Origin of the sequence: Streptomyces sp. NBC_00670, from assembly GCF_036226765.1 — a bacterium.
In the GTDB taxonomy this organism is placed as follows: Bacteria; Actinomycetota; Actinomycetes; order Streptomycetales; family Streptomycetaceae; genus Streptomyces.
In genome coordinates this window covers 228,945-285,134 of record NZ_CP109017.1, presented here as the reverse complement: position 1 = coordinate 285,134, position 56,190 = coordinate 228,945, and the positions used below count along the sequence as shown (strand labels likewise).

The window sequence follows — 56,190 nt, the reverse complement described above, 5'->3', positions numbered from 1 at the left end:
AGCGGGACGCACAACAACTCCGCGGTCCATGTGTACATCGTCGGCACCAACCCGGCCGGCAAGCAGGTCCACGTCAACCATGCGGGCAAGGCGGTCCCGATCGCCCTCTCCGACAACGGGGCGAACGGCTTCACGGACTACGCCCTCCCGCTGAAGGCGAACGGGGCGACCCACCTGCACCTGCCCCGGATGTCCGGCCGGATCTACGTCTCCATGGGCAGGAAGCTGAAGTTCAAGGTGGTGCGGGACGGTGACGGCCGGCCCGCGATCCAGCACCCGGCCGGCTGGGTCTCGTCCGACCCCAACTACCACGTGCTGCACGACTTCGCGGAGTTCACCTACGACGGCTCCGGCATGCACTGCAACACCACCATGGTCGACATGTTCAGCATCCCGATGAACCTCCGGCTGACCGGCCGCGGCCACCACACCACCGGCGAGGTCCGCAAGGGAGGCAGGGCGGACGTCTTCAAGGCCATGCGGCGGCACGAGGCGTTCGACCGTCTGGTGGTCAAGGGCCTGCGCGTCATCGCCCCCAGCCACGGCCTCGACGCCGGCCGCTTCCCGAAGGACTACTACCACCCCTACATCGAGAAGGTGTGGGACCACTACAAGCAGCACGACCTCACGATCAAGACGAACGCGGGCACCTTCACCGGCCGGGTGAGCGGCGGCAGACTGACCTTCCACGGCCCCGCCACCATCTCCTTCGACAAGCCCACCACACGCGACATCCTCTTCTGCGACGGCGCCCTGCTCGCCCCCAACGACGGGGTGCTCGGGCCGGTGGCCGCCGTGCTCGGAGCGGGCTTCAACCGCTCCACGCTGCTGCGCGCCGGCGCCCAGCCCACCGCGCGCCCGGCGGCGTTCTACCAGCCCACTGTCACCAACCACTACGCCCGGGCGATCCACTCGGTGGTGAAGAACGGCAAGGCGTACGGCTTCGCCTTCGACGACGTCGCGAACTTCGCCTCGTACGTCGAGGACCCCGCGCCCAAGCGCCTGCAGTTGACGCTCACCCCGTTCTGATCCCGCTCCGCGCCGGGGCCCCTCCCTGCCAGGGGCCCCCGGCGCGTGGGGCCCCGCACCATGACCGCCGCTCGCGGTGTGCCGCTGCAGCGGCACACCGCGAGCGGCGGTCATGGTGTCGTGGTCAGAACTTGCTGCCGAAGTCCTGCGTCCAGTAGGTCACGTGCTGGGTACCGCTCTTCTTCACATAGCCGACGCCCAGGTGCTCGAGCGAACAGTTGAGGATGTTCGCCCGGTGTCCCGGGGACTTCATCCAGCTTCTGACCACCGCGGCGGCGGAACGCTGCCCCCCGGCGATGTTCTCCGCGAGTGCGTTCCAGCCGGTGTACCCGGCGTTCTCCGCCCTGTCCACCAGGGTGCTCCCGTTGGAGCCGGTGTGGTCGAAGAAGTCGTGCCGGGCCATGTCCGCGGAGTGCCGCTGGGCGGCCCTGGTGAGCGCCGGGCTGGCCTTGAGCCGGGGACAGCCGGCCGCGACCCGTCGGTCGTTGGTCAGCTTGAGCACCTGGGCCCGCAGCGTCTGCACGGAGCGGACGGAGGGAGCGGAGGGAGCGGGCGCCGCGGCGGCCGGTGCGGTGCCGGTGGCGGACAGCGCGGTCGTCGCCGCGGCGGCGGTCAGCAGCGTGGCGAGGGGTTTGGATATGTGCATGGTCGTTCCCGTCGGATTCGGTGCCGTCGGATCGGGTACGGGCCCCCGCCCGGCGGGTTCGCCGCCGGGCGGGGCCGAAGGCGGTCACGCTGCGAGGCCACGTCCGTCGGGCCGGGAACCCGCGCGCGTGACCACGGGGAGCGTCCGTCAGCAGCTCTTCTTCTTGCCGGGCGCGACGTGCAGGAGCTTGGCGAACTTCGTGTACGTGACGACGCGGTCGTGCACCTGCGCCGGGTTGCCACCGTTGCATTCGATGCTGCCGTTGATGGCGCGGATGGTCTGCCCGAATCCGGCACCGCTCACCATCGCGTGGTGGGGAGTCGTCGTGCCGGAGCCCGCCGACCGCATCCAGAACCAGAGCGCCGTCTTCCAGGCGACGACGGCGTTCTTCTGGACGAGGCCGGGGTGGTGCAGCAGGTCGATGCCGAGGGCGTCGCCGGCGGCCTTGTAGTTGAAGTTCCAGCTCAACTGCAGGGGGCCGCGGCCGTGGTAGGCGGACTGGCCGGCCGGGCAGCCGTAGGAGAAGTTCACGTCGTCGCAGTAGCTCGACCACGCGGCCTTGTTCTGCTCGACGATGTATTTCAGCCCGCCGGTCTCGTGGGAGACGTTGGCGAGGAAGGCGGCGGCCTCCCGCTTTCTGACGGCGGCGTTTCCGGTGTGCGCGAAGGCCGGGAACTTCTTCATCGCCTTCTTCAACGAGGCGTAGCTGTAGAACTTCTTGTGGTGGGGGAACATGCGGTTGTATTCGGCCTTGTTGACGACGAAGCCACCCTGCGCGGCCGGGGCGGCCGACGCCGTGGCGGCCAGGGGGACGAGAAGGGTCGAGAACAACAGGGCTGCCAACAGCCCGACGAGTACGCGAGTTCTGGACATCGGGACGACTCTCCTTACGACGTGACGCACTTGACTTACCTGACGAATTTCCACTTGACGCCCTTGAGGACGCCCTGGGCGGGGTTGCCGAGCTTCGCGAAGGCCGGTGCTCCGAGGTCGATGGCATTCGGGGCGCAGCCCCAGCACTTGTCCCTGACCGGGACGGTGATGGACCTGCCCCGGTAGGTCACGCGCACCTTGGTGTGGCACAGCGGGTCCCTGTTGGGGTTGGCGGTGGTCCACCATTTCTGCGCGACGGCCACGATGCGCTGCGTCGCCGCGTCGAGCGGCTTTCCGCAGGCGCCGGTGCCGGCGTCCGTGTAGAACGTGGCTTTCCCGTGGTGCACCTTCCCGAGTGGAACGGCGGAGGCGGGACTCGCCTCTACGACGCCGAGAAGGGCGGCCGCCATGCCTATGGTGATGACGCTTCGGACACGCCTGCTCGTGGGCATGCTGAAATCGGTCCTCTCTTGCGCTGTCGGAAAGTGCGGTGGAGGCGCGGGATCGGTAATCACGGCGGCGCGGCACCGCAAGGTGACGGGTCGGAAGCTTAGGGAGCCACGCATTTTTGTGTCGAGGTCCCGTCAATATTCCGGAGCCGGATTAATGACGTCGTTAATCGGGGATGACCGCGTAACCGCGCACGGAATCACTGACGCGATCACGTGCGGCATCGAACGCCGACGGCGGCACCGGACGGGAGGCCGGGGCCCGTCCGCCGTCCGGGCCGGCGCAGCAGGGACAGGGCGCCGAGAGCGGCGGCGAACTCGCCCAGCGCGGCCGGGCGGACGGGCGGGGAGGACCCCGGGCCGCGCAGGGTGGCGTGCGCGCGCATCTCCCGCTCCAGCGGCTCCAGCAGCACCGTTCCCGCGCTGGGGAGTTCGCCTCCCACGACGACGACACCGGGCTCGACCGCGTGCACCAGCCCGGCCAGCACCCGCCCCGCGAGGCTCCCGGCCCGCGCCACCGCCGCGCGGGCGGCAGGCTCCCCCGACCGCGCCGCGGCCACCAGTCGCGTCACGTCCGCCATGTCCGGACAGGCCCGCAGCACGGCTCCCGTGGACGCCACCGTCTGCAGACAGCCGCGCCCGCCGCACCCGCACGGCAGTCCCTCGGCCTCCACGGTGATGTGTCCGAACCGTCCCGACCGGCCATGTGCGCCGCGGTGCAGCGCACCGCCGCTCACCAGCCCCCCGCCGACCTCTTCGGACAGCTCCAGATAGAGCACGTCCCGCTGCCCCTCGGCCGCACCCCACACCGACTCGGCCAGGGCCGCCAGCCGGGAGGCGGTGTCGAGCCGGGCCCGGGTGCCGAACGCCCGGCCGGTCATCACCGCCACGGTCCGCTGCTCGGCCGGTGTCGCCGGGCCGGGCGCCGGGTCCGGCACCGAGACCCCCACGCCACTGAGAAGGCCGTGGCGCAGTCCGCCGCCGGTCAGGGAACCGGCCAGCCGGTGTGCCAGGGCGATCCGTTCCGGCCACGGGGCGTCGTCCGGGTGCGGCATGTGCGCCCTGCCGATGTCGTCGTCGGCCACCGTCATCGTGACCACGCGGACCGCCCGCCGGCCGAAGTCGATGCCGACCGCGCAGCCGGCCTCCGGGTTCAGCGCCAGCTTCTCCGCCGGCCGCCCCCGGCCGCGCGGTCCGGAGTCCGGCACCGAGGCGAGCACGAGCCCGCCGTCCACGAGCCCGCTGACGACCTCGTACAACGTGGTCCGCGACAGCCCGCACAGTTCACCCAGCTCGCCGCGGGTGAGCGGGCCGAACTCGCGCAACAGGCGCACCACCAGATCCGAGTAATGACCACGTGCGCGCGACGTGGACGAGTTCCGCGGCGCCCCGGGCGGGGCCGAGTGGGTTCGCACGACGGGCACTTGACGCATCCCTCCTCGCAGCGGGTTCCGCTCCGCTGCGAGGAGGAAAGTAGGCAGGGTTCTTGTGGAAATTTTGTGACCGGACGGCCCGTCCGTCCGCGGGAGGCTCCCTCAGCCGGGTCCCGTCGGCCGCTGCCGCGCCTCGGCGGTCAGCCAGTCGCGGCTCAGCAGCGGCAGGGTGTGCCGCACCTCCCGGATGCCGGTGGCCGGCAGGAGCACCTCGAAGCGTGCTCCGGGGGTGCCGTCGGGGCGGTCGCCCACCGCGATCCGGCCCTGGTGCAGGGCGATCTGCTGGGCGACCAGGGTGAGACCGAGACCCGAACCGGGGCTGTCCGGGCTGCGGTGGAAGCGCCGGAAGATCTTCTCGCGCAGCGCGGGGGGCACGCCGGGGCCGTGGTCGTCGACCGTGAGGAGCGCGGCCGGCGCGCCGCCCTCGTCCACCGGGCGCAGGTTCACTTCGATCCGTGCCCCGCCGTCCCCCGCGCGGCCGTGCGTCCAGGCGTTGACGAGCAGGTTGTCCACGGCGGAGCGCAGTCCCTCCGGCCAGGCGTGCACCAGCAGACCGCCGGTGGCCCGTACGGACAGCCGCACCTCGGGACGGGTCTGCCGCAGGTCCGCGGCCGAGGCGCGTACCACGTCGGCCAGGTCCAGTTGGGTGAAGGCGTCCACCTCCACCAGATCGCCCTGGGCCAGGGTGCGCAGCATGGCCAGCAGTCCCAGCAGCCGGGCCTGTTCGCGACCCACCTCCGCCAGGATCTCCCGTCGGTCGGCCGTGTCCAGATCCGGGTACTCGGCAAGGACGTCGAGGTTGGTGCGCATGCTCGTCAGCGGGTTGCGCATCTCGTGCGCGGCCGCCGCGGCGAAGGACCGTGCGGTGGCCAGCGCCTCACCGGCGCGCGCGGCCTGCTCGTCGTACCGTGCCAGCGCGGTGCGAAGGGTGGCGGCGAGGTCGTCCACCTCGGTGACACCGCTCGGGGTGTGGTCCAGGCGCAGCACGGTGATCCGGGGGTCGAGCCCGCCGGCCCGCCGCTGCAGCCGCAGCAGTGGCCTGGCGGCCCGGTTGGCGACGAGCCAGGCGATCACCCAGGTCACGGGGACGGACAGCAGGACCACCAGCACCATCCGGTGGCGTACGTGCGAGAGCTGTGTCTGGTAGGGGGTGTCCGGGGAGAACATCCAGAGGTTGGGGCCGTCGGGAGGGGTGCCGTTCGGCGGGGTGATGCGCCGGGACATGACCAGCCAGGTGGTGGATCCGGAACCGTCGGGTCCCAGCGTGGCCGGGCTCTTGGCCTCCGCCGGCAGCTTGCGCTCCGGGTCGAGTGCCGGGCCCGCCTGGACGACGCCGTCCGGACCGTCCAGCCGGAAGCCGACGTCCAGCGACGAGGTGATCAGCCGGCGCCGGGCGGCCTTGGCGACGACGGGATGGTGCGCCTCGACGGCCTGGACGTACGCGGTGGCGTTGTGGGTGAGCGTCGTGGCGCGGGAGCGGAGCTGGCGCTCCTGCGCGGCGTGCAGATCCTCGGAGAACCAGGCGTACAGCAGCCAGTTGGTGGACAGCGCGAGGACCGGCACGATGACGGCGGCCGCCAGCGCGAACCGGGTGGAGAGCCTCACGACGCGGCGCCGGTCGCTTCGGCGGCGTGCGCGTCCGCGCGCAGAACGAACCCGACGCCCCGCACGGTGTGCAGGATGCGGGGGTGGCCGTGTGCCTCGGTCTTGCGCCGCAGGTAGCTGATGAACGTGTCCACGGCGTCGGTGCGGACCCGGGCGTCGTATCCCCAGACATGTTCGAGCAACTGGCCACGGGTCAGGACGATCCCCGCGTTGCGGGCCAGCATCTCCAGCAGGTGGAACTCACGCGGTGTCAGGTGCAGGGGCCGCCCGTCCAGAGTCGCCTGCCGGGACGACGGCTCTACGACCAGGGCGCCGGTCCGGATGCGGTCCGTGGGCGCGGGCGGGCGCCGGCGCAACAGCGCGTGCAGCCGCAGCCGCAACTCCTGCAGTGCGAACGGCTTGACCAGATAGTCGTCCCCGCCGGCTTCCAGCCCGGCTATCCGGTCCGCCACTTCGTCCAGCCCGGAGAGCATGAGGACGGGCACGTCGTCGCCGTTCTCACGCAGCGCCCGGCACACGTCGATGCCGCTCGGCCCCGGCATCCGGACATCCAGGACGACGATGTCGGGGCGCAGCCGGCCGAGTGCCTCCAGCGCGGCATGCCCGTCCGCGGCCAGCGCCACGTCGAAGCCGCCGAGCCGGAGTCCGCGCTCCAGCGAACGCCGGGTACTCACGTCGTCGTCGGCCACGAGGACACGTCCGGCTCTGCCCGCCATGCACTGCTCCGATCAACTGCCAGGCCCACGCGGCCATTTGCTCCCCAGTGCCGTCTCAACATACACATCACGCGCGACCGTCCGCACCCGGCGTGTGGTGCGCGGGCCGCCCGTGGACGACCTGGCGGCCTGGAACGTTGGCGCCCTGCCCCATGTCCAGGACCTGGTCATGCGCGTCCAGGGTGTCTCGCTGGAGGCCGGTCGGTCGTGAGGGAACCTACTGGGAGACCTTCGACAGAGGATGAACTCCGGGTGTTCGCACGGTTGTTGGCTCTGCGGGGCACGTCCGGGGCCGGTGGCGCGGTGACTATGATCGCCGTCGACCGCCGACACCGAGAGGGCCCCGCATGCCGACACCCGGATTCCCGCCGCACACCCTCGACGAAGGCGGAGGGCCGGTCTGGCTCAGTGACCTGGCCGCGGCGGACCCGAACCACGCCCTGCACGTCGTGCGGGGGCTGGAGCCCGCTGAGGCGCTCGAGACCCTGGGGGCCAAGCCGCGTCTGTTCCGGCCGTGCGAACTGCCCGCGGCCAAGCCCGACGACTGGACCTCCCTGCCGGCCGCCGCGCTCGGCGAGGGGAACTCGTGCGCGGTGCTGCTGTCGGGCCGCGTCGGCGAGTGGACCTTCGTCTACGACGACAGCGGCTACACCGTCGGTGACGACGACACGAAGGCACTGTCCGCCCACGGCCGGACGGCGGCCACGAGCGTCTTCACCATCAACGCCGACGCGAGCCTCGTCTATGCCGTCGACGGTGCGCAGATTGCCTGGATCGACGTCGACGACCTGGACCTCGAGCGGGATCTTCCCGGCATGCCGGACGAACTGCGCGCGGCGTTCCAGGCGGCCGGGACCGCCGAGGCCGACTACCTCGACTCCAGCGAGCCCGACTACGACATCGCCATGCGCGCCATCTGCGCCCTGGCAGGACTGGTCCGCACCACGGACGAGCTGCGCCGCATCCCGCTGCTCGCGACCCCCTTCGGCTGATCCCGGACCACTGCCCCGGGGAGGGCGGGCGAGGACCTTCTTCCCTGTCAGTTGCTGGAGAGAGACGGCGCTGACCGTGAGCGCGGACCTGCGGGAGGGTGGACCGGCGGTCCTTAGGTCCGGCGGAGGGGCCGCCGTGGCCTCTGGCATGCTGCTCATCATGCGCATCCTCCGTACCTACGCACGCGTCTACGCCACCGATCCGGACGCGGCGCTGGAGCCCCTCGGTGTCGCCACCGGGCAGTCGGTCACCAGTCGGTTCGCGCTGCCCAACGGGCTGGAGCTGGCCACCGTCGGGGAGGTCCTGGTGGTGGCGGGGGACGAGGAGACGCTGGAGCCGTACCGGGCGACGGCGGCCACCCTGATCGTGGACGATCTCGACGCGTGCCGCTCACGTCTCGACGAGGCGGGGGCACGGATCGTACGCGGCCCGCAGGACGTGCCCACCGGACGGAACCTGACCGCCAGGCTGCCCGGCGGCGTCCAGCTCGAATACGTCGAGTGGAGCGACGAGCAGTGGGAACGGGACGGGGGCCGGCCCGCCTGAGCGCCGCCGCCCCCGGCGTGAGCCGGTGCCGGGTACCGGCTCCTCCCGCCCGCTCAGCCCAGCGGCTCGTGGTTGGCCCAGATCGCCTTGTACGGGTGGCGGGCCTGCCAGCGCGCGATGAACTCGCCGACGCCGGGCATCGCGAAGCTGGCGTCGAGCGCGTCGAGGTCGGCCACCCCCAGTTGCACGATCGCGTCGGCGACGGCCACCGGGGCGTGGTCGTCGCCCGGGACGCGCAGGTGCGGCCGGACCACGCAGGAATCGACCAGGCCGGAGTCCGTCACCAGCTCCTCGAACTCCTTCAGGTACTGCTCCAGCTCACTCGGGGGAATCGGACTGTCGAACGCGACGATCATCGTGTGGTGAATCATGACGCCAGTGAACAGGCGTTTCTCCCGCCCGTCCAAGATCCGTCCGTTCCCGTTCGATGCCTTGCGGGAATGGATCGGGCGATAGGCTCGCCCGTATGGCCGAACTGGAGACCCGCGAGCTGGAGTACTTCGTCGCCGTCGCCGAGGAGCTGCACTTCGGCCGCGCCGCGACCCGGCTGGCCCTCGCGCAGCCGGCCCTGTCCAAGGCGGTCCGGCGGCTGGAGTCCCGGCTCGGGACGACACTGCTGCACCGCTCCAGCCGGCACGTCGCCCTCACCCCCGCGGGCGAGGCGCTGCTGACCCACGGCCGGCACGCGCTCAACGCCGTCGCGGCCGCCGCCGAGAAGGCCCGCCGGGCCGGCGACCGGCAGGACAGGCTGCGCCTGGTGATCAAGGCCGGCGGCGACGCCAACCTCCTGTCCGGCATCCTGGCCGCCTACGCCCGCCGGCCCGACGCCCGCCAGGTGGACATCCTCTTCGGCGGCGCCACCGACCGCGCCGACCACGTGCGCGACGGCCGCGCGGACGTCGCCCTGCTGTACGTGCCGTTCGACGACACGAGCGGCCTCGACCACGAGACGCTGACGGTCGAGGGGCGCGTCGCCGTCCTGCCGCCCGGCCACCGCCTCGCCGCCCGCCCCGAGGTCACTCTCGCCGACCTCGCCCAGGAGGCACTGCCCCGCTGGAAGGGCGTGCGCTGGACCGGGGCGCCCGAGGGCCGGCCGGGGCCCGAGGTCGAGGACGGGGCGGTCCTCTTCGACATGATCAGACTGGGCCGCACGGTCGCGGTCCTGCCCCGCTCACTGGCCCTGCCCGCCCAACCCGGCCTCGTCTACCGGCCGGTGGCCGACGCACCCCGCAGCGCACTGGTCGTCGCCTGGTCCCAGGACGACCGCCGCCCCCTCGTCGCCTCCTTCGTCGCCGCCGCGACGGAGGCGGCGCAGGCGGTGACCGGGGAAGTGGTGACCGGGGGCGCGGTGGCCGGGGAAGCGGTGGCCTGACGCCGGCCCTACGGCGTGTCGCCCGGTCGCGCCGCCAGGTACTCCCGGTTGACCTCGATGAGACGGTCGAGCTCGCTCCTGGCGGCGGCGAGACCGTCCATCGCGGAGGACAGCCGCGCCCGCTCGTCGTCCATGATCGCCAGGGCCCGCTCCGCCCCGCCCCGGCTCGGCTCCGCCATGCACGGCACCATCTCGGCGATGGTGCCGGTGGACATGCCCGCGGCCAGGAACGCCTGGATGAGACGGACCCGTTCGACATGGCCGTCGTCGTAGTGCCGCTGCCCGCTGGACGAGCGCGCGCTGACCAGCAGGCCCTGGTCCTCGTAGTAGCGCAGCGACCGACGGCTGACACCCGTCCGGGCGGCCAGTTCCCCGATCCGCATCCCGCCTCCCGCCCGTGCGCCGGACCACGGCGACTTGCCCTTGACATCGATGTGAGGGTTTAGGTTAACCCGCGAGGTCGCGCGGCCCGCCCATCCCTGCAACCGGCGGAGAAGGAACAAGATGCTCAAGTTCGCCTACATGATCAACCGCGTCGAGGGCCTGTCGTTCGAGCAGTTCGTCGAGCACCACCGGAACCGGCACGCCCCGCTGTTCACCTCCATCCCGGAGGCGCGGCGCCTCGTGCGGAAGTACACCGTCTCCCACCCGGTGCCCGCCGGGAACTACCCGGCCCCCGCCTACGACGGACTGACGGAGATCTGGTTCGAGGACTGGGCGGACCACGACGCCTTCTTCGCGTCCGAGAACTACCGGACGCTTGTCCAGCCGGACGAGGCGGCCTTCATCGACAGGGGGTCGGTGGCGGTCATGGTCACGGAGGAGCGAGTGGTCGTGGAGTGACCGAGGCCCTTGGCAACCGGGAATGCGATCAGCGCGTCCTCGCTACCGATCGCCCAACCGGGCGCGGTGGAAAGGCGGGTGGCGCGGTGTCGTTCGTGGCGGTTCCGCTCTGCGGGGCGGTCGCGCTGCTGTTGTTCGCGTACGCCCTGCGGGAGTTCCTGGCGGTACGGCGGCTGCGGCGGCGCGGGGTCCGGGCCCAGGGCTTCGTGGTCGACAACGTGTGTGTCGACAGCGACAGCGGACCGGAGTGGGTCCCCGTCGTCGCCTTCACCGACCGCCGGGGCCACCGGGTGGAGTTCTCGCCGCGGGCCCGGGGTGTCGGGCTGGGGCTGGCGACGGGGCGGGAGGTGCCGGTGCTGTATCTGCCGGACGATCCGCGCGAGGCCCGGGTGCTCATGTGGCGGCACGTCGAGGGGACGGCGGCGTTCATCTTCCTCTGCGGTGCCCTGTTCCTGGCCGGTGCCGTGGTCTTCGCCGTGGCGGGCTCCTCGGGCTGAGGCCCGAAGCGCCCGCCGCGTCCGGGGCGGGTCAGGCCCGCGACCGCGCCCCCGGCACCGCCGGCAGGTACTTGGCGAGTTCGCCCGGAGCCTCCTCCCGCGCCCGTGCGTGGGACCAGAACAGCAGGGCGACGCCGAGGGCACCCGGGTCGGGGGAGCCGACGGCGCGCTCTCCGACGTAGGAGGCGCGGCCGCGGCGGGCGCGCAGGGCGGCGGTGGCGCGGGCGCCGTCGAGGGCGGCGAGGGCCGTCTCCCGGGGGCCGGCCCCCGCGTCGAGGGCGTTCCGGGCGGGGACGAGTGTGTCGACCATGGTGCGGTCCCCGGGCTCGGCCTCGCCGACCCGCTGGATCGCCGCCAGTCCCTCGCCGATCCCGGCGCGCCAGGCGGCGTGCTCGTCGGAGTGGTCCGCGTGTGCCCGGGCCAGTTCCTGGAAGAGCAGCCCGATGAGCGGGCCGCTCGTGCCGCCGACCTCGTCGAGGAAGACGGCGGCGGCGACGGCGTAGGGCGGCCGGTCCGGGTGGGCGTCCAGTGCGGCGGTGACCCGGTCGAGGCCCTCGCGGAGGTTGTCGCCGAAGTCGCCGTCGCCGGAGAGCTGGTCGAGGGCGGTGAGGGTGTCGTGGGCGGTGTGCGCGGCGGCGGCGTAGGTGCGCAGCACCAGGCTCTGGTCGGTGGTCATCGGGCGGACTCCGGGGCGGGGAAGGCGGGGGTGCGGGCGGGGGCGTGCCAGTGGGCGGCCCAGTCCTCGCGCAGTGCGGTGAGGGTGAGGGAGAAGCCGCTCATGTCGAGGGCGGGGACGAATGTGCCGACCAGCCGGCCGGCCACTTCCAGGCCCCGCTTCTCGAGCGCCTGGCTCACCCGGGCGTGGATCGCGTACAGCTCCAGCAGGGTGGTCGCGCCCAGGCCGTTGACGAGCAGCAGGACGGAGCCGGCCGTCGCGGGCAGCGCGTCGGCGACCTGCTCGGTCATGCGGTCGACGAGCTGTTCGAAGCCGGGGTGCTCCACGGTGGTGGCGGCGCGTTCGCCGTGGATGCCGACGCCGTACTCCAGGGTGCCCTCCGGCAGGGTGAACGCCTCCCCGCCGCGTGAGGGCGCCGTCTGGGCGCGGGCGGCGACCGCGACGCTGCGCGAGGCGGCGGCGAACTCGGCGCCGAGCGCGGCCAGTTCGTCGAGCCCGGCGCCGGAGTCGGCGGCCCCGCCAAGGAGCTTCTCCACCAGTACGGTGGCTCCGGTGCCGCGCCGTCCGGTCGCCGTCTCCTCGCTCTCGGTGGCGAGGTCGTCGTCGACGAGGACACGGCGGACGGGGATGCCGTCGGCCCGCAGCCGTTCGGCGGCGATGCCGAAGTTGATGCGGTCACCGGTGTAGTTCTTCACGATGTGCAGGACGCCCTCGGGCCCGGCGACGGCCTTGGACGCCTCGTACACCTGCCGGTTGTGCGGGGAGGCGAAGACCCGGCCGGGGACGGCGGCGTCCAGCATCCCGGCGCCGACGAAGCCGGTGTGCAGCGGCTCGTGGCCGGAGCCGCCGCCGGAGACGAGGCCGACGCGCCGGGCGGGGTGGCGTTCGCGGGCGGTGACGTAGAGCGGGTCCTCGTTGAGGGCCAGCAGCCCGGGGTGGGCCAGGGCCAGGCCGTGCAGGGCCTGTTCGACGGGGGTTTCGGCGGGCAGGAACAGGCGGTTCACGAGACCTGGGTCCTTTCACGGTGGGGTGCGGCGTCGCCCGCGGGCAGGGCGTGCTCGGGCGCCTCGCCGGCGCGCAGCCGGGTGGCGGCCAGTCCGGACAGGACGGCGACGCCGACGCAGTAGGCGATCAGCCACGACCAGTGGCCGCCGGCCGCGGAGAGCAGCGCGGTGCCGATGAGTGGGGAGAGCCCGCCGCCGAGGGTGGCGCCGATCTGCTGGGTGACGGACAGCCCGGTGTAGCGGACGTTGACCGGGTACAGGTTGGAGAACAGGGCGCCCTGCGCGCCGTACATCGCGGCGTGCCCGACGCCGAGGCCGAGGGTCATGCCGACGGTGTAGCCCCAGAACTGGCCGGTCTCCATCAGGAGGAAGAACGGCAGCGCGAGGACGGCCTGGAAGGCGGCGCCGAAGATGTAGACCTTGCGCCGGCCGACGCGGTCGGAGAGGGCGCCGAAGTACGGCAGGGTGACGCACTCGACGGCGCAGGCGATGAGGACGGCGAGGAGCACCGGTCCCTTGGCGAGGTCGAGCTCGGTGGTGACGTAGGTGATGGCCACCACGTAGTAGATGTTGAACAGACCGCTCTCGGCGATCTTGGCCAGGACGGAGAGGACGACCGTGGCGGGCTGGCGGGTGAGGACCTGCTTCACCGGCAGGCTCTGCACCTCGCGGTCCTCGCGCATCTTGACGAACTCGGGGCTCTCGGTGACGTGCAGCCGCATCCAGATGCCGACACCGACCAGCAGGATGCTGGCGAGGAACGGCATGCGCCAGGCCCAGGAGTCGTAGGACCCGGAGGGCAGGGTGGCGTCGAGGATGCTGACGAGGCCGACGGGTATCAGCACGCCGGCCGGGGTGCCGATGTGCACCAGTGAGGTGAAGAAGCCCTGGCGGGAGCGGGGACTGTATTCCAGGGCCATCAGCACACCGCCGCCGTACTCGCCGCCCATGCCCAGCCCCTGGACGAGCCGGATGAGGACGAGCAGGACGGGGGCCGCGACGCCGATGCTGTCGTAGGAGGGCAGCAGGCCGATCGCGAAGGTGCCGAGGCCCATCATCAGCATGGTGATGATCAGCACGTTCTTGCGGCCGAGGCGGTCGCCGAAGTGCCCGAAGAGGATGCCGCCCAGCGGCCGGGCGGCGTAGCCGACGAAGTAGGTGGCGAAGGCGGCGAGGGTGCCCACCAGGGGAGAGGCGTCGGGGAAGAAGACCTTGTCGAAGACAAGGGCGGCGGTGGTCGCGTACAGGGTGAAGTCGTAGTACTCGACGGTGGTTCCCAGGGCGCTGGCGGTGACGACCTTGCGCAGGGAGGACTCCCGGGAAACGGGGGTGGCGGCCGGTTGGGGCATGCTCGCTCCATTGCGATGGCGGCTCGGATGACGCGGTGGGAACCCCTCCAGGGTGGAGGAGAAAGACCGTGTCCGGAAATCGACGGTTCTGATGAACCAGGACCGCGTGCTAGCATCTGATGCATCAGACATTACATCCGCACTGAGGTCGCGGCAATACCCGGGAGACGCACGTGAAGGACATCCAGCTCGGCGGCATGATTTCCACCGTTGTCACGCCGTTCGACGAGAACGACCAGGTCGACCTGGATCTGCTGCGCGGCGAGGTGAAGTACCTCCTCGATCAGGGCGTGACCGCCATCTGCGCCTGCGGCAGCACCGGCGAGGGCCAGACCCTCTCCCTGGAGGAGAGCGCCGCCATCTGCGCCACCGTCGTCGACGAGGTAGGGGGTCGGGTTCCGGTCATCGGCGGCGTCATCCAGAACTCCACCGCCCAGGCCAAGCGCTACTCGCTGGCGCTCAAGGAAGCCGGCGTCGACGCACTCCAGGTCACCCCCGTCCACTACGTCTTCGCGCCCTCACCCGAGGAGACCGTCGCCCACTACCGCGAGATCGGCGAGGCCGCCGACCTGCCGATCGTGCTCTACAACGTGGTGCCCTGGGCGCTGGTCCCGGTCGACACCATCGAGCTGCTGCGCGACGTCCCGCAGGTCGTCGCCATCAAGCAGTCCGGCGGCGACATCCACCTCCTCGCCGACCTGCTGCACCGCATGCGCGACCGCTTCACCGTCCTCGCCGCACTCGACGACCTGCACTACCCGGCCTTCGTCATGGGCGCCCACGGCGCGCTCGCCGCCATCCCCACCGTCACCCCGCGCCTCAGCGTCGAACTGTGGGACGCCGTCCAGGCCGGCGACCACGCCAAGGCCCTCGAACTGCACGAGCGCATCCTCACCGTCTGGCGGGCCATCGACGCCCCCAACCTGCCCGCCACCCTCAAGGCCGCGCTCGAACTCCAGGGCCGCGCACCCGGCCTGCCGCGCCGCCCGTTCAAGCCCGCCACGGACGCCGAGCGGGAACGCATCCGCACCGCCCTCGAAGCCGCTAACCTGATCTGATCCATCAGATGCTGTGTCCACCGGCGCCGGTACCGCGTCGGCCGGTGCCGGCGGGCCCCTGGAAGCCGGACAAGAAGGGCGATCATGGCCACCCCCTCCGTTCGTAGCCGCGGCGGCGCCGCCCCGCTCGTCGTGGAGTCGATCTCCGGACAGCTCTACTCGATCCTGTGCGACCGCATCACCACCGGCGTCTACGCGCCCGGCTCCCGCATCGACCCCCAGGCCATCGCCACCGAATTCGGCGTGTCGCGGACCCCGGTCCGCGACACGCTGGTGCGCCTGGAGCACGACCGGCTCGTGGAGACCCGGCCCCGCTCGGGCACCTTCGTCACCCGGCCCACCCGTCAGGACGTCCACGAGGTGTGCCAGCTCCGCAAGGGCCTGGAGTGGCTCGCCACCGGCGTCGCCGCCGAGGCGATGCCCCTCGCGCAGATCGCCGATCTGCGCGAGGAGGCCGTCGCCGCGCTGCGCGCCGCCGAACAGGGCGACTACGAACCGTTCTTCGCGAGCGACACCCGCATCCACCACGAGATCATCGCCCACACCGACAACAGCAGGCTGATCGCGGCCCGCGAATCCGTCGAGCCCTTCGTCTACTGGCTGCGAGTCCTCGGCGCCACCGGCCCGCACCGCCTCGCCGGCTCCACCCGGCGCCACCTCGACATCCTGGACGCCATGGCCGCGCGCGACATCGCCGCGGCCCAGGAGGCCGCCGCGCTCCATCTGACCGAGGTCGAGGAGTGGACGCTGGCCGACATGGCTTCCCACGACATCGTCACCTGACCCCTTACGAGGTCCCCCACATGAACACCGCACCACCCGCCACCCCCGCGTCCACCACCCCCGCGCCGGCGCTCGACACCGTGCTGGCCAGGGCGAAGGCCGCCGCCGAACGCCTTCGCACCTCCACGCCCGCCGACCGCGCCCGGCTGCTGACCGTGCTCGCCGACGCCCTCGACGCCGCCGCCGGCGAACTCGTCCCCCTCGCCCACCGCGAGACCCACCTCCCCGAGGCCCGGCTCACCGGCGAACTCGCCCGCACCACCTTCCAGTGCCGGCTGTTCGCCGACCGCCTCGCCTCCGGCGCCCTGGACGACGTCCGCGTCGACCACACCGACCCCGACTGGCCGATGGGCGCCCGCCCCGACATCCGGCGCACCACCGTGCCGCTCGGCCCCGTCCTGGTCTTCGCCGCCGGGAACTTCCCCTTCGCGTTCAGCGTGCTGGGCGGCGACACGGTCAGCGCCCTCGCCGCCGGCTGCCCCGTCGTCGTCAAGGCCCACCCCGGGCACCCCGGACTGTCCCGGCGCACCGCCGCCGTCGCCACGGCCGCCCTGACCGACGCCGGTGCCGCGCCCGACCTGCTCCAGCTCATCGAGGGCGAACAGGACGGCGCCGACGCCGTACGCGACCACCGGATCAAGGCCGTCGGCTTCACCGGGTCCACGCGCGGCGGGCACCACCTCTTCCGGCTCGCCGCCGGCCGCCCCGACCCCATCCCCTTCTACGGCGAACTCGGCTCCACCAACCCCGTCGTCGTCACCCCCGCCGGCTGGGCCGAACGCGGGCCGGACATCGCCACCGGGTTCGCCGCGTCCTTCACCGCCGGCTCCGGTCAGTTCTGCACCCAGCCCGGCGTGGTGTTCGTCCCCGACGCCGACGCCTTCCTCGCGGGCCTGCCGCCGCTCGCCGCGGGCCCGATGCTCGACGACCGCATCGCCACCGGCTACGCGACCGCGCTCGACGACCTCGCCGCCCAGGACGGCGTCGGCGTCGCCGCACGCACCCCGGGCGGCGACGGACTCCCCGACATCGCCCTGCTGCGCACCACCACCGAAGCCGTGCGCACCACCCCCGCCCTCATCTCCACGGAGGTCTTCGGCCCCGCCTCACTCCTCGTCGAGTACGGCACCCTGGACGAGGTCGAGGACGTCCTCGGCGACTTCGGGGGCACCCTGACCGGCACCGTCCAGGGCGGCCACGGCCTCGACGAGGACGGACTGCGCATGCTCGACGCCCTCACCCGGCACGCCGGACGCGTCATCTGGAACGAGTGGCCCACCGGAGTCACCGTCAGCGACGCCCAGCAGCACGGCGGCCCCTGGCCCGCCTCCACCGCGCCCACCACCACCTCCGTCGGCACGGCGGCCGTGGACCGCTTCCGCCGCCCGGTCGCCTTCCAGAACGTCCCGGAACAGGCCCTGCCGACCGCCGTCCGGGACCGGTAGCCGCCCCCTCGGTCCCACCGTTCCGGCTGCTCACACGGGAGTGTACATTCGTACGCTCCGGGGGTTGGGGTCCCCGCATGACAGTCGACACAGCGGTGGGGCCGGGCCTCGCCGAGCGGCGCGCGCGCCTGGCGGTGGCGGTGCTCTTCCTCACCAACGGGGCCCTGTTCGCCAACCTCCTGCCGCGCTATCCGGAGATCAAGGACGAGCTCGGCATGAGCAACGCCGTCTACGGTCTGGCCGTCGCGGCGTTCCCCACCGGCGCCCTGCTGGCGGGGCTGGCGGCGGGCGCGCTCATCCGCCGCTTCGGCTCCGCCCGGGTCGCCGTCGCCGGGACGCTGCTGACCGGCCTCGGCGTCCTCGTGGCCGCCGTCTCCCACTCGGTGGCGCTGTTCGCGGCGGCTCTGCTGTGCGCCGGGGCGGCGGACGCGCTCACCGACGTCGCCCAGAACGCGCAGGGGCTGCGGGTGCAGCGCCGCTACGGCCGCTCGATCATCAACTCCTTCCACGCGATCTGGTCCGTCGGCGCCGTCACCGGAGGACTCATGGCCGCCGGCGCCCTCGCGCTCGACCTGTCGCCCGCACGGCATCTGACGATCTCGGCCGTCGTCTTCGGCGCCCTGGCCCTGGTCGCCGGACGGTTCTGCCTGCCCGGCCCGGACAGCGAACCGGAGGCCGCCGACCGTGCGGCGCCGCGGCCCGCGGACGGACTGCCCCGCGTCGGGTACGTGCTGGCCGCCCTCGTCGTCATCGCCACCGCCGGCACCCTCGTGGAGGACGCGGGCAACTCCTGGGCCGCCCTCTACCTCTCCGACTCCCTCGGCGCCTCCGCGGCCCTCGCCGCCACCGGCTACATCGCCCTGGTGGGCGCCCAGTTCATCGGCCGCATCATCGGCGACCGGCTCGTCGACCGCTTCGGCCAGCGCACCGTGGCCCGCGCCGGCGGACTGATCGTCGCGGCCGGCATGGGCCTCGCCCTCGCGGTACCGACCCTGCCGGGAACCGTCCTGGGCTTCGCCGCCGCCGGATTCGGCGTGGCCACCCTCGTGCCCGCCGCGATGCACGAGGCCGACGAACTCCCCGGCCTCAAGCCCGGTTCCGGACTGACGATCGTCTCCTGGCTCATGCGGCTGGGCTTCCTGCTCTCCCCGCCCGTCGTCGGCCTCGTCGCGGACGCGGCGGGGCTGCGCACCGGGCTCCTCGTGGTGCCCGCGGCGGGGGTGCTCGTCGTCCTGCTCGCCGGGGTGCTGCGGGAACGCCGGAGCTGAGGCCCCCACGGGGTCGGCCGCCGTCAGACCGTGGTGATACGGGCGACCGCCCGCAGCGTCAGCTCCCGGTCGTGCGGTGCCCGGTCCAGGGCGCGGTGCAGCGCGAGCCCCTCGATGAGACCGTCGAGCTGGCGGGCGGTGTCCGCATCGAAGTGCCGCTCCAGCAGTTGGCGGCTGCGCAGCATCCACGCCTCGGTCAGCTCCCGGTACTCCGGGCGCCGGGCGGCCAGGGTGTACAGCTCCTGGGAGAGGACCAGATTCCGCTGCGGCCCCTCCGACAGCGCGTGGATGAGGTCGGTGACCGCCTGCCGGGCCGCCTCCACCCCGTCGACCGGGGCGAGATGCTGCTCGAAGACGGCCACGATGTGATCGGCGAACCGTGTGAACGCCTCCCGCAGCAGATCGTCGATGCCGGCGAAGTGATAGGTCATCGACCCCAGCGGAACCCCCGCCCGCGCGGCGATCCGGCGGTGCGACACCCCCGCGACGCCCGCCTCGGCGATGTGGTCGAGGGCGGCGGCGAGGATCCGCTCACGCCGCTGCGGATCAGTGTGCCCCGTGGCCATCCGCCGCCTCCTCCGGTTCCAGGTCGCGCACCGGCCGGGCCGGGTTGCCGACGGCGACGACGTTCGCGGGAATGTCCCGGGTGACGACGGCCCCGGCCCCGATGACGCTGTTGTCCCCGATCGTCACCCCGGGGCAGACGATCACGCCGCCGCCCAGCCAGACGTTGTCCCCGATCGAGAGGGGCCGCGCGGCCTCCAGCTTGTCCCGCCGCGGCCCCGGCTCCACCGGGTGGGTCGGGGTGAGGAGCTGGACGTTCGGCCCGATCTGGCAGTCCTCGCCGATGGTGATCGCCGCGACGTCCAGCGCGGTCAGGCAGTAGTTGACGAAGGTACGGGCGCCGATGGAGATGTTGCTGCCGTAGTCCACGTAGAGCGGCGGCCGCACCTCGACGCCCTCTCCCACCGCGCCGAGCAGCTCCACCAGCACCGGCCGGGCCGCCTCCGGGCCCTCCAGGTGCGCGGCCTGGTAGCGGACGGCGAGCCGCATCGCCCGCCGCTGCCGGCGTGCGATCTCGGGGTCGTCGGCGAGATAGAGGTCACCCGCGCGCATGCGCTCCAGCTGGGTGCGGGGGTCGCCCGCGAAGTAGTCCTGCGACATGCGGCCGATCGTACAGGCGGGAGCGTACGAACGTACGCATACCGCCCGTGAAACGGCCGCCGCCGCCAGGACGACCGTGTCGTCCTGGCGGCGGCGGGCTCACCTGGTGGTCACCACCTTCCCGGCCCGTTCCGTCCCGCCCACTCCGTGGCCGGTGACCAGAGCGGACCGCCGCCGGAGCCCCGGCCGTCGCCGCCCCCGTCGTGACCGCCGGACGCGTACGGCCGGTGGTCGTGGCCCGAGCGCCGGAACCCGATGGTGTACGTCCGGGTGACCTCACCGTTGGCCGAGGTCACCGTGAGCGTACGGGTGGTGAACCGGGACGAGTCCGAGGTGAGCACGGAGCCGCCGCTGGTGACCTTCACCCGCGCTCCGGACGCGGCCGGCACCGCGGTGACCGCCGGAATCGGCCGGTTCTTCGGCCAGTCGACGACGTAGGTGGACACCTCCGGGTCGAACCCGTCGATCGCGGCGCCGCCCACGGTGAGCGCGCGGGCGTCCGCGACACTCGCCCTGGTGGCGTCCGCGAAGTTCGTCACCGTGACCGAACCGTCGGCGTTCACGACCACGTCCGCCGCCATCGCGGCCGCCAGGTTGATCCGCTGCCAGCTCGCGCCGCCTTCCCCGGTCAGGTCGAGCGGGTACCCGGAGTCCGTCGCCGTCTGCTCGAGGATCTGGGTGCGCTGCGCGGTGGTGAGGTCCGGGAAGGCCGTGACCAGCAGCGCCGCCGCGTCGGCCGGCGCCTTCAGGGCCTGCCCCGCCTTGCCCGTACGGGAGAACCCGTAGGTCAGCCGCTGTGTGTACAGGTCGATGTCCTGCGCCGTGCTCAGCCCCCCGTACGGGTCGCCCGCGCACGCCGTCAGGGTGTCGCCGTAGCCCTCCTTCTCGCACCGCGCGAGCAGCACGTTCTCGATCTCGGTGTGGGCCTGGGTGAGCAGCTTCTCGAACTCGGGGTCCGCCCACCGGTGCGCCACGGTGGCCTGGGCGCCGATGCGGCCGCCCATGACGTCGAGCGGGTAGTGGAACCCGAGGACGATCCGGTTGTTCCCGTACTCCGAGGCGCGCGCGAGGATCGACGGTGCCAGCTCCGGAAGGAGCGTGGCCAGGATGGTCCCGGCCTCGTAGCCGCCGTAGGTGTGACCGCTCGGGTACGACCCGCTGGTGGCGAGGCCGCTGTAGGACCCGTCCTGCGACTCGTAGATGTCACCGCCGTCCCCGACGAACCCGAGCCGTACGTACGGCCGCAGGTAGTCGAAGTGGTTCTTCGCCGCGTCGTGGGTGTCGAGGTTCTCGGTGACGCGGGAGAACAGCGCGCTGGTCTTGGGCAGTTGGCCGCCGTTCAGCGCGTCCTCGTAGAGCGTGCCGAGCCGCGAGCCGAGACCGTCGGCCATCGTGACGGTCGCGCTGTGCGACGCGTCGACCTCGGCCCGGTCCACCTCCTTCTGTGTCGCCGCGTTGTTGATGCGGACGGCGATCTCGTCGTTCTCGGCGGTGAGCGGGGTCCCGGCGGGCGACTTCTCGTTGGCGCCCAGGACGGTGGACGGCAGGTCGTCGAAGCCGCTGAGCAGGTTGTTGAAGTAGTCCGTGCCGTCGTCGGTCTTCGGCCACTCGTCCGACGCGTAGTCCGCGTCGAGCGTGTCGTCGGGGAACGGGGACGGCTCGTACGTTCCGGGGTCGGAGGCGTCGGTCGCCGTCGTGCCGGCCGTGTCGGCCGTGCTGGTGGCGTCCGAGGTGCCCGCCAGGGTGAGGGCGGTGACGGTCGCCGTGTGCGCCTTGGCCTTGCTCTCGCTGGTGAGCAGTGCCGTGTCCGCGGTGCCGGACACGTGCGCGGTGGTGCCGTCGTCCAGCATCACGGTGTAGCCGAGGACCGGGAAGCCGCCGTCACCGGCCGCGCTCCAGGTCACCCGGACCTGCCTGCCGTCGGTGAGCACCCCGGTGACGGTGGGCCGCTGCGGCGTGCTGCCCCCGGTGACCACGGGCGCGGTGGCGGCGCTCGCGTGCGAGGTGCCGACCGCGTTCACGGCGCGGACCCGTGCCGTGTACGACCGGCCGGTGGGCAGCCAACTGAAGGTCGTGGCCCGGCTGTCCGGGTCGTGGATCTCGACCTGGTGGTCGTCGTCCAGGACCACCACGTAGCCGGTGACCGGGGAGCCGCCGGTGTCCTCGGGGGCGGACCAGCCGACCTTGACGCTGGTGCCGGACACGGTGGCCGACACGGCGCCGGGTGCGGCGGGCACCGTCCTGCGCCTGGTGGTGAGCGCGGACATGGCGTGGTCGAGGGCCTTGTACCGGGTGGTCAGGGTCTCGTCCTCGGCCGCCTCGTCCGCGAGCGCGGTCTTCGCGGCGGTCAACGCCTCGGTGAACGCCTTCCAGGAGGCGTCCGTGTAGCGGGCGTCGACCAGGGCCGACGCGGTGGCGACCAGGCTGTCCAGCCTCAGCCGCGGCAGCGGGACGAGCTGCTTGGCGGCCAGGGTGAGACCACGGGTCTGCGTGTCCACCTCGAGCTGGGTCGCGTCGTCGGCGTCCACGAGGGCGCGGGCGGCGGCCAGTTCGCGCTGGAACACCCCGAAGTCGATGCTGCCGTACCGTTCCGCGTCGTCGGACAGCCCCGCGTACCGCTCGATCGCCTTGTTCAGCGCGGCCTTGTCCGTCTCGGCGGGTGCCTCGACGTGGCTGAAGGTGATCCGGCCCAGGTTGGCGACGTACGGGTGCGAGGAGTCCGCGTTCGTCGTCAGCCGGAGGTGGACGCCGTGCGTGCCGGTGATCGACTTGGGCAGGGTCAGGCTCGTCGTACCGCCGGACGACCACGAACTTCCGGTGACGGGCAGCGGGACGGTCGCGTACGGCGTGCCGGGGTTCGCCGCGTCGAAGTCGTCCAGGTAGAGCTGGACGGCCGAACCGGTGCCGCAGCGCGCGGAGTTGTTGACGTAGGTGAGCGTGACGGTGTTCTTCGCCGAGCGGCCGAAGTCGATGTCGCCGTAGTCGAGCCACGCCCCGTCGTAGGTGCCGCCGAGGTCGGTGGCCGAGCCCGCGTCGCTCCAGCCGGCCGGCTCGCTCTTGAGCCCGCCGCCGCTGTGCGCGTCGAACGCCGTGGCGTCGAAGAACACCGGGGCGTCGGCACTCTGCGTCAGGGTGAGCGCGTGGATGTTGGCCACGTACGGCCGGTCGGAGGTCTGGGTGCTGGAGACGAAGTCGGCGTAGACGTCCTGGACGCCGGTGAAGACGCTCGGGTCCAGCCGGACGGTCGTGGTGGCGAGGGTGCCCCAGCCCGAACCGGTGTAGTCCAGGGGGATGTCGACGCTTCTCGTGCCGTCCTTCGAGCCGAGGTGCAGCTCGATGTGCGAGTCCGACGCGGCACGCGACTGCGGCTTGTCGTACTGGACGGTCACGCTGTCGGCGCCGTCACCCAGATCGGTGCCGTGCCACTCGGCCCACGCGCCGTTCGTCACGTTCTCGAAGATGCCGCCCGAGAGCTTCAGCGGCAGCGAACCGTCGCCGGTCGTGGTGCTGTTGGCCGCGGTGAGCGTGGCGAGCGTGGTGGTGGGGGAGGAGGACACGTCGTACGGGGAGAACTGGTACCAGTCGAAGTTCGACACCCAGCTCTGTCCGGACGGGGCGTGGAAGACGAAGGTCGCGGCCGAGGCGTTCAGCAGGGCCTCGGGGTCGGTGACGGTCGCCCGCACCGTGGTGTAGCTCTGCCAGCTTCCCGTGCCGGGCAGCGAGACGGTGGCGACCACGGGGCCGTCGGCGTCACCGGCGTGGATGTCGACGCTGCTCGGCTTCGCCGTCGTCGCCTGGGAGTTGGCGTAGCGGACGGAGACGCTGTGCGGGGCGACCCCGCCGAAGTCCAGCTTGGTGTACTTCTCCCACGCGCCCTCGGTGACGCCGCCGAGGTCGCCGTCGGAGTAGTAGGCCTCCTTCACCAGGCTCGGACCCTCCATGGCGTCCGGGTCCTCGGCCTGGAGGACGGCGTAGCCGCCCTCGTCGATGGTGAGCGCCTCGATGGCGGACTGGAGCGCGTCGTGCGCGGCCATGAGGGTGGCGGTCGTGGCGGCGGTGTCCGCGAGGACGGTCCGCGCGCGTTCGAGCGCCGACCGGAACAGGCTGAAGGAGCCGTCGGAGTAGTGGGTGCCGCGCACCAGGGAGGCCTGGTCCACGAGAGTCTTCAGGCTTCCGCGCTGCACCGCGGCGGCGGAGAGGAGGAGCGGGTCGGTCACCGACACCCCGGTGCCGCGCACCGACGAGGCCGGCACATGGTGGGCGAATGCCTTGTCGGCGAAGGTGAGGCCGAACCGGGCGTCGACCTTCGCGGTGCCGCTGAGCGACAGCGTCGCCGTGCGTGAGCCCGTCACGCGGAGGTCGGCGGTGACGCCGTCCGGCAGGCCGGTCACCGAGGCCGCACCGGTCCGGGTGAGGCTGGTGCCCTTGCGCGCGGCGAACCGCGCCCGCCCGTCCAGGGTGAGCTTCACGCTGCCGTCGACGGTGCCGTCCGCGGCGGTCTTCACGGTGGCCGGACGGGCGGAGACGACGGTGTCGCCCTTGCCCGTGTCCGTGCCGCCGCCGGTGTCGCCGCCGTCGGTGTTCAGGGAGTACGCGGGCTTGGTGTCCGCGCCCCACTTCGACGGCTTGGCGCCCATGGTGAAGTCCAGGGTGCCGCCGGAGATGATCTGCGAGTAGTCGAGCCAGGTGTTGGAGAACCGGGAACCGTTGTAGGTCGCCCGCTGCACGTAGTAGTTGTCCGGCGAGACGCCGTCCGCCTTCACCGTGAACTTCGTGCCGTTGGCGTAGGTGATGGTCGTCGAGTCGAAGAACGGGCTGCCGATCTGGAACTGGCTGGACCCGGCGGTCACCGGGAACAGCCCGAGCGCGGCGGCGACGAACATGGTCGACATGGTGCCGGCGTCGTTGTCCATCGTCGGCAGGAAGCCCTTGGGGGAGAGCTTGTACACCTGGGTCTTCACCGGCGGGGTGAACTCGCCGCCGGAGCTGGGGGCCTCACCCGTGGAGCCGGTCGCGATGTACCGGTTCCAGGTGGAGCCGGTGTAGATGGCGCGCACCCACTTCTGCGTCAGGCTCGGCTCGCCGACGTAGTTGAAGAGGTAGGGCGCCTGGAGGTCGATCTCGTTGGCGTTGGAGTGCAGCATGGTCGAGCCGTCGTCGGCGTCGGAGTCCTCGCCGAACATGTGCTCGATGGCGGCCCGGCCGGCCTTCTCGCCGCCCATGGCCTTGATCAGACCGCCCATGTCGTAGGCGTCGTACCAGTGGTACTGCCAGAGCGTGCCCTGGTAGAGCTTGGCCTCCTCGAACTTCTCGTAGTCCGCGCTCTGCCAGTCGCCGCCCGAGGCGCGCGGGGTGAGCACACCCACCTTGGTGCCGTCGGCGGCCGTCCAGGCACCGGACTTGACGAGGTTGTCGATGGCCATCGTCGACTGGGTGCGCAGCTTCTCGGCGTCCGCGTCCTTGCCGAGCGCGTCGGCGATGACGGACAGCGCCCACTGGTCGTAGCCGCGCTGGACGGTCGTCCCGGGATCACCTTCGACGTAGCCCTGCCGCAACTGCGTGCCCGTGTAGTAGCCGACGTACGACTTCAGGGCCGGGTAGGCCTCGTCGAGCCGGTCGAAGTTCTTGTAGCCCTTGGACAGCGCGTCGGCGATCACCACGGCCGAACGCTCCCAGCGCACGGTCGGCACCGAGTGCGTGAGGCTGCCCGGGCTCTTGCCCGTGGTGCGCGCGTCGGCGAAGAGCAGGACGGCCGACTGCACCATGTCCCGGTAGGTGGCCGGGTCGATGTACGCCTCCACCGAGTACTTGCGGAAGTCGTCCCAGGTGGACCAGCCGTCGTAGTACGTGAAGCCGTTCGCCTTGTGCACCGCCCCGTCCACGCCGCGGTACGTGCCGCTGGTGCTGGTGGCGTTCACCGGGAGCCCGTACATGCGGTACAGGTGCGTGTAGAACTCCTTGGTGAGCGTCGAGCCGGGGTCCGACGTGGCGGAGGCCTTCACGGCGACGGCGCCGAGGGTGTCGTTCCACTCGGCCTTCGTCCGCGCCTTCGCCTGGTCGAAGCCGAGGTCGCCCACCTCGGCGCGCTGGTCGGCCACGGCCTGTTCGGCGCTGATCGGGGACAGCGTGATGCGCAGTTGGACGTCGTCACCGGCGGAGGTGTCGAACCCGAGGACGGCGCCGGTGTCGGTGCCGTCCTGGGCGGTGGCGTCGCTCAGCTTGCCGTCGTCGCCCCAGCTCTTGAGGGAGGTGACGGGGAGGTTGGTGGTGGCGGCGTAGTACAGCCGGTAGGAGGCGCCGTTGAAGGACCCCGCGATCTGCCCGGTGAGCTGGGTGGTCCCGTCCGCCAGCGTCGTCGCCTTCAGGGTCGAACGGGTGCGGCTGGTGTAGTTGTTGGCGAGGTCGAGGACGAGCTGCGGCGTCGCCCCGGCGGGGAAGCGGTAACGTTCCAGCGCCGTACGCGTCGTCGCCGTCATCTCGGCGTCGATGGTCCCGGAGCCCTGCGTCACCGACGAGCCGGTGCCGGCGAGGGCGCCGAGGCCCACCTGGTAGGAGCCCGGCGTCGCGCGCTCGTCGTCGTGGCTGTACGGGTGCGCGTAACTGCTCGCGGCGGGGCGGCTGTCGTAGCGCACGGAGGTCGGGACGACCAGCAGGTCGCCGCCGCCACCGGAGCCGCCGACCCCGTCGAGATTCGTGGCGGTGAACCCGGCGATGTGGTCCTCGTCGTAGTCGTACCCGGAGTGGTTGCGGCCCGGCGTGGTCATCGGGTTGACCTTGGCCAGGCTGTGCGGGGCCTCGGCGCCGGGCAGGTCGTTGCCGTCGTCGCCCGCGGTCGACACGAACGGGTCGACGAGCTTCGTGTAGTCCGTGCCGCCGGACGACCCGGCGGACGTGGCGGACCCCGCGGCGGTGGCCGCGCCGGGCAGCGCCAGCGCCGTACCGCCGCCGCTCACCAGCGCGGCGAGGCCGAGCGAACCCGCGAGCAGCGCGGCGACCGTCGCCCGCAGCGGCCGGCGGTTCCGGTGGGCGCTCCGCGCCAGGGCCGGGCCGGGCGGGGGCACTTGGGGTCTTATGGATCTTCTCGGCACGAAACCTCTCCAGCGTTCGCGGTACCCGCGCACGCCCCGGCCGACAGGGGGCGAGACAACGTTGTCAGCGCCAAAACGACCGGAACACGCGCACTCGGGGAAAGACGGTAATGGACACGTGCGGAATTGCACCCGCCGCGTGCACAACTGCCTGCTCATCAGACACGGGGAAGGCGTACGAAAGGCGAACCGGACCCGTCCAGAAGGCCGCATGGGTGAACATCCGGTTCGGGGACGGGGCTTGGCGCCCTCATGCGGAGGTTCATATTCCGCATTCGTTCCGAGAAGCCGGTTCCTTCCCGGTCCCCGCCTTCCGGCACGGTGAACGCGCGAACTTGGCCCGACCTCGCACGGACACCCCCCGGAACAGGCCAACCCCCCTGCCCCAGGGGCTGTTCCGCGGCCTCCCAGGGCACTCGCGTGGAGGAGCCGACGGCGGTTCCAGGGCCCGTCGGCCATCGTGTCCACCGAGGCAAGGAGAGAGCGTCATGCGGTCCACGAGGATGAGGGTGGGAGCAGTGGGGACGGCCGTCGTCATGGGCGGCGTCGCCCTCACGGGATGCGGGAACGACAGCGGCACCGACAGCGGCAGGTCCGCACCTTCGTCGAGCCCGAGTGACGGTCACGCACAGGAGCAGGGGACGACGGCCGTGCGCAGCGCCTACGACAAGACCGCCGAGGCCGGGACGGCGAAGATGAAGGTCGAGGTGAAGGTCGGCGCGAACGGCAAGTCGATCACGACCGACGGCAAGGGCGCGATCGACCTGGACGAGGGCGACAGCGCCATGACCCTCGCCGTCGGGAACAAGACCGTCGAGCAGCGCGTGGTCGATCAGGTCCTCTACCAGAAGCTCCCCGACTCGAAGTCGTCCGGCGACAAGCCGTGGACGAAGGTCGACCTGAAGAAGGCCGCCGAGCGGCAGGGCATGAACCCCCAGCAGGTCGGTGACCCGGCGCAGTCCGTCGCCTATGCGAAGGCCATCACCGACAAGGACGTCTCCAAGGCGGGCACCGAGAAGATCGACGGCGTCAACACCACCGAGTACAAGGTGTCGGTCGACGTCTCGGAGCTGCCCGGCGGCGCCGGGCTCCAGGACCAGCTCGGTCCGACACTGCCGATGCGGATATGGCTCGACGACCAGGGCCGCATCCGTCGCCAGCAGGTCGACCTCACGACCAAGGCCTCCGCGTCCGCACAGTCCGGCAGCGACGCCTCGTCCGAGCGGGTCAAGATCAGTACGACGATGCAGTTCTCCGACTTCGGCACCGAGGTGGACGTGAAGGCTCCGCCGGCCGCCGAGGTCACCGACGCGACAGACCGGCTGCCGCAGAGCGGCCAGGGGCAGGAATGACAGTCCTCCGGCGTGCGGTGTCCTCCTCACCGTCGCTGCTCGGACCGGTGGCCTGCGCGGAGGGGCGGGACTGAACCGACCCTCCGGTGCGAGGTGTGCCTCGCCTCCGATCGAGCACCTCTGCGGTGCATGGAGGGTGGGGGAGCCGTGTCACTCGCCGTCACCCGCGGCGCTGACGGCGCGCCGTCCGATCCGCAGTGGGCGGCGCCGGTGGGCGGCCTTTCACAGGCCGGAAGCGGCGCTCCGCACGGCGTCGAGCGCCTGCCGGGCGAGCGTGCCGAACTCCTCGGTGCCACCGGCCTCGATCCAGCGCTCGTATGCCGTCGCCAGGGCGAGCGCGCCGAGTTGTGCGGCCACCTCGGCGGCGAGGGCGGGCACCCCGCGGTCCGTGACGGCACGGGTCAGTGCGGCGGTCAGATGCAGGCCCTTGAGGGCCTCGCGCTCCTGGAGGTCGGCGTGGGCGTCGATCACCGCGCGCCGGCGCGCGACAAAGGCGTGGCGCTCGGCGGTGAAGATGTCCCGCCCGAGCGCGTCGAGACCGCGCGCGACCGCTTCGAGCGCAGTGGCGGCGGCGGGCGCCGCGGTGATCGCGGCGACGAGCGGCCCGGTGAGCGGGTCCTCGCCGAAGAGCACCGCCCGTTTGTCCGGGAAGTGCCGGAAGAAGGTGCTCTTGGCGAGCCCGGCGCGCTGCGCGATGTCGAGCACGGTCGTGCGGTCGTATCCGCGCTCGTCGAACAGTTCGAGCGCGGCGGCGGCGAGTCGTTGCGCGGCATTGGGTTCCCAGCGAGCCATGGCCACAGCTTACGGGACTTGGTCCCGTCGCGGTGTACAGTGATGGGACCAAGTCTCATCGCTGATCGCGTTGCGTGGAGGTATGTCATGAGTCGAGCCGTTGTGCACGAGACGTTCGGCGGCCCCGAGGTGCTGCGGTGGCGCGAGGTCCCGGAGCCGCACGCCGAGGCCGGCCGGGTCCGCGTCCGCGTGACCGCCGCCGGTCTCAACCCCATGGACTGGGCCCTCACCTCGACGCCCTCGGTGGCGGAGCGGTTCGGGCTCTCCCTCCCGGCCGGCTTCGGCACCGACTTCGCCGGGGTCGTGGACGAGGTCGGCGAGGGCGTCTCCGGGTTCGCCGTGGGCGACCGTGTCCACGGGGGCGCGATCGCCCGCGCCGTCGCCGACTTCGTGGTGGTCGATCCCGCGACGGAGTGGCTGTTCCGCACCCCGGACGAGGTCGGCGACGAGGTCGCCTCCACCCTCTCGGTGGCGGGGCTGACCGCCGCGGCGGCGCTCGCCGCGATCGACCTCAAGGACGGCGACACGGTCCTGGTCGGAGGCGCCGCCGGCGGTGTCGGCGTGCTCACCGTGCAGCTCGCGCGGCGGGCCGGCGCCCGGGTGATCGGCACCGCCTCCGAGGGCACCTTCGGCTTCCTGCGGGAGTTCGGGGTCGAGCCCGTCACCTACGGCCCCGGCCTGGAGGACCGGGTGCGCGCGCTGGCCCCCGACGGCGTGAGCGCGGCCACCGACCTCTTCGGCACGGAGACGGCCGAGGCGGCCCTCGCCCTCGGCGTCCCCGCCGAGCGCATCTCCACGATCGCCGCCGGCACGGACGTACCGGCCGGTGTGCGCCCGACCGGCGGCTTCCAGGCCCGGCCGGAAGACCTGGAGCGGATCACCGCGGCGATCGCCGCGGGTGAGATCACGGTGCCGATCGCGGCGACGTTCCCCGTCGAGCGGCTCCGCGAGGCGGTGCAACTCCAGGCGGGCCGCCACGTCCACGGCAAGGTGGTGGTCACGCTCTGAGGGTCGCTCGCGCCCACGCGGCGGAGCCGCGTGTCGATACAGCCCCGCGCCCTTCCAGGGGCGCGGGGAACCGCGCGATGTCGACCCCGGCCCTCAGTCCAGAATCTCCACGTACCCCCCGCCCCCGTGGACACGAACCCGCTGCCCGTCCCGGATCAACCGCGTCGCCCCCTCCACCCCCACGACCGCCGGCAACCCGTACTCACGAGCGATGACCGCACCGTGCGTCATCAATCCCCCCACCTCCGTCACCAACGCCGCGATCCCCACGAACAACGGCGACCAGCTCGGATCCGTGAACGCCGTGACCAGCACGTCACCCGCCTCCAGCTCGGCCTCCGCCATGTCGTGCACGACCCGGGCGCGCCCCTCGACGGTCCCCGCGGAGACCGGCAGCCCGACGAGGGCCCCCTCCGGCAGCCCTTCCCGCCGGTACACCCCAGCCACGGACTCACCCTCCGAGGTGAGCACCCGCGGCGGCGTGAGCGACTGGTACGACCTAAAGTCCTCCGCCCGCCGCCGGACCAACCGCTCGTCCACCCGCCCCACGCGCACGGCCTCGCGGAACTCCTCGAACGTGAGGAAGAAGACGTCCTCCCGCCCGGTGATCACCCCGGCGGCCACCAGCCGGTCCGCCTCCGCAAGCAGCGCCTGCTTGTAGACGAAGAGACGGCAGACGATGTCGTACTTCGGGTACTCCCGGTATCCGACGAACGTGCGCACCCGGTCGATCATCGCCTTCGTCTCCTCGGCCCTGCGCTCCCCGTCCGGCAGGGCCCGCAGCCGCGCCAGCACGTCCCGCTCCTTGCGCAGCGCCTCCTGCCGCCCCTGCTCGAAGCGCCGCGCGGCGGCGCCGGGCGCGAAGTTCCCGACGTGGTCGAGGAGCGCGGGCAGCAGAGTGGTGGGCCGCTCGCGCCACCGCTCCCGCGTCAGGTCGATCTCGCCGACGCAGCGCATGCCGTACCGGTCGAGGTAGTCCTCCAGCGCGTCACGCACCCGCGCCCCGCCCGGGAGGTCCGCCAGCCGGTCCAGGAAGCCGTCGTCCTCGACGTCCCGCAGGAACGCCACCACCTCCGGACACGGACGGACGACGTCCGCCACGTCGAGCAGCGCGAGGCCCATCTGCGAGGTGATGTTGCCGGGGGCGGACAGGATGAGCGTGTCGGCCGCGTTGCTCTCGCCCAGCCATTCCAGCAGCCGGTCGTTGAGCCACCACGTGGCCTCCATCCCCGCCATGATCACCTGGATGCTCAGCGGATCGGCGAGGACCCGCTTGTGCTCCTTGACGGCCTCCAGCAGGAAGTCGAACAGCGCCGTACCCGTCTTCCCGGCGATGTCGCGGCGCAGGGCGGCGAGGGACGCCCGGCTGCGCTCGACCAGCCCGGTGACGACGGCCGGATCGGTCTCGACCGGAGCGGGCGGGGAACCGCCCCCCCGCCGCCCCCGAGAGAACCGTGTCCGGAAGCGTCGGGACGAAGCCGTCGCGCTCCAGGACGGTCTCCAGCGCGTCCCTGGTCAGCGGATCGGACCTGCCCACCATGTCCAGGAAGGCGGCCCGGCTCGCGGGCGAGGCCAGGCGCGCGGTGCAGTCGACGAACAGCCGTCCGCCGGCCTCGAGCATCGGCGCCATCGCCGTCAGCTGCCACACGGACAGCCCCAGGGGCTTCATGGCGTCGGTCATCATCTGCTGGTGACCGACGGAGAGGTAGACGCGGTTCTCCTCGTCACCGCTCTCGGGGAGGGGGTACAGCGTCGTGATCGGCCGGCTCTGCACGATGCGGAAACCGTCGTCGGTCAGACACCATTCGATGTCCTGCGGACGGCCGAAGTGCGCCTCGATCCGCCGCCCGAGCCGCACGAGTTCGGTGACCTGTGCGTCCGTCAGCGCCGGCAGCTTCTGCCGCTCCGGCTCGATCTCCACCGTCCGCGTACCCCCGCCCGCCACGGCATGCACGGCCCGCTGTTTGACGCCGATCGACCGGGCGACGACCTCGCCGTGCCGCACCGTGAACACGTCCGGGTTCACCAGGCCGGACACCAGGGCCTCGCCGAGTCCGAAACCGGCGTCCACGGTGGCGACCGTACGGTTGCCGGTGACCGGGTCGGCCGTGAACAGGACGCCGGCCGCCTCGGGCACGACCATCTTCTGCACGACCACGGCCATGCGGACCGCCCGGTCGTCGATGCCCTGCTGCCGGCGGTAGGCCACGGCCCGCTCGGTGAACAGCGAGGCCCAGCACCCGCCGACGTACCGCAGGACCTCCGCGGGCCCCAGCACGTTGAGGTACGTGTCCTGCTGGCCGGCGAACGAGGCCGTCGGCAGGTCCTCCGCGGTCGCGCTGGACCGCACGGCGTACGCGGCCTCCTCGCCGGTCCGCGCGAGCGCACTCGTGACCGCCGCGGCGACCTCGTCCGGCAGGGGCGTCTCCTCGATCGCCCGGCGGACCTTCGCGCTGAGCGTGCGGAGTGCCTCCCGGTCGTCCGGATCGACGCGCGACAGCCGCTCGATCCCGTCCACCACCTCCGGAGCCCCCTCCACCGCCCGCCGGAAGGCCCCGGTCGTCACACAGAAGCCCTCCGGCACCCGAATGCCCTCGACCCGATGCAGCTCGCCCAGGTGTGCCCCCTTGCCACCCACGACCGCGACGTGTTCCCCGTCGACCTCTTCCAGATCCCACACGTACCGCTCGATCACCGCGACAGCTCCGTTTCCGCAGGTAGTGGCCTCGGCCGCAGATTCTGCGGCACGACCGGGGCCTTGCCGCAAGCCCCCCGGTGCGCTATACCTTGAGACAGGCGAGGAGAGCGAACTCCTCGCCTTCGTCGTGTGCCGGGTCGGCCGGGCTACTGCTCGCCCAGTCCCGTCGCGCGGTGGTCCACCTCGAACTCCGCGCGCCGGACGCCGCTGAACCGGGTGGGTCGGAAGTCCCGGAGGAGGTCCTGCTCCTCGTCGGTCGTGAGCTCGGCCGCGACCAGGCGCCCCAGGAGCGGGGCCAGGGTGATCCCGCTGTGCGTGACGAGACAGTAGACGCGGGACTCCGGCGAGGCGTAACCGGCGATGGTGCGGCCGTCCGCGGGCAGTGACCGGAAGCCGACGCGCAGCTCGATCTCCGGTGCCCGGCCGTGGTCGGGCAGCAGGGCCGAGAACCGCCGGGCGAGCGCCCGCGCCACCTCCCCGCCCGCGGTGGGCGGGTCCGCCGGGTCGACGTCGGCGTTGAGGTCGAGGGCCTGTAGGACGGTGTGCCCGTCGGCCGAGGGACGCAGATTGAGGCCGGGGCCGTGGACCACGCAGCGCAGGCCGAGCCGTGGGGACCTGGCGTACCCGAGCAGGCCGACGGGCGCCGCCCCGCGACCGGTCTCCGTCACCATGGGGACGTCGATCCCGGCCCGCGCGGCGAGCCCCTGCGTCCAGCGGCCCGCCGCGAGGACGACCCGGTCGGCCGTACGGGTCTCGCCCCCGGCCAGGGTGACGGCCACGCCGTCGGGCCCCTCGTCGACGGCCACCACCTCGGCGGTGGCGTAGGTGGCCCCGTGCCGGGTGGCGTCCGCCAGCAGGGCGCGCACGAAGCGGTCGGGCAGTACGTAGCCCTCGCCGGGGAAGTGCGCGACGGCCGTGAGGTCGGCCGGGACACGCAGCGGACCGGCGATCCGCGTCGCCTCCTCCCGCGTGACCCAGCGGGCCGGGTAGCCGAGCGACCGCAGCCGCTCCACGTTGTCGGCGAGCCACCGCTCGTTGGCGGCGTCCGCCCATTGCAGCGCGCCGCTGGGGAAATAGGAGGGCGGGCCGGGCAGTCGGCCGACCAGTCCGGCGTGCTCACCCATGCCCGCGACGTTGAGCCGGTGGTAGGCGGGGTCGGGCTTCCGGCTGGAGTTGACCCAGGCGAAGGTGGTCGCGGTCGTCCCCGTGCCGGCGCCCCGCCGGTCGAGCAGGGACACGTCCACGCCGGCCAGGGCGAGCCGCCTCGCGACACTCACGCCCAGGACGCCGGCACCTATGACGATGATCCTCATGGTCTGCGTGTCTCCCTTCCCACCGCTGCTCCACGTACGGCAGTCGGCGAGCGCGTCCCGGTCGCCGGTGATGCGGCAGCCCTGGTCGGCAACCCGTCGCCCGAGGGCACCCCGGCGCGAGACGGTATCCACCCGAGAGGAGCGGTCAGCCACGTCCGGTACCGGCGGAGGCCGGTACCGGACGTGGGGCGCTCAGCGGCCATCCTCCGGGGCCGGCCGGCGGTCGGCGAGGCGGTCGGGGTCGGTGAGGTCGCCCGTGCGGGCCTCCGTGCGATGGCCGCGTTGCAGGTAGTCCCGGACGATGAGTTCGACGGCGTCCTGCGGACTGCGCGTACCGGCCAGCAGCATGACCTCGATGGCCAGATCGCTGTCCAGACTGATGGTGACCTTCGCCATGGCACCTCCCGAAGCGCTCCCTCGCGCAGCCTAACCGAGTGGCCGCGGGCCGGGAGGGGGGTCAGGCCGTGGACGCGAGTGCGGGGATGCTGCCGCCGAGGGCGGCGGAGAAGCGGTCCGTCACCTCCTCCAGGGCCCGGGCGGTGGCGGGCGGGACGACGAGGGGGTCGGTGCCGCGGGCGATGTCGCGGTCCAGGGTGAACCAGCCGGGCACGATGTGGGTGGCGCCCATGGAGCTGAGGACCGGGCGCAACGCGTAGTCGATGGCCAGGACATGGGCCTGGCTGCCGCCCGTGGCCAGCGGCAGTACCGTCTTGCCGCTCAGTGCGTACTGCGGGAGCAGGTCGAGCAGCGACTTGAGCAGGCCCGAGTAGGCGGCCTTGTAGACGGGGGTGCCGATCACCACGCCGTCCGCCCGCGCGAACAGCTCGGCGACGGTGGTGAGGGCCGGGTGCCGGAGGTCCGCGCCGAGCAGGACGTCGGCGGGCAGGGTGCGCACCTCCAGCGGTGTCACCTCGTGGCCCTGCTGCCGCAGACGTTCGTCGAGGTGACGCAGGAGCCGGGTGGTGCGGGAGGTGGGGGAGGGGCTTCCGGAGACGGAGAGGATGGCGGCCATGGCGTTGCCTTTCAGGACGGCGGGAGAAGAGGGAAGTGCGGCGCGGTACGCGGCCGTTCACCACGCACTGGAATCCACGGTGACCAGCGGCCGCAGGCCGTTGCGGAGGATCTCCAGGAAGCCGACGAGCTCGGCGGCCACCGAGCGGTGCTGGAGGTCGTTGAGGACGTCGTGGTGGGCGCCGTGGACGACCGCGAGGCGGGCCCGCGGCAGGGACTTGGCCGTGCGGCGCAGGCCCTCGTGGTCGGCCAGGGGGTCGGCGTCACCGGCGAGGAGCAGGACCGGCAGGTCGGTGGACACGTCCTGGACCGCCGCCAGCAGGGCGTCCGGCAGGGCGTCGCCGAGCGAGCCGCGCCGCACGTCCGGGTCGTCGGTGAGCGTGCCCCGGTGGGTGGGGCAGGAGGTGCGCACGTCGAGCTCGTCCTCCCAGCTCCCGGTGGCGCCCGCGCCCTGCCCCGGCAGGCCGGCCAGGACCAGCGCGTCCGGCCGTACGGCGGGCGCGGTCCCCGCCGTGCCGAACAGCGCGGCCACGGCGACGGCCCCCGAGTCCGCGCCGACGACCACGAGCGGCCGTACGACACCGTCGTCCCCGGCGGCGTCGTCCGGGGCGGTGTCCTCGACGGCGGCGGCGATCCGTACGCCGGACTCCGTCAGCGCGGCGGTGTCGTCCGCGTCGAGGACCGGCGCGTCCAGGACGCGGACGCGGTAGGCGTCCACGGCCAGCCGCCTGCCGAGGCGGCCGTACGTCGCCCGGGTCTCGCCGCGGCCGGGGACCACCACGACCGTGCCGCGCACCCGCAGGCCCCGCGGTGCGAAGTAGTCGCTGTACTCGGTCATGTCAGACTCCTGCGGGTGCGGGATCGGCGGTGTGCGCGGGCGCCCAGCCCAGGGCGGGCGCCACCTCGGTGGCGATGAGTTCCAGGGCGCGCACGGCCGCGTCGTGGTCGACGACGGCGGGGTTGAACTGGGCGATCAGATCCGTCGCGACGGGCAGCACCTTCTCCTGCCGCAGCGCCGCGACGATCTCCTCGGGATGGCCATGGAAGGCGTGGAAGCGCCGCAGCGCCTCCTCGGCGGACAGCCCCTTGGGGAACGCGCCGGACTCGGCCATGCGCAGCGCCGCCCGGTGGACGTCCTCGCCGATGTGGCGCAGCGCGGTGCGCCGGTCCTTGGCCGGGAAGACGAAGCGGGACAGGCCGATGCGGGGGCGGGCCGGCCGGTCCCAGGCCGCGAGGTAGGCGTCGGCCCAGGGCCGCTGCACCTCGTCGGTGGGGGCGTCGAAGCCGTAGGCCGCCCGGTTCAGCAGCAGTTGGGAGCCGCCCGCGGCCGCGTGCCCGGCGCCCTCGGCGCTGAACACGCCCTGCCAGATCCGCCCCTCGAAGTCGCCGGGCGGCGGCTGGATGCGGAACCCGGGCGTGCCGACCTCCTGGCCCGCCAGGGCCCGGCGCAGGATGTCCAGGTGGTCGCTGGTCAGTTCGCGTTTGCGGGCGACGTCCCGGCCGAAGGCCGCGTACTCGACGGCGCTGGACCCGCTGCCCACCCCGATCTCCACCCGGCCGCCGCTGAGGGTGTCGACGGTGGCGACGTCCTCGGCGAGCCGGAGCGGGTCCTCCAGCGGGAGGACGGTGATCGCGGTGCCGAGCCGGATGCGGGAGGTGCGGGCGGCCGCGTGGGCGAGGAAGGTCCACGGCGAGGACAGCCCGCCGCCGTGGAGGGCGACATGGTGCTGCGCCACCCAGCCGATGTCGAAGCCGAGTTCGTCGGCGGCGGTGAACAGTTCCTGCGCGTTGCGGTAGGTGCGGGCGAAGTCGTCGTCCCGGCCCTGGACATGGGTGAGGAAGCCGAGCCGGAAACGGGGTCTGTCACTGGTCATGGGCGTGCCTCTCTCCTGCGGAAGGCCGGACCTCAGCGGGCCGCGACCGCGTGCGCGCGGCTGTGCCGGTTGGCGGGGACGGGCAGGCCGAGGTTGCCGCGCAGGGTGTCGGCGGTGTACTCGGTGCGGAACAGGCCGCGCTTCTGCAGCAGCGGGACCACGCCGTCGACGAAGAGGTTCAGTTCCTCCTCGGTGCGGAAGGCGAGGTTGATGCCGTCGAAGGTGCCGGCGTCGAACCACCGCTCGATGGCGTCGGCGACGGTGCGCGGGTCCCCGACGAACGGCGACTTCCGGAACTGGTTGACCGACTCCGTGACCTGACGCAGCGTCAGGTTCTCCGTCCGGGCCCGCTCGATGAGCTTCGCGGCTCCCGTGCGGCCGCCCTTCTCGGCCAGGTGGGCGACGTCCGGGAAGGGCGCGTCCAGGTCGTGCACGCTGAAGTCGTAGGCCCCGAAGGAGCGGCCGAGCAGCGCGAGGTTGCGTGCGAAGTCGTTGTCCTCCTCGAAGATCTCCCGCTCGCGGCGCCGGGCGGCCTCGTCGGTGGCGGCGACGACCGGACTGCCGTGAATGAAGATCTTGATGTGGTCGGGGTCCCGGCCGTAGGCGGCGGTGCGCCTCTTGATGTCGGCGTAGTACTCCCGCGCCTGCTCCAGGGTTCCGCCGGGCGCGTAGATGCCCTCGGCGACCTGGGCGGCCAGGTCGCGGCCCTCCTCGGAGACCCCGGCCTGGAAGATCACCGGCTGGCCCTGCGGGGAACGGGACAGGTTCAGCGGCCCGGCCACCGAGAAGTGCTCGCCCACGTGGTTCAGTTCGTGCAGCTTGTCCGGGTCCAGGAACACGCCCCGCTCGACGTCGGCGGGGAAGGCGTCGTCCTCGTAGGAGTCCCACAGCCCCCGGGCGACCTTGACGAACTCCAGGGCGCGGCCGTAGCGGGTGGCGTAGTCGAGGTGTTCGTCGAGGCCGAAGTTGCGGGAGGTGCCGGTGTCGAAGCTGGTCACCACGTTCCAGCCGGCCCGGCCGCCGCTGATGTGGTCCAGGGAGGCGAACCGGCGGGCGAGGTTGAACGGCGAGTTGTACGTCGAACTCGCCGTGCCCACCAGGCCGATGTGCCGGGTGTGGGTGGCCACCGCCGACAGCAGCGTCAGCGGTTCGAGGCGGTTGAGGTAGTGCGCGGGGTAGGTCGCGTTGATGAACTGGCTGTCGACGATGAACAGGGCGTCGAACAGGGCGTGTTCGGCCGCCTGGGCCTGCCGGATGTAGTAGTCGATGTCGATGCTGGCGTTCTTCGCGACGCGCGGGTCCTTCCACAGGCCGTGCTGGCCGGGGCCGCCGACGCCGTAGGGGTGGAGGGCGAGGTGGAGGGTGCGGGGCATGACTGCCGTCCTTTCGTCGTGGGTTCAGGCGTGCAACAGCGCGCGCAGGGCGTCGCGTTCGGCGCGGTCCGCCGGTGCGTCGTGCAGGGTGGGCGCGGAGCCGAGGAGCAGCCGCGTGTAGGGGTGTCGCGGGGCGCCTACGACGTCCCGGGTGGGGCCCGTCTCGACCAGCTCGCCCCGGTACAGCACCGCGACGCGGTCGGCGACGCCGGCGACGGAGCCCAGGTCGTGGGAGATGAACACCAGGGCCACGCCGTCGGCGCGCAGTTCCTCGAGGATCCGCAGGACCTGGACGCGATTGGCCGAGTCCAGCGCGCTGACCGGCTCGTCGAGGATGACCAGCCGCGGCCCGGTGACCAGGGCGCGGGCCACCGCGACCCGCTGGCGCTGTCCGCCGGACAGTTCGCCCGGCAGCCGGACGAGGAGCTCCTCGTCGAGGTGGACGCGGGGCAGGAAGGCACGCACCCGGGCCGCCGCCTCCTCGCGGCCCGCGCCGCCGATGAGCAGCGGCTCGGTGAGGGAGTCCTCGATGCTCAGGTCCGGGTCGAGACTGCGCAGCGGGTCCTGGAAGACGTACTGGATCACGCCCCGGCGGCGCAGGGCGCGCCACTGGCGGGTGCCGTACGAGGTGACGTCCTCGCCGTCGACGGTGAGGGTCCCGGCCGAGGCGCGGACGAGGCCGAGGGCGGCCCGTGCGAGGGTGGACTTGCCCGAGCCGGTCTCGCCGATGAGGCCGACGGTCTCGCCCGGGGCGACGCTCAACGAGACGCCGTGCAGGGCACGTCGGCGCCGGCGGCGCGGCCCGTAGTGCACCTGAAGTCCCTCGATCTCGAGGACCGGCCCGGCCGGAGGTGTGGTGTCGCCGCTCATGCGTCCTCCTCGGTGGTGAGGAACTTCTCCAGGCCGTACTGCTGGTGCTCGGCGATCAGCAGCCGGGTGTACGCGTGGCGCGGACGGTGCAGCACCTCCTCGGTGGGCCCCTGCTCGACCACCTCGCCCTGCCGCATGACGAGCACCTCGTCGCACAGCTGGGCGACGACGGCGAGGTCGTGGGAGACCACCACGAGAGCGAGGCCGGTGTCCGCGCGCAGATCAGCCAGCAGGTCGAGGATCTCCGCCTGGACGGTGACGTCGAGCGCGGTGGTGGCCTCGTCGGCGATCAGGATGCGCGGGCCGGCGGCGACGGCCGCCGCGATGAGGACCCGCTGCAGCATGCCGCCGGAGAGCTCGAACGCGTACTGGGAGTAGACCAGTTCGGGCTCCCGCAGGTGCACGGCCCGCAGCAGTTCCAGTGCCCGGTGCCGGGCCTCGCGCCGCCCCGCGCCCTTTTTGACCCGGATCACCTCGGCGACCTGTCTGCCGACGGGGATCGAGGGGTTGAGGTAGGAGGAGGGGTCCTGGAAGACGGCGCTGATCGTGCTGCCCCGCAGGGCCGTCCACTCGCCGGGCGTCAGTCCGCCGATGTCGCGGCCCTCGATCTCGACCGAGCCGCCGGTGATCTCGAAGTGCGGGGGCAGGATGCCCAGCGTGGCCCGGCAGGTGAGGGTCTTGCCGCTGCCGGACTCGCCGACGATGCCGACCGTCCGGCCGGGGGCGAGGGTGAAACTCACCCCGTGGACGATCTCGCGGCCGCCGGCCCGGTCGCTGATGCGCACATCCCGCACGGACAGCGCGGGAGCCGTTGCCGGCATCGTGGGACCGGACCGTGCCGGGGCGCGGCGGCCGGCGCGCGGGTTCTGGGACAGGGTGCTCATCGTGCGCCTCCGGCGGGAGCGGGGTCGGCCCCGTCGAACCGGTGCGCGCGAGCCCGGCGGCTGAGGAGCAGCGCGCGCCCGGCCTCGCCGGAGACGTCCCGCAGGGCGTCGGCGAGGACGTTGCAGGCCCAGACGGTGACCATGATCAGGAGTGCGGGGGCGAGCGGCGCCCACGGCCGCTGGCTGAGATAGCCCAGGTCGGAGGCGAGCAGTCCGCCCCAGGTGGGTGCGGGCGGCTGCACACCGATGCCGAGGAACGTCAGGCTCGAGACGATCACGAAGCCGACGCCGATGGTCTGCGCGAGCGCCACCGCGATCGGCGGCAGCACCTTGGCCCAGACGTGCCGGCGGACGACCCGGCCGACGCCGGCACCGGCGATGAGCGCGGCCTCGACGTACGGCGAGCGGGCCACCGCCAGCGTGGCGGCGCGGGAGACCCGGTAGAACAACGGCGAGACCAGCGCCCCGGTCACCAGCATCGCCTGGGTGATGCCGTTGCCGAGCAGGGCGACGACGGCGACCGCGAACAGCAGGAAGGGCAGGGCGACCAGGGTGTCGGCCAGCCGCAGGGTGATCCACTCGAAGGTCCGGCCGAGATACACCGACAGGATCCCGGGAACCACCCCGACCACGAGCGCGGTCAGCGCCACCTCCAGCGAGCCCAGCACGCTGACCCGGGAGCCGTGGAGCAACCGGCTCAGCACGTCCCGGCCCAGATAGTCGGTGCCCAGCCAGTGGGCGGCGGACGCGGGGGCCAGGGTGTGGTCGCCCGCGGCCAGCGGGTCCTGCGGGGCGAGCAGCGGGCCGAACACCGCGAGCAGGGCGATCACCGCGAGCACGGCGACGGCGATACGGCCGGACGGCAGGGAGAGCACACGGCGCACCACGGCTCACACCCCCCTCTGCGAGGCCGGCGTCACACGCGCCAGCACCAGGTTGACGACGAGGTTGAACGCCACGACGAGCACGATCGACACGACCAGCACCCCCTGGACGGCGGGCACGTCACCGGCCTGCGCGGAGTCGTTGGCGAACCGGCCGAACCCCTGGAGACCGAAGATCCACTCCGTGACGACGGAGGCACCCACGAGCGAGGGGAACTTCAGGCCCAGCGTCGCCAGCGCCGGGCCGAGACCGTTGCGCAGGACATGGGTGAAGAAGATCCGGCGCGGACTCAGCCCCCGCACCAGCGCGCCGGTCACGTAGTTCTCGCGGTAGGCCGCGATGAGACTGGTGCGCAGCTGGCGGGCCACGTCGGCGACGACGTCGAAGCTCAGGGCGACGGCGGGCAGCGTGATGTGGGCGAGCCACGGGCCGATGCCCTGCTCCGGCTCGACGTACCCGGCGGAGGGGAACAGCCCGAGACCGACCGCGAAGACCGCCACCAGGACGATCCCGACCACGAAGGCCGGCATCACGGAGATCACCGTGACGAAGCCGGTGACCGCGCGGTCGATCCAGGTGGTGCGGCGCAGCGCCGCGAGCGTGCCCAGGGCGAAGCCCGCGACGACGCCGATGAGCAGGGCGAACGTGGCCACCGACAGGCTGACGCCGAGGCCGAGTCCGATGAGGGTGGAGATGTCGGCGCCGTTGGTCCAGCTCGCGCCGAGCCGGCCGTGCAGCACGCCGCCGATCCAGTCGCCGTACTGCACCAGGAACGGGCGGTCGAGGCCCCACTGGGACTCGACCCGGGCGATCGCCTCGGGCGTGGCCTCCTCGCCCAGCTGGATGCGCGCCGGGCTGAGCCCGCTGAGCGAGCGCAGCGCGAACGTCACGAAGGTCGCGACCAGGAAGACGGGCACGAAGATCGCGACCGACCGGGCGACGGTGGCCAGGACGCGGCCCAGGGCGTGCCGCGCCCGGGCCGCGGCGGCCGTACGACGGCCGGTGGGCGGGGACGGTGACGCTGTCGCCGTCATGATGCCTCCTCTCGTGGGTGGGCTGTGCGGGGAGTCAGTTGCCGCCGATGGTCACGCCGGTCCAGTCGATGTGGGCCGGGTTCTTCGGCAGGTCGGAGACGGCAGTGCTCTTGGCGATGAGGTTGGGCTGGGAGTAGGTGAAGACCAGCGCCTTGCTCTCCAGCCCGGCCCGGGTCGCCGCGCGCAGCACCTCGGCGTAGTCCGGCGAGTTCAGCGGCGTCTCGCGCACCTTGGCCGCGGCCGCCTCGAAGCCGGCCGGCTCGTAGGGGGAACTGAGGTTGAGCGGACCGTCGGGGCCGAAGTGGGCGGTGAGCGTCTGCAACGCCGAGTCGCGGCCGGTCGTCCCGTACAGCGAGAACGTCAGGTCCTTGGCGAAGAACGGCGTCGCCCAGTTTTTGTCGATCTTGATGGTGACCTTGATGCCGACCTTGGCGAGCTGCGACTGGACGATCTCCGCCTGCGGGTCCTCGGCCGGGATGACCAGGTTGAGCTTGATGTCACCGGCCTGGTAACCGGCCTCGGCGAGCAGCTTCCTGGACTTCGCCGGGTCGTAGGGGTAGGCGTCGGCCGACGCCGGGTCGTAGGCGACGTAGCCCTTCGGGAAGGGCTGGTCGGTGGCCTCGCCGTAGCCGAAGGTCAGCTTGTCGACGAACTCCTCGCGGTTGATCGCGTACCGGACGGCGTCGACGACCTTGTCGTTGGTGAACGGCGCCTTGTTGACGTTCAGGCTGATGTTGGAGGCGTTGAAGCCCGGCTGCACGAAGACGTCGAGTCCGGCCTTCTTGGCGGCCCCCGCCTGACTGGGGTCGATGTCGGCGAAGTTGTAGACGCCGGTCCGCAGCCCGGAGACGACGGTGGAGACGTCGGGCGCGGAGGTGAGTTCGACGTTGTCGATGTGGATGTTCTTCGCGTCCCAGTAGTCGGGGTTCTTCTTCAGCACCGCCTTGGTGCCCGGGACGATCTGCGTGACGACGAACGGGCCCGCGCCGACCGGCTTCTGATCCAGCGCGCTCGCGTTCTTCGCCGCCTTGGGGCTGGCGATCTGCAGCACGCGCTCGCCGAGCAACTGCGGGATCTGGTAGTCGACCTGACTGAGATGGATGACCGCGTCGAGTCCCTTCGCGTCCACCGACGTGATGGACGTCAGGTCGCCGAAGAGCGCGGAGTTCTTCTGCTTCTTGGCGCGTTCGACGGCGGCCTTCACGGCGGCGCCGTTCACCGGTTCGCCGTCGCTGAATGTCAGCCCGGGCCGCAGATGGAAGGTGATCTCGTCGCCCCTGGCGTTGTACTTCCAGCTCTTGGCCAGGTCGGGGACGGCGTTGCCCTTCTCGTCGGTGCGGGTCAACGAGGCGTAGACCAGGGCCAGTTCGCGGAACTGGGCGCCACTGCCGCCGACCACCGGGTCCCAGTGGGCGGGGAAGTAGGAGGAAGCCCACTTCAGCGTGGCCGTACCGCTCGCGGCGGCGGTGTCGCCGCCGCAGGCGCTCAGGGCAGGAGTGGCCACGGTGACGAGGACGGTGCCCAGGGCGGCGGCGCGCACCCGGTTCCGTCGGGTGGGGCGCGGGCCGGGACCGCGGCGGGTGAGGTGTGCGAGGCGTGCGAACATCGCGGAATCCTTTTTCGGGGGCGCGGGCCGCAGCGCGCCACGGCGGCGTCGTCGTACGCCGGGGCGGGCAGGGCGGGGCATGCCCGGTGGGTGTGGTGCGCACGGGGGCACACCGCACCGAGGGGGCACTCGGAAGCGCTCAGGGCATGAGGAGGTTGACGTCACGCGGGCGGGAGCCGGCGGACGGGGAGAACGAGGAGAACGGCCGGGCCGGGGACACGGTGTTCGAGAACGGGCGCCGTGCGGCGGAGCGGCGCGAAGGCCGGTGCCGGCGGGGGGAGTGGCGGGCGCCGGGGAGCCGTGGGCGGCGGGCGGTCAGCGACAGAGGGCGCTACAGGTGCGCCGCAGGTCCACGTAGCGGCACACCACACCGGGGTGCGTCGTAAGCATGGTGCTCATCCTGCGGTGAGCCGTGACCGGCTGTCAATGGACACTAAAAGGTGTCTCATTGGGCGGGACGGGCCGCCGCCGGGGGCCGACAGGCTGGTCAGGGGCCCGGCGGGGGAGCGGGGCGGGTGGCCGGGTGGGTGGCCTGGTGGGTCGCCGCCTCGTCCGGATGGAGCCACAGCGGTCCCCCGGCGGTGTCGATCCGCACGGCCCCCGCAGGCGGCCACGCCCCGCTCGTCAGCAGCGCGCGCTCCGGTCCGGTCAGACTGCGGTACCGGGCGAGGGCGGCTTCGGCCGGCAGGGGCGCGGGGTCCGCCGGGAGCCCCGGCCGCACTGCCTCGACGGCGCGGGCGTACTCCTCGTACGGCCGCCAACCGGGCACCGCTCGCAGGGTGCCCGCGGAACGGACGAGCAGTGTGGGCAGCGCGTAGCGGTGCCCGCCGTCCGGGGTCTCCTTGGCGGCGCCGGGGTGCGGGGAGCCGCCGTCGGCGGACAGTACCTGGGGTACCGGCCGGCGGGCCTCCGCGTGGTCGGCGCGCACCCCGTCCCGTACGGCGTCGGAGGCCGCGTCGGCGGCGAGCCGCTCCGGGTCCAGGCCCGGCACGCCCCGCACCGCCGCGAGGGCCAGGGCGGGGGAGTCGGCGGGCTCGCCGAGGACGAAGACGGTCTCGCGCAGCCGCCGCAGCACCCGGTCGGCGACCTCGTGGCCCTGCGCCTCGGCCGCCTTGGCGACGAGCGAGGCGGGCCAGGAGCTCGCCGCCACCCGGCGCAGCCGGAACGGCCGGGGCGCGTGGGTGTGCCGGGCGATGTCCTCGACGTAGCGCGCGTACCAGCGGGTCTCCGCGGCCGGGTCGGGGGCGGGGTCGTCGTCGTGGTCGAACAGGATGCAGTACACGCGACGCCAGCGGACCCGGCCGTCGAGTGCCGCGCGCAGCCTGCGCAGCACGGGCTCCGAACCCCAGGCCCACGGACACAACGGGTCGGTGTACTCGACGACTTCGACCGTCTCGGCCGGTGTCGTACGGCTCACCGCATCGGCCGGTGTACGGCCCGCGCCCTCGGCCGGCGCGCGGCCCCTCCCCTCGGCCGGTGCGCGGCCCGCCGCTTCGGTCATGCGGCTCCCTTCTCGGTGGCGCCGCCGCTTTCGGGCAGCAGCGAGGTGAGCGTCGTGGCGCGCAGCAGGGCGGCGGCCTCGTCCTCGATCCGGCGCCACACCCCGGGCAGCCCGGCGGCGGGTCCCGGGTAGTCGAGCCCGGTCAGCGGCTCGCCCCGGAGGGTGAGCAACTCCCCGTCCACGGCGTGCGTGACGTCGAGGAGCGTGATGTCGCCGGCGGGCCGGCCGAGCCAGTACCCGCCCTCGCAGCCGCGCTGGCTGCGGACCAGACCGGCCCTGCGCAACTCGCCCACGACGGACTTCAGGAAGCGGAACGGGATCTGCTGCGAGGAGGCGATGGCCTCGCACGTCAGGGGGCGGGAAGGTTCGCGGGCGAGCTCCAGCAGGGCCCGCGTGGCGTAGTCCGCCTTCGCGGAGATATGCATGCGCTCATGATGCCCGACGAGGCGGCCGGCACGGGGGCTACTGAGGCCTCCACTGCTTTATTGCGGGAACATTGCCGCAGGTGAAACGTAATGGACACCTCTTGACATCCTTTTTCGGACAGCCCTAGCGTCCAAGCCATGAGCGAGCCGTTGACCACCCCCGGCGAAGGTTTCCACCCCCACCTCGGTGACGCGGCGGGAGAGCCACCGGCCCCCCTGCGCACGCGACTTCACCACGTCCGCGCCGACGCCCTCGACGGCGGGACCGCCCAGACCTCGGGCATGCGCAGGTTCGCCGCCATCAGCGGGAAGACGGTCGGCTCCGAGAAGCTGTGGATGGGCCAGACCCATGTCGCCCCCTCGACCTCCTCCTCCGATCACCATCACGGCGAGTCCGAGACCGCCATCCACATCGTCAGCGGTCACCCCGAGTTCGTCTTCGTCGACGACTCCGGCCCGCGGCCGGAAGAGGTGCGGCTGCGCACCGCGCCCGGGGACTACATCTTCGTCCCGCCGTTCGTCCCGCACCGCGAGGAGAACCCCGACCCCACGGAGGAAGCCGTGGTCGTCATCGCCCGCAGCACCCAGGAGGCGATCGTGGTCAACCTCCCGCACCTCTACGCGCTGGGACAGGAGGGTGACGCCACGCGGCGGTGACTGTGCACCCGGTCCGCGCGAAGACACCGCGCCGGGGCTCCCGATAGCGAAGCGGAAAAGCTTTCCGTATAGTCGAAACGGAAAGCTTTTCCGCTTCGCCGTGCGTGCCTGCCCATGCCCGGGCACCGCCGTGCGGCGTTTCCGACACCCACCGGGAGTCACACCATGCGATACCGCCCCCTCGGCCGGACCGGGATCAAGGTCAGCCCCTACGCCCTGGGCACGCTGATGTTCGCCACCCGGATCGGCAACCCCGACCCCGCGGACTCCGTGCGCATCATTCACAAGGCCCTCGACGCGGGCATCAACGTCATCGACACCGCCGACGCCTACGGCGACGCGGAAGAGGTCGTCGGCAAGGCGCTCAAGGGCCGCCGTGACGACGTCGTCCTCGCCACCAAGGCCGGCCGGCCCATGGGCGGCGACCCCAACCAGCAGGGCACCTCCCGCCGTTGGATCACCACCGCCGTCGAGAACTCGCTGCGCCGCCTGGACACCGACCGCATCGACCTCTACCAGATCCACCGGCCCGACCCGGACACGGACGTCGAGGAGACCCTCGCGGTCCTCACCGACCTGGTCCGCGCCGGGAAGATACGCGCCTTCGGGGCCTCGAACACCCCGCCCTCGGACATCGTCGCCGCCCAGTGGACCGCCGAACGCCGCGGCCTGATGCGCTTCCGCACCGAACAGCCGCCGTACTCGATCCTCAACCGGGGCGTCGAGCGCGAGGTGCTGCCCCTGGCGGAACGCTTCGGAATGGGCACCCTGGTGTGGGGGCCGTTCGGCCAGGGGATGCTCACCGGCCGCGTCCGCAAGGGCCGGCCCAACGACCTGCGCCGCGCCCACCTGTTCAGCCACCTCAACGACGAGCGCCGCATCGACGTCGTCGAACGGCTGCTGCCGGTCGCCGAGGAGGCGGGCCTGCCGATGACCCACCTCGCCCTGGCCTTCACCCTCGCCCACCCCGGCGTCACCAGCGCCCTCATCGGCCCCCGCACCATGGCCCACCTCGACGACCTCCTCGCCGGGCTGGACGTCACCCTCGGCGACGACGTCCTCGACCGCATCGACGAGATCGTCCCGCCCGGCACCGACGTCGGCACCCTCGACCAGGCGTACGACCCGCCCGCGCTGGGCACCCCCCGCCTGCGCCGCCGCCCGCTCGACGAGCGCTCGGCCGCCTGACGGTCAGCCCCGGCGCCGGGGAGCCGGGGGAGGAGGCGTCCGCCCGCCGCGGACGAGGGGCAGGAAGACGTCGTCGACGATGGCCTCGACGCGGGCGGGCTCCGGCGGCCGGGCGTGCATCAGAAGATCGTGCCGTACCAGGTCGAACGGCATGGCGAGCACGGCCGCGGGGACGCGTGCGAGGTCGATCTCCCCGCGGTCGTGAGCGCGTTGGTAGAGGACCCGGACGGTCGGCAGCGACTGGCTTCCCGTGACCTTTTCGCGGGCCTGCGCCACGGTGAGACCGGTGTCGGTCAGCAGCCCCGAGAAGGCGGTGGCCGCGGCGACGGCGAAGAAGGCGGCGCGTGCCTCGCCGAGGCCCGTCAGATACGCGAGCAGGTCGCCGCGCAGCTCGCCGGTGTCGGGGACCGCGACCGGATGGGTCTCGCGGTAGTGCTCCATCGCGGCCAGTACGAGCTGGTCCTTGTTGGCCCAGCGCCGGTAGAGCACGGCCTCGCTGGTACGCGCGCGGACGGCGATGGACTCCATCGTCAGCCGGGCGTACCCCGTCTCGACCAGCTCCTCCCACGCGGCGGCGAGCAGCGCGGCCTCCAGCTGCTTGCCGTGCCGGCGGCGGCGGACGGGTGCGGACGCCTCTGTGCTCATGGTCCAACGATAGAAAGGCTCTCCTGTCTTGGCAATCGTCGCCGCCTGCCCCTAGGCTGCTTAGAAAGCAATTCCTTCCTTACGAGCGTGGCACGCGGAGGCGAGATGACCGGGACGACGAGCACGACACCGCCGGCGCGGGGGCGCGGCGCGCCGGAGGCGCTGATCGTCGGCGCGGGCCCGACGGGCCTGACGCTGGCCTGCGAACTCGCCCGCCGCGGCGTCCCGTTCCGGCTGATCGAGGCATCCCCCGGCCCGCAGCGCGAATCCCGCGGCAAGGGCATCCAGCCGCGTTCCCTCGAGGTGTTCGACGACCTCGGCATCGTCGACCGCGTGCTCGCGCGCGGCCGTACGGGCATGCCGTTCCGCTCGACGGCCCCCGACGGCCGGGTGACGGTGGCCGGCGGCGGCACCCCGGAGGCCCGCTCCGACATCCCCTACCCGACGACCCTGATCACGCCCCAGTGGCGCATCGAGGAGACGCTCCGCCTGCGGCTGGCCGAACTCGGCGGCGCCGTCGAGTTCGGCACCGCACTCACCGGCTTCGACCAGTCGGACACGGGCGTCACGGCGGTGCTGGCCAGGGGCGGCGAGACCGAGACGGTCACCGCGCACTGGCTGGTCGGCTGCGACGGCGGCCACAGCACCGTCCGCAAACAGGCCGGCATCCCCTTCGTGGGCGAGACCCGTGAGGAGGTGCGGATGATCGTCGCCGACGTCGCGGCCGACGGCCTCGACCGCGACGCCTGGCACACCTGGCGGCACGAGGAGGGCCTCCTCGGCCTCTGCCCGCTGCCCTCGACCGGCGTCTTCCAGTACCAGGCCGCCCTCGCGCCGGGAGAGGACCCGGGGCTGGGCCTCGCCCACCTCCAGGCGATCCTGGAGCGGCGCAGCGGCCGCACCGACATCCGTCTCCACGAGCCGGAGTGGTCCTCGCTTTGGCGCGCCAACATCCGCCTCGCCGACCGTTACCGGCAGGGCCGCGTCCTCCTCGCCGGCGACGCGGCGCACATCCACTCGCCCGCCGGCGGCCAGGGCATGAACACCGGCATCCAGGACGCGCACAACCTCGGCTGGAAGCTCGCGGCGGTCGCGAAGGGCGCCCCGGCGGCGCTGCTCGACACCTACGAGGCCGAGCGACGGCCGGTCGCCGCCGGCGTCCTCGCGCTCTCGAACGACCGCCTCAGGCAGGCGATCGAGCAGAAGGACCTGCCCACCCGCCGCGACGCGCGCACGACACAGCTCGCCGTGGGCTACCGCGGCTCCGCCCTCGCACACGACGACCGCGACGGGGCCGCCCCGCTCCGCGCCGGCGACCGCGCCCCCGACGCGACCGGACTGACGACGACGGACGGCGAACGCCGGCTGTTCGACCTCACCCGCGGCGGCCATTTCACCCTGCTGGACTTCGGCACGGGCCCGGCGCCCGGGACTTCACCGGACGGCCCCGCCACGGCGGCCCTCCCGTACGAGCTCAGGACCCTGCACGTCGTCGAGGACCCGGCCGGCCCCGACGACGTCGCCGACACCAAGGGCCGTCTCGCCGACGCGTACGCCGCGACCGACCGCACCCTTGTACTGATCCGGCCCGACGGCCACATCGGCGTGATCTCCGACGCCGGCGACGTCTCCACGGTGTGGGACCACCTGGTGGTGAAGGGCTGAGCCCCGGTCCCCCGTGTTTCCATGGCGCGGTGAACGAGGCGAACGAGGCGGGGGTCCGGCTGCGGATGCGGACCGAGGACGACGTCGAGACATGCGTACGGGTGCTGGAGCGCGTCCATCATTCCGACGGCTATCCGGTGAACTGGCCCGAGAAGCCCGCCGCCTGGCTGGCGGGCACCGCCCCGCTGGGTGCCTGGGTCGCCGAACGCGACGGGCGCCTCGCCGGCCATGTCGGCCTGTCCCGGAGCGGTGCGGGGGACCTGGCTCCCGGTCTGTGGAGCGGGCGGAACGGCACGGACGAGGCCCGGACGGCAGTGGTCGGCCGGCTCTTCGTCGCCCCCTGGGCCAGGGGACACGGCATCGGCGCACTGCTCCTCGGCCGGGCCGTGCGGGAGGCGCGCCGCCGTGGCCTGCACCCGGTGCTGGACGTCGTGGCCTCCGACACCGCCGCGGTGGCCCTGTACACACGGCTGGGCTGGGAGCTGCTGGCCACCGTCGAGCAACGATGGGGCCCGTCGCAGCCGGTGACCGTGCACTGCTACGCCGCGCCGCCGTGACCGTACCCGGATCCTTCAGGACGCCGCCGACGTGAAGAACTCGGCCATCCGCTCCAGGCTCCGCTCGCCGAACATCATCTCCAGGCTCGCGGCGGACTCGGCGGCGGACGCCTCGCTGCGCGGGAACATCGCCTCCTCGTACGCGGTCAGGGCGGCCTCGGTGTCGCCGGGGCGGGCGGCGAGGGCCAGGGCGAGTTCGGCGCCGTCGAACAGGGCGAGGTTGGCGCCCTCGCCCGCGAACGGCGACATCAGGTGGGCGGCGTCGCCGAGCAGCGTCACGCCCGGGACGCGCTGCCAGCGGTGCCCGGCGGGCAGGGCGTGGATACGGCGCGGGGTGATCGTGTCCGCGTCGGCGACCAGGCCGCGCAGCCCCTCGTCCCAGCCCTCGAAGTGGGTGAGGACGGCGGCCTTGGCGGCGGCCGGGTCGGCGAAGTCGACCGTGTCCAGCCAGCCTTCGTCGGCCCTGAGTGCCGCGTAGACGTGGAGGCTGCCGTCGGTCTCCCGGTGCGCGAGGAGACCGCGCGCGTCTCCCAGGGCGAAGAAGAACCCGCCGCCGACGATGTCGGCGCCGCGCGGATGCCGGGTGTCGGCCTCGAACAGGTCGGTCTCGACGAAGGAGATGCCGGTGTAGGCGGGCCGGGCGTCCGAGAGGAGCGGCCGGATCCGGGACCAGGCGCCGTCCGCGCCGATCAGGAGGTCGGTGGTGAGGGCCGAGCCGTCGGCGAACGTCACCTCGTGGCGCCCGCCGCCCAGCGGCCGGGCCGCGGTGACCTTGCGGCCCCAGTGGACGGTGCCCTCGGGCAGCGAGCCGAGCAGCAGATCGCGCAGGTCGCCGCGGTCCACCTCCGGACGGTCGCCGGACTCGTCGTCCTCCGCCGCCACGTGCACCGTGCCGTCGGGGCCGAGCAGCCGCATGGCCTGACCGCCCTCGTGGACGAGCGCGCGGAAACCGTCGTACAGACCGGCCGCGTGCAGCGCCTTCTGCCCGTTCTCCGCGTGGATGTCGAGCATGCCGCCCTGCGTACGGGCCGCGGCCGACGCCTCCAGTTCGAAGATCGCCGACTCGATGCCGTGGACGTGCAGGACGCGGGCGGCGGTCAGGCCGCCGAGGCCGCCGCCGATGATCGCGACGGGGAAGTGCGGGGTGCTCATCGGAACCTCCGGACGGGAAGGGGGAAACGCCGGGGGAGTGCCCGTGGGCTCCGGCTCCCTTCGAGCGTAACGAACATGTTCGTGACGAACAAGTTCGTCATGGCTATCGCCGATCCCGGGCGGACCTCTGGAGGGAGGGGCGCCCGGGTTCAGCCCTCCGCGCCCGGCACCGGCGTGTGCGTGATGCCGTTGACGAGGACGTCGAAGCTCCAGCGCATCCGGTCCTGCGCGGGGCCGTCGATCAGCGCGGGCATGTGCGCGGCGATCGACGGATACGTGGCCTCGCCCGCGGCACGGAACGCGCGCACGGTCGCGTTCCAGTCCTCCTCGAAGGCGGGGTCGTCCTCGTGCGCCCCGTGCTCGGCGGCGCCGGCCGTCGCGGCCTGGAGCAGTACGTCCACCCCCCAGGCGACCTGGGCGCGGGCGGCACCGCTGCGCGAGAGAAGGTCGAGGATGCGCTCCACGAGGCGCAGATAGTTCTCGCCGCTCGGCCGGGCGATGAGCGCGGACCGGGCGAGCTGCGGCTGCGCGAACAGCACCAGGGTGTACGACGTCATGACCGCGCGGAGCTGCTCGCGCCAGTCGTCACCGCCCTCCCGTCCGGTCAGGTCGACCTCGCCGAGCAGGGCGTCCAGCACGGCCGCGTGCAGCTCGGCGGTGTTGGCGACGTAGACGTACAGCGAGGCCGGACCGGTGTCCAGCTCCTGCGCCAGCCGGCGCATGGTGACCTTGTGGAGCCCCTCCGCCCGCATGATCCGCACGGCGGCGTCCACGATCGCGGGCCGCGACAGGGCGGGCTTCGCCGGACGCTCCCGGCGGCTGATCGGCTCTCGTCTCGCAGTCATGACGGCGATCGTAACGAACGCGTTCGCTCAGCCGGGGCCTCCGGTCCGCGGGCGGCGGGAACGCGGTGGCGAGCGTGCCGTCAGCGCTTCTCGTACGGGTCCGACGGCTGAGCGACGTGCTTGACCGTCGCGGCGTCCAGCAGCGGGGGCCAGGCGGCCGACGAGCCCAGCGCGCCCTTCGGTCGCCAGATCCCCGTCACCGTCACCCAGGTGTCCGTCCGCGGTGCCCGTGCGCCGCGGATCTCCACCTTGCTCGTGGTGGCGTCGGCCGCGCAGCAGGAGACCAGGAGCCGGGTCACGTACCAGGTGCCGCCCTCGCCGCGGGTGACGAAGCCGGTCAGGCGGACCGTGCGGCCGCGCAGTGAGTGCCCGCTGTCGTAGACCGCGCGGGAGGTGAAGGCCGCGACACTCAGGTCCACCGGCTCGCCCGCGGGCAGCGCCGGGAACGTGCCGACACCCCGGGCCGCGCGCTGGGCGTCCTCGCGGGCCGCGCTGTAGGAGCCGAGCGCGGGCGGCGGGAAGAGGAGCAGGGCGAGCGCGGGAGGTGCGAGCAGCCAGGCGAGACGCGGTCCGGCCGCGGAGTGCGCGTGCCCGTGCGCGCTCCCGTGCTCGTGCACGTGTGCACCTCCGTTCGCGGGCACGGCACCCGCCCGCGCCGATCGGGAGATTCCCACGAGTGCCAGCAGCACCAGCAGCACTCCGGACGCGACGAGGTACGGCCGCAGTCCCGCCTGTACGTACCGCAGATACAGGGTGCTGAACAGGGAGATCCGCAGCACCGCGGCGCCCACCAGCAGCAACAGCACGGCCGGCCCGTACCGCCTCACAGCAGCCACCACCCCACGAGCACACTGCTCACCAGCGCGACCACCCAGGTGACCGACGAGAACCGGACGGCGAACCCCCGGCCGAAGGTGCCGGCCTGGAGCGCGACCAGCTTCAGGTCGACCATCGGCCCGACCACCATGAACGCCAGCCGCGCGGTCGGCGGGAACCCGCTCAGCGACGCGGCCACGAACGCGTCGGCCTCACTGCACACGCACAGCACCACGGCGAGCAGTGCCAGCAGTGGCACCGCCAGCCAGGCGGAGCCGGTGAACACGTCCAGAAGCGAGCGCGGCACCGCCATGTTGAAGGTCGCGGCCGCCGCCGAGCCCAGGACGAGGAAGCCGCCGGCGTGCAGGAAGTCGTGCTGCAACCCGGCCGCGAAGGCGTGCCCGCGCGAGCCGTCCGCCCCGGCCGGGCGTGCCGTCGGCAGCCGCAGCCACTCCTCGCGCCCGAAGCGGGCCCACAGCCAGCCCATGACGACGGCCGTGAGGAGCGAGGCGGCGAACCGGGCCGCCACCATCAGCGGCTGCCCCGGGAAGGCCAGGGAGGTGGCGACGAGGACGACGGGGTTGATCGCGGGGGCGGACAGCAGGAACGCCAGCGCGGCGGCCGGCGCCACCCCGCGCCGCATCAGACTCCCCGCCACGGGCACGGACGCGCACTCGCAGCCCGGCAGCACGACCCCGGCCGCCCCCGCGACGGGCACGGCGAGCGCGGGGTTGCGCGGCAGCAGCCGGCTGAACACACGCTCGGGCACGAAGGCACCGATGGCCGCCGAGACGAGCGTGCCGAGCAGCAGGAAGGGCACGCCCTGGACCACGACCGCCGTGAACACCGTCCACCAGGCGGCGACCGGCGGGGTGTAGACCTCGAGCACGACCAGCGGGCCGAGGAACTGCGCGACCAGGACGACGGTGAGGAGCGCGGCACCGCCGACCGCCATCCCGACGAGCGTCCGGACGGCGAGCCACACCACGTCGGAGGGCCCGTACCGGCTCCCCATGTCTTCCTGCTCGCTCACACCACTCGCTCACGTCGTACGCCCCCGATAACGGGTCCACCGTAGGGGGCCCACCTGTGGGCCCGCCCAGTTCTCGGCCGAAGCGACCTGTCAGAACGCGGGTTCGGGTGCCGTCGCCGCCCGCCGGGACCCCCATCGCCGCCTCCTGCGGGCGCCCACGAGTCGGCAGACGGCGTAGAGGGCGAACGAGATCGTCGTGACGTAGGGGCTGATGGGGATGGTGCTGCCCAGTGCGAGCAGAATGCCGCCCTCGATCGAGACGATCGCGAAGACCACGCTGAGCACGGGCAGCAGTACCGGCGACGCCGTGACGCGGGCGGCGGCCGCCGCCGGGGTCACCACCAGGGTGAGGACCAGCAGTGCCCCGACGACCTGCACCGACAGGGCGACGGCGAGGCCCAGCACGAGCATGAACGCGAAGGACAGCCCCTGTACCGGCACCCCGCGGGCCTCGGCGACATCGGGGTCCGCGCTCGCGAAGCTCAGTGGCCGCCACATGACCGCCAGCGCTACCAGGACCACGGCGGAGGTGACGAGCAGCCATGTCATCTGTGGTGTGTCCACCGCGACGATCTGCCCGGTGAGCAGGCCGAACTTGTTCGCGGCCCGGCCCTTGTAGAGGGCGAGGAAGAGCACCCCGAGGCCCAGGCCGAACGGCATGATGATGCCGATGGCCGAGTTGCGGTCCCGCGCCCGCGCGCCCAGCACACCGATCACGCCGGCCGCGACCAGCGAGCCGATGATCGAACCCGCCACGACGTTCATCCCCATCAGCAGGGCCGCCGACGCCCCCGCGAAGGACAGCTCACTGATCCCGTGCACCGCGAAGGGCAGGTCGCGCATGACGACGAACACCCCGGCCAGGCCGCCGATGAGCCCGAGCGCGGCGCCCGCGACCAGGGAGTTGCGGACCAGGAGGAGAAGGTCGCCGTAGTCGTCGTAGGCGAAGATCTGCTGCCAGATGCCGTCGGCGAGTGTCATGGGCGCACTCCGTCCCTTTCGTGGAGCTCCTGCGGGTGGTGGGGCGTGCCCTCCGGGGCGCCCGGGCCGTCCGGAGCGCCGACGACCACGACTCGGCCGTGGACGCGGACCACGTCGACCCGGGTGCCGTAGAGCCGCGACAGGGACTTCGAGGTCAGCACCGCGTCCGGGGTGCCGACGCGGTGGCCGTTCGGCGCCAGGTAGAGGACCCGGTCCACCAGGGTGAGCACCGGGTTGATCTCATGGGTGACGAAGACCACCGCGGTGTCGTGGCACCGGCGCCGGGCGTCGATCAGTTCCGTCACGGCCCGTTGGTGGTTCAGGTCGAGGGAGAGCAGCGGCTCGTCGCACAGCAGGATCCGGGGGTCGGTGGCCAACGCCTGCCCGATGCGCACGCGTTGCCGCTCACCACCGGACAGCAGGCCCAGGGGGACGTCGGCGTAGGACGCGGCTCCGACCTCCCGCAGGATCTCGTCCACCCGGGCGCGTACGGCCCGCTTGCCCAGTCCGGGTCCGAAACGGTGTCCGTCGATCCCGAAGCGCACCAGGTCACGGGCGCGCAGCATCGCCTGTGTGGAGAGCGTGGCCTGTTGCGGCACATAGCCGACATGCCGGCTCGCCGCACGGGGCGGGCGTCCCAGGACCGTCAGCGTGCCCGCGGAAAGCTGTTCCCGGCCGAGCAGGGCCTTGACGAGGCTGGTCTTGCCCGATCCGTTCGGTCCGAGGACGGCGACGAACTCGCCCGGGCGTACGTCGAGTTCGAGTCCCCGCCACACCGTGCGCGTGCCGTAGGACAGCGCCGCGCCGCGCAGGGCGATCACCGGGGCGGTGCCGTCGTCGGCACCGCCCGCCCCGGTGCCGGCGTCGCCCTCGCGGGCGTGCGGTACGGAGGCCACGTCCGGCCGCCTCACTTGTCCAGTGCGCTCGCGAGCGCGTCGACGTTGTCCGTCATCCAGCCGAGATAGTCCTTGCCCTCGGGCAGGGTCTCGGTGACGGGGACGACAGGGATGGCGGCCTTCTTCGCCGCGTCCTCGACCTTCTCGGTCTGCGGTCCGGAGGTCTGCTCGTTGTAGACGAGGGCCTTGACCTGCTTGTCGCTGTACAGCGCCAAGGTCTCCTGCAGCACCTTGGCGGAGACGTCGTCGCCCTCCTCGATCGCCTCGCTGAAGTCCTCGGGCGTCCTGTTCA

At 72.7% G+C, this 56,190-nt stretch carries 52 protein-coding genes and 1 pseudogene (2 of these 53 running past the window's edge); 16 read left to right on the top strand and 37 right to left on the bottom strand.

Annotated elements, in window-relative coordinates:
* Positions 1-1,029 carry the 3' portion of a beta-1,3-glucanase family protein gene (locus OIE12_RS01235; RefSeq protein WP_329130738.1) on the top strand. It extends 201 nt beyond the left edge of the window, so 1,029 of the gene's 1,230 nt are visible here — the last part of the coding sequence; its start codon lies beyond the left edge, outside the window; its stop codon occupies positions 1,027-1,029.
* Between the two features lie 124 nt (positions 1,030-1,153).
* On the opposite strand, the gene OIE12_RS01230 is transcribed toward OIE12_RS01235, so the two are convergent.
* From OIE12_RS01230 to OIE12_RS01205, 6 genes are all read right to left on the bottom strand, one after another.
* The gene (locus tag OIE12_RS01230) at positions 1,154-1,675 is read right to left on the bottom strand and encodes a CAP domain-containing protein (RefSeq protein WP_329130736.1); all 522 of its coding nucleotides are present in this window, start codon (positions 1,673-1,675) and stop codon (positions 1,154-1,156) included.
* Positions 1,676-1,822: 147 nt separating this feature from the next.
* Entirely contained in the window at positions 1,823-2,548 is a 726-nt protein-coding gene (locus OIE12_RS01225; protein ID WP_329130734.1) for a chitinase, read from the bottom strand.
* Positions 2,549-2,583: 35 nt separating this feature from the next.
* A complete protein-coding gene (locus tag OIE12_RS01220) occupies positions 2,584-3,000 on the bottom strand; it encodes a cysteine/serine endopeptidase inhibitor (RefSeq protein WP_329130732.1) in 417 nt (138 codons plus the stop codon).
* 209 nt (positions 3,001-3,209) lie between these two features.
* Entirely contained in the window at positions 3,210-4,334 is a 1,125-nt protein-coding gene (locus OIE12_RS01215; RefSeq protein WP_329130730.1) for an ROK family transcriptional regulator, read from the bottom strand.
* 198 nt (positions 4,335-4,532) lie between these two features.
* A complete protein-coding gene (locus OIE12_RS01210; protein ID WP_329130728.1) occupies positions 4,533-6,035 on the bottom strand; it encodes a sensor histidine kinase in 1,503 nt (500 codons plus the stop codon).
* Complete coding sequence (locus tag OIE12_RS01205) at positions 6,032-6,751, bottom strand: response regulator transcription factor (protein WP_329130726.1); 720 nt, start codon at positions 6,749-6,751, stop codon at positions 6,032-6,034. Before OIE12_RS01205 ends, OIE12_RS01210 begins: the two co-directional genes overlap by 4 nt.
* Before the next feature lie 347 nt (positions 6,752-7,098).
* Here OIE12_RS01205 and OIE12_RS01200 point away from each other — a divergent pair, with 347 nt between their 5' ends.
* On the top strand, positions 7,099-7,743 hold the full coding sequence (locus OIE12_RS01200) for a DUF6461 domain-containing protein (protein WP_329130724.1): 645 nt from the start codon (positions 7,099-7,101) through the stop codon (positions 7,741-7,743).
* Positions 7,744-7,879: 136 nt separating this feature from the next.
* The gene (locus OIE12_RS01195) at positions 7,880-8,290 is read left to right on the top strand and encodes a VOC family protein (RefSeq protein ID WP_329130722.1); all 411 of its coding nucleotides are present in this window, start codon (positions 7,880-7,882) and stop codon (positions 8,288-8,290) included.
* 53 nt (positions 8,291-8,343) lie between these two features.
* On the opposite strand, the gene OIE12_RS01190 is transcribed toward OIE12_RS01195, so the two are convergent.
* Entirely contained in the window at positions 8,344-8,661 is a 318-nt protein-coding gene (locus OIE12_RS01190; protein ID WP_329130720.1) for a hypothetical protein, read from the bottom strand.
* Between the two features lie 95 nt (positions 8,662-8,756).
* Here OIE12_RS01190 and OIE12_RS01185 point away from each other — a divergent pair, with 95 nt between their 5' ends.
* A complete protein-coding gene (locus tag OIE12_RS01185) occupies positions 8,757-9,662 on the top strand; it encodes a LysR family transcriptional regulator (protein ID WP_329130718.1) in 906 nt (301 codons plus the stop codon).
* 8 nt (positions 9,663-9,670) lie between these two features.
* Here OIE12_RS01185 and OIE12_RS01180 read toward each other — a convergent pair whose 3' ends face one another.
* A complete protein-coding gene (locus OIE12_RS01180; RefSeq protein WP_329130716.1) occupies positions 9,671-10,045 on the bottom strand; it encodes a MerR family transcriptional regulator in 375 nt (124 codons plus the stop codon).
* A 121-nt stretch (positions 10,046-10,166) separates the two neighbouring features.
* Here OIE12_RS01180 and OIE12_RS01175 point away from each other — a divergent pair, with 121 nt between their 5' ends.
* Positions 10,167-10,505, top strand: a complete 339-nt coding sequence (locus tag OIE12_RS01175) for an EthD domain-containing protein (RefSeq protein WP_329130714.1) — start codon at positions 10,167-10,169, stop codon at positions 10,503-10,505.
* Positions 10,506-10,600: 95 nt separating this feature from the next.
* Entirely contained in the window at positions 10,601-11,002 is a 402-nt protein-coding gene (locus OIE12_RS01170; protein ID WP_329130713.1) for a DUF3592 domain-containing protein, read from the top strand.
* Positions 11,003-11,033: 31 nt separating this feature from the next.
* Here the strand turns inward: OIE12_RS01170 and OIE12_RS01165 are convergent, their stop codons facing one another.
* Genes OIE12_RS01165 through OIE12_RS01155 form a run of 3 tightly spaced genes read right to left on the bottom strand, consistent with a single transcriptional unit; the run spans position 11,034 to position 14,031 of the window.
* Positions 11,034-11,678, bottom strand: coding sequence for a DAK2 domain-containing protein (locus tag OIE12_RS01165; protein WP_329130711.1), 645 nt, complete (start codon positions 11,676-11,678; stop codon positions 11,034-11,036).
* The gene (locus OIE12_RS01160) at positions 11,675-12,682 is read right to left on the bottom strand and encodes a dihydroxyacetone kinase subunit DhaK (protein ID WP_329130709.1); all 1,008 of its coding nucleotides are present in this window, start codon (positions 12,680-12,682) and stop codon (positions 11,675-11,677) included. The genes OIE12_RS01165 and OIE12_RS01160 overlap by 4 nt, the downstream gene beginning before the upstream one ends.
* Complete coding sequence (locus OIE12_RS01155; RefSeq protein ID WP_329130707.1) at positions 12,679-14,031, bottom strand: MFS transporter; 1,353 nt, start codon at positions 14,029-14,031, stop codon at positions 12,679-12,681. Before OIE12_RS01155 ends, OIE12_RS01160 begins: the two co-directional genes overlap by 4 nt.
* 173 nt (positions 14,032-14,204) lie before the next feature.
* On the opposite strand from OIE12_RS01155, the gene OIE12_RS01150 reads away from it, so the two are divergent.
* The 4 genes from OIE12_RS01150 (at position 14,205) to OIE12_RS01135 (ending at position 18,585) form a co-directional block, all read left to right on the top strand.
* The gene (locus OIE12_RS01150; protein WP_329130706.1) at positions 14,205-15,089 is read left to right on the top strand and encodes a dihydrodipicolinate synthase family protein; all 885 of its coding nucleotides are present in this window, start codon (positions 14,205-14,207) and stop codon (positions 15,087-15,089) included.
* 84 nt (positions 15,090-15,173) lie between these two features.
* Entirely contained in the window at positions 15,174-15,872 is a 699-nt protein-coding gene (locus OIE12_RS01145; RefSeq protein WP_329130704.1) for a GntR family transcriptional regulator, read from the top strand.
* Between the two features lie 20 nt (positions 15,873-15,892).
* Entirely contained in the window at positions 15,893-17,317 is a 1,425-nt protein-coding gene (locus OIE12_RS01140; protein ID WP_329130702.1) for an aldehyde dehydrogenase (NADP(+)), read from the top strand.
* 77 nt (positions 17,318-17,394) lie between these two features.
* Positions 17,395-18,585, top strand: coding sequence for an MFS transporter (locus OIE12_RS01135; protein WP_329130700.1), 1,191 nt, complete (start codon positions 17,395-17,397; stop codon positions 18,583-18,585).
* 23 nt (positions 18,586-18,608) lie between these two features.
* Here the strand turns inward: OIE12_RS01135 and OIE12_RS01130 are convergent, their stop codons facing one another.
* From OIE12_RS01130 to OIE12_RS01120, 3 genes are all read right to left on the bottom strand, one after another.
* A complete protein-coding gene (locus OIE12_RS01130; protein WP_329130698.1) occupies positions 18,609-19,151 on the bottom strand; it encodes a TetR/AcrR family transcriptional regulator in 543 nt (180 codons plus the stop codon).
* Positions 19,132-19,749, bottom strand: coding sequence for a sugar O-acetyltransferase (locus tag OIE12_RS01125; protein WP_329130696.1), 618 nt, complete (start codon positions 19,747-19,749; stop codon positions 19,132-19,134). Before OIE12_RS01125 ends, OIE12_RS01130 begins: the two co-directional genes overlap by 20 nt.
* Before the next feature lie 110 nt (positions 19,750-19,859).
* Complete coding sequence (locus OIE12_RS01120) at positions 19,860-26,810, bottom strand: glycoside hydrolase domain-containing protein (protein WP_329130694.1); 6,951 nt, start codon at positions 26,808-26,810, stop codon at positions 19,860-19,862.
* 515 nt (positions 26,811-27,325) lie between these two features.
* On the opposite strand from OIE12_RS01120, the gene OIE12_RS01115 reads away from it, so the two are divergent.
* On the top strand, positions 27,326-28,189 hold the full coding sequence (locus OIE12_RS01115; RefSeq protein WP_329130692.1) for a hypothetical protein: 864 nt from the start codon (positions 27,326-27,328) through the stop codon (positions 28,187-28,189).
* 222 nt (positions 28,190-28,411) lie between these two features.
* Here OIE12_RS01115 and OIE12_RS01110 read toward each other — a convergent pair whose 3' ends face one another.
* Positions 28,412-28,981 (bottom strand): helix-turn-helix domain-containing protein, encoded by a 570-nt coding sequence (locus OIE12_RS01110; RefSeq protein ID WP_329130689.1) that lies wholly within the window; start codon positions 28,979-28,981, stop codon positions 28,412-28,414.
* 87 nt (positions 28,982-29,068) lie between these two features.
* Here OIE12_RS01110 and OIE12_RS01105 point away from each other — a divergent pair, with 87 nt between their 5' ends.
* Positions 29,069-29,989 (top strand): NADP-dependent oxidoreductase, encoded by a 921-nt coding sequence (locus OIE12_RS01105; protein WP_329130688.1) that lies wholly within the window; start codon positions 29,069-29,071, stop codon positions 29,987-29,989.
* A 93-nt stretch (positions 29,990-30,082) separates the two neighbouring features.
* Here the strand turns inward: OIE12_RS01105 and rph are convergent.
* From rph to OIE12_RS01035, 14 genes and pseudogenes are all read right to left on the bottom strand, one after another.
* Positions 30,083-32,684 (bottom strand): annotated as a pseudogene (gene rph / locus OIE12_RS01100) (rifamycin-inactivating phosphotransferase).
* A 149-nt stretch (positions 32,685-32,833) separates the two neighbouring features.
* Positions 32,834-34,000 carry an NAD(P)/FAD-dependent oxidoreductase gene (locus OIE12_RS01095; protein WP_329130686.1) on the bottom strand — a complete coding sequence of 389 codons (1,167 nt, stop codon included), beginning with the start codon at positions 33,998-34,000 and terminating at the stop codon, positions 32,834-32,836.
* Positions 34,001-34,192: 192 nt separating this feature from the next.
* On the bottom strand, positions 34,193-34,396 hold the full coding sequence (locus tag OIE12_RS01090; protein ID WP_329130684.1) for a hypothetical protein: 204 nt from the start codon (positions 34,394-34,396) through the stop codon (positions 34,193-34,195).
* A gap of 61 nt (positions 34,397-34,457) precedes the next feature.
* Complete coding sequence (ssuE, locus tag OIE12_RS01085; RefSeq protein ID WP_329130682.1) at positions 34,458-35,012, bottom strand: NADPH-dependent FMN reductase; 555 nt, start codon at positions 35,010-35,012, stop codon at positions 34,458-34,460.
* Positions 35,013-35,069: 57 nt separating this feature from the next.
* Complete coding sequence (locus tag OIE12_RS01080) at positions 35,070-35,849, bottom strand: alpha/beta hydrolase (RefSeq protein WP_329130680.1); 780 nt, start codon at positions 35,847-35,849, stop codon at positions 35,070-35,072.
* Between the two features lies 1 nt (position 35,850).
* Complete coding sequence (locus OIE12_RS01075; protein WP_329130679.1) at positions 35,851-36,885, bottom strand: LLM class flavin-dependent oxidoreductase; 1,035 nt, start codon at positions 36,883-36,885, stop codon at positions 35,851-35,853.
* A 32-nt stretch (positions 36,886-36,917) separates the two neighbouring features.
* Entirely contained in the window at positions 36,918-38,258 is a 1,341-nt protein-coding gene (locus tag OIE12_RS01070) for an NtaA/DmoA family FMN-dependent monooxygenase (RefSeq protein WP_329130676.1), read from the bottom strand.
* A 24-nt stretch (positions 38,259-38,282) separates the two neighbouring features.
* Complete coding sequence (locus OIE12_RS01065; protein WP_329130674.1) at positions 38,283-39,128, bottom strand: ABC transporter ATP-binding protein; 846 nt, start codon at positions 39,126-39,128, stop codon at positions 38,283-38,285.
* Entirely contained in the window at positions 39,125-40,012 is an 888-nt protein-coding gene (locus tag OIE12_RS01060; protein WP_443053733.1) for an ABC transporter ATP-binding protein, read from the bottom strand. Before OIE12_RS01060 ends, OIE12_RS01065 begins: the two co-directional genes overlap by 4 nt.
* Positions 40,009-40,899 carry an ABC transporter permease gene (locus tag OIE12_RS01055; RefSeq protein WP_329130672.1) on the bottom strand — a complete coding sequence of 297 codons (891 nt, stop codon included), beginning with the start codon at positions 40,897-40,899 and terminating at the stop codon, positions 40,009-40,011. Before OIE12_RS01055 ends, OIE12_RS01060 begins: the two co-directional genes overlap by 4 nt.
* Positions 40,900-40,902: 3 nt before the next feature.
* On the bottom strand, positions 40,903-41,931 hold the full coding sequence (locus OIE12_RS01050; protein ID WP_329130670.1) for an ABC transporter permease: 1,029 nt from the start codon (positions 41,929-41,931) through the stop codon (positions 40,903-40,905).
* A 34-nt stretch (positions 41,932-41,965) separates the two neighbouring features.
* On the bottom strand, positions 41,966-43,537 hold the full coding sequence (locus OIE12_RS01045; RefSeq protein WP_329130668.1) for an ABC transporter substrate-binding protein: 1,572 nt from the start codon (positions 43,535-43,537) through the stop codon (positions 41,966-41,968).
* 487 nt (positions 43,538-44,024) lie between these two features.
* Complete coding sequence (locus OIE12_RS01040) at positions 44,025-45,038, bottom strand: DsbA family oxidoreductase (RefSeq protein ID WP_329130666.1); 1,014 nt, start codon at positions 45,036-45,038, stop codon at positions 44,025-44,027.
* On the bottom strand, positions 45,035-45,463 hold the full coding sequence (locus tag OIE12_RS01035) for an RrF2 family transcriptional regulator (protein WP_329130664.1): 429 nt from the start codon (positions 45,461-45,463) through the stop codon (positions 45,035-45,037). Before OIE12_RS01035 ends, OIE12_RS01040 begins: the two co-directional genes overlap by 4 nt.
* Before the next feature lie 138 nt (positions 45,464-45,601).
* On the opposite strand from OIE12_RS01035, the gene OIE12_RS01030 reads away from it, so the two are divergent.
* A complete protein-coding gene (locus OIE12_RS01030; RefSeq protein ID WP_329130663.1) occupies positions 45,602-46,120 on the top strand; it encodes a cupin domain-containing protein in 519 nt (172 codons plus the stop codon).
* 165 nt (positions 46,121-46,285) lie between these two features.
* A complete protein-coding gene (locus OIE12_RS01025) occupies positions 46,286-47,308 on the top strand; it encodes an aldo/keto reductase (RefSeq protein ID WP_329130662.1) in 1,023 nt (340 codons plus the stop codon).
* A 3-nt stretch (positions 47,309-47,311) separates the two neighbouring features.
* On the opposite strand, the gene OIE12_RS01020 is transcribed toward OIE12_RS01025, so the two are convergent.
* On the bottom strand, positions 47,312-47,953 hold the full coding sequence (locus OIE12_RS01020) for a TetR/AcrR family transcriptional regulator (RefSeq protein WP_329130660.1): 642 nt from the start codon (positions 47,951-47,953) through the stop codon (positions 47,312-47,314).
* A gap of 105 nt (positions 47,954-48,058) precedes the next feature.
* Here OIE12_RS01020 and OIE12_RS01015 point away from each other — a divergent pair, with 105 nt between their 5' ends.
* Both OIE12_RS01015 and OIE12_RS01010 read left to right on the top strand, forming a co-directional pair.
* Positions 48,059-49,618: an FAD-dependent oxidoreductase gene (locus OIE12_RS01015; RefSeq protein ID WP_329130658.1), complete on the top strand. Its 1,560-nt coding sequence runs from the start codon at positions 48,059-48,061 to the stop codon at positions 49,616-49,618.
* A 65-nt stretch (positions 49,619-49,683) separates the two neighbouring features.
* Entirely contained in the window at positions 49,684-50,175 is a 492-nt protein-coding gene (locus OIE12_RS01010; RefSeq protein WP_329141691.1) for a GNAT family N-acetyltransferase, read from the top strand.
* A 15-nt stretch (positions 50,176-50,190) separates the two neighbouring features.
* On the opposite strand, the gene OIE12_RS01005 is transcribed toward OIE12_RS01010, so the two are convergent.
* From OIE12_RS01005 to OIE12_RS00975, 7 genes are all read right to left on the bottom strand, one after another.
* Positions 50,191-51,327 (bottom strand): FAD-dependent oxidoreductase, encoded by a 1,137-nt coding sequence (locus tag OIE12_RS01005; RefSeq protein WP_329130656.1) that lies wholly within the window; start codon positions 51,325-51,327, stop codon positions 50,191-50,193.
* Between the two features lie 149 nt (positions 51,328-51,476).
* Positions 51,477-52,172 (bottom strand): TetR/AcrR family transcriptional regulator, encoded by a 696-nt coding sequence (locus OIE12_RS01000; RefSeq protein ID WP_329130654.1) that lies wholly within the window; start codon positions 52,170-52,172, stop codon positions 51,477-51,479.
* Between the two features lie 80 nt (positions 52,173-52,252).
* A complete protein-coding gene (locus OIE12_RS00995) occupies positions 52,253-52,999 on the bottom strand; it encodes a TIGR03943 family putative permease subunit (protein ID WP_329130652.1) in 747 nt (248 codons plus the stop codon).
* Complete coding sequence (locus tag OIE12_RS00990; protein WP_329141690.1) at positions 52,996-54,003, bottom strand: permease; 1,008 nt, start codon at positions 54,001-54,003, stop codon at positions 52,996-52,998. Before OIE12_RS00990 ends, OIE12_RS00995 begins: the two co-directional genes overlap by 4 nt.
* Before the next feature lie 108 nt (positions 54,004-54,111).
* The gene (locus OIE12_RS00985; RefSeq protein WP_329130650.1) at positions 54,112-55,002 is read right to left on the bottom strand and encodes a metal ABC transporter permease; all 891 of its coding nucleotides are present in this window, start codon (positions 55,000-55,002) and stop codon (positions 54,112-54,114) included.
* The gene (locus OIE12_RS00980) at positions 54,999-55,898 is read right to left on the bottom strand and encodes a metal ABC transporter ATP-binding protein (protein WP_443053732.1); all 900 of its coding nucleotides are present in this window, start codon (positions 55,896-55,898) and stop codon (positions 54,999-55,001) included. The genes OIE12_RS00985 and OIE12_RS00980 overlap by 4 nt, the downstream gene beginning before the upstream one ends.
* A gap of 11 nt (positions 55,899-55,909) precedes the next feature.
* On the bottom strand, positions 55,910-56,190 hold the final stretch of the coding sequence (locus OIE12_RS00975; RefSeq protein ID WP_329130648.1) for a metal ABC transporter solute-binding protein, Zn/Mn family. Its footprint extends 664 nt past the window's final position; only the last 281 of its 945 coding nucleotides appear in the window; its start codon lies off the right edge, out of view — the gene reads right to left on this strand; its stop codon occupies positions 55,910-55,912.

Coding starts and splice junctions, on each gene's coding strand:
- OIE12_RS01095 (WP_329130686.1), bottom strand. CDS start 34,000: ATGAGGATCATCGTCATAGGTGCCGGCGTCCTGGGCGTGAGTGTCGCG.
- OIE12_RS01020 (WP_329130660.1), bottom strand. CDS start 47,953: ATGAGCACAGAGGCGTCCGCACCCGTCCGCCGCCGCCGGCACGGCAAG.
- OIE12_RS01225 (WP_329130734.1), bottom strand. CDS start 2,548: ATGTCCAGAACTCGCGTACTCGTCGGGCTGTTGGCAGCCCTGTTGTTC.
- OIE12_RS01080 (WP_329130680.1), bottom strand. CDS start 35,849: ATGACCGAGTACAGCGACTACTTCGCACCGCGGGGCCTGCGGGTGCGC.
- OIE12_RS01065 (WP_329130674.1), bottom strand. CDS start 39,128: ATGAGCGGCGACACCACACCTCCGGCCGGGCCGGTCCTCGAGATCGAG.
- OIE12_RS01135 (WP_329130700.1), top strand. CDS start 17,395: ATGACAGTCGACACAGCGGTGGGGCCGGGCCTCGCCGAGCGGCGCGCG.
- OIE12_RS01230 (WP_329130736.1), bottom strand. CDS start 1,675: ATGCACATATCCAAACCCCTCGCCACGCTGCTGACCGCCGCCGCGGCG.
- OIE12_RS01040 (WP_329130666.1), bottom strand. CDS start 45,038: ATGACCGAAGCGGCGGGCCGCGCACCGGCCGAGGGGAGGGGCCGCGCG.
- OIE12_RS01090 (WP_329130684.1), bottom strand. CDS start 34,396: ATGGCGAAGGTCACCATCAGTCTGGACAGCGATCTGGCCATCGAGGTC.
- OIE12_RS01060 (WP_443053733.1), bottom strand. CDS start 40,012: ATGAGCACCCTGTCCCAGAACCCGCGCGCCGGCCGCCGCGCCCCGGCA.
- OIE12_RS00985 (WP_329130650.1), bottom strand. CDS start 55,002: ATGACACTCGCCGACGGCATCTGGCAGCAGATCTTCGCCTACGACGAC.
- OIE12_RS01030 (WP_329130663.1), top strand. CDS start 45,602: ATGAGCGAGCCGTTGACCACCCCCGGCGAAGGTTTCCACCCCCACCTC.
- ssuE (WP_329130682.1), bottom strand. CDS start 35,012: ATGGCCGCCATCCTCTCCGTCTCCGGAAGCCCCTCCCCCACCTCCCGC.
- OIE12_RS01045 (WP_329130668.1), bottom strand. CDS start 43,537: ATGTTCGCACGCCTCGCACACCTCACCCGCCGCGGTCCCGGCCCGCGC.
- OIE12_RS01075 (WP_329130679.1), bottom strand. CDS start 36,885: ATGACCAGTGACAGACCCCGTTTCCGGCTCGGCTTCCTCACCCATGTC.
- OIE12_RS01125 (WP_329130696.1), bottom strand. CDS start 19,749: ATGTCGCAGGACTACTTCGCGGGCGACCCCCGCACCCAGCTGGAGCGC.
- OIE12_RS01200 (WP_329130724.1), top strand. CDS start 7,099: ATGCCGACACCCGGATTCCCGCCGCACACCCTCGACGAAGGCGGAGGG.
- OIE12_RS01220 (WP_329130732.1), bottom strand. CDS start 3,000: ATGCCCACGAGCAGGCGTGTCCGAAGCGTCATCACCATAGGCATGGCG.
- OIE12_RS01015 (WP_329130658.1), top strand. CDS start 48,059: ATGACCGGGACGACGAGCACGACACCGCCGGCGCGGGGGCGCGGCGCG.
- OIE12_RS01155 (WP_329130707.1), bottom strand. CDS start 14,031: ATGCCCCAACCGGCCGCCACCCCCGTTTCCCGGGAGTCCTCCCTGCGC.
- OIE12_RS01115 (WP_329130692.1), top strand. CDS start 27,326: ATGCGGTCCACGAGGATGAGGGTGGGAGCAGTGGGGACGGCCGTCGTC.
- OIE12_RS01175 (WP_329130714.1), top strand. CDS start 10,167: ATGCTCAAGTTCGCCTACATGATCAACCGCGTCGAGGGCCTGTCGTTC.
- OIE12_RS01105 (WP_329130688.1), top strand. CDS start 29,069: ATGAGTCGAGCCGTTGTGCACGAGACGTTCGGCGGCCCCGAGGTGCTG.
- OIE12_RS01165 (WP_329130711.1), bottom strand. CDS start 11,678: ATGACCACCGACCAGAGCCTGGTGCTGCGCACCTACGCCGCCGCCGCG.
- OIE12_RS01140 (WP_329130702.1), top strand. CDS start 15,893: ATGAACACCGCACCACCCGCCACCCCCGCGTCCACCACCCCCGCGCCG.
- OIE12_RS01205 (WP_329130726.1), bottom strand. CDS start 6,751: ATGGCGGGCAGAGCCGGACGTGTCCTCGTGGCCGACGACGACGTGAGT.
- OIE12_RS01025 (WP_329130662.1), top strand. CDS start 46,286: ATGCGATACCGCCCCCTCGGCCGGACCGGGATCAAGGTCAGCCCCTAC.
- OIE12_RS01010 (WP_329141691.1), top strand. CDS start 49,684: ATGCGGACCGAGGACGACGTCGAGACATGCGTACGGGTGCTGGAGCGC.
- OIE12_RS01070 (WP_329130676.1), bottom strand. CDS start 38,258: ATGCCCCGCACCCTCCACCTCGCCCTCCACCCCTACGGCGTCGGCGGC.
- OIE12_RS01180 (WP_329130716.1), bottom strand. CDS start 10,045: ATGCGGATCGGGGAACTGGCCGCCCGGACGGGTGTCAGCCGTCGGTCG.
- OIE12_RS00990 (WP_329141690.1), bottom strand. CDS start 54,003: ATGGGGAGCCGGTACGGGCCCTCCGACGTGGTGTGGCTCGCCGTCCGG.
- OIE12_RS01130 (WP_329130698.1), bottom strand. CDS start 19,151: ATGGCCACGGGGCACACTGATCCGCAGCGGCGTGAGCGGATCCTCGCC.
- OIE12_RS01145 (WP_329130704.1), top strand. CDS start 15,174: ATGGCCACCCCCTCCGTTCGTAGCCGCGGCGGCGCCGCCCCGCTCGTC.
- OIE12_RS01000 (WP_329130654.1), bottom strand. CDS start 52,172: ATGACTGCGAGACGAGAGCCGATCAGCCGCCGGGAGCGTCCGGCGAAG.
- OIE12_RS01110 (WP_329130689.1), bottom strand. CDS start 28,981: ATGGCTCGCTGGGAACCCAATGCCGCGCAACGACTCGCCGCCGCCGCG.
- OIE12_RS01035 (WP_329130664.1), bottom strand. CDS start 45,463: ATGCATATCTCCGCGAAGGCGGACTACGCCACGCGGGCCCTGCTGGAG.
- OIE12_RS01190 (WP_329130720.1), bottom strand. CDS start 8,661: ATGATTCACCACACGATGATCGTCGCGTTCGACAGTCCGATTCCCCCG.
- OIE12_RS01005 (WP_329130656.1), bottom strand. CDS start 51,327: ATGAGCACCCCGCACTTCCCCGTCGCGATCATCGGCGGCGGCCTCGGC.
- OIE12_RS01185 (WP_329130718.1), top strand. CDS start 8,757: ATGGCCGAACTGGAGACCCGCGAGCTGGAGTACTTCGTCGCCGTCGCC.
- OIE12_RS01050 (WP_329130670.1), bottom strand. CDS start 41,931: ATGACGGCGACAGCGTCACCGTCCCCGCCCACCGGCCGTCGTACGGCC.